This window comes from Defluviitalea raffinosedens (assembly GCF_016908775.1).
In the GTDB taxonomy this organism is placed as follows: domain Bacteria; phylum Bacillota; class Clostridia; order Lachnospirales; family Defluviitaleaceae; genus Defluviitalea; species Defluviitalea raffinosedens.
Genome location: NZ_JAFBEP010000020.1, coordinates 1 through 56,622, shown reverse-complemented (window position 1 = coordinate 56,622; position 56,622 = coordinate 1). Strand labels below are relative to the sequence as shown.

Below are 56,622 nucleotides of genomic sequence, written 5' to 3'. Positions count from 1 at the left end.
TAAAAGGTCTGAGCCCAGTTCAATACCGAGTTCAGACCCAAATAGTCGCTTAATTGCGATGCCCGCCTTTTGTCTAACTTTTTGGGGTCAGTTCACAACGGGTGTTTTTTATATATGGTAAATTTGATTTATCAATCCGGAAAAGGAGTTGATGCCTATGATTGCATTGCTACAGGCATAGATTTTATAACAAAACCAAAGGAGGAAACCAATAATGATTGGAATCGAACAATACCGAAAAATCCAGGAGTACAAAGCACTTGGACTTGCTCAGACAAAAACCGCAAAAGCACTGGGGATAACCTATTCTTCTGTCAGCAAATACTGGAATATGGATAAAGAGGATTATGAAAGGGAAGCTAAAAAGGAAAGGTACCACATGGATAACTACCGTCAGTACATATTGGAACAACTGAAGATATGCCCACAAATGAGGGATACAAACATCTATCTCAAATTGATGGAGGCCTTCCCTGATATACAAGTTAAACGCGCTACATTCTACCGCTATATGAAAGCCTTAAGGGAACAGCACGGGTATCCGCATGCCAGTAAACGTAAAACCTCACCCCGTGAAATTTCTCCACCGGGATATGAAGCGCAGGCGCATTTTGGTCAATACAAACTTAAGGATATGTACGGGCGAATTGTACGAATATATTTCTTTTGCATGGTTCTGAGTTATAGTAGAATGAAATTTGCTTACTTTTCACCGGATCCCTTCACGACCGATACAGCTATAAAAGCTCACAATTATGCTTTCCAGTATTTTGGAGGAAGGCCTCAGACAATTCTATATGATCTTGATCGGGTCTATGTGGTTAGCGAAAATCTAGGTAATATTATATTTGTACCGGCCTTTGAAGAATATGTAAAGCGTATCGGCTACAGTGTTTCATTATGCAGGCCAAGAGATCCTCAGAGTAAAGGTAAGGTAGAAGAGGTAATTGGATATGCCAAGCAAAGTTTTCTAGAGGGAAGGATGTACACCGGAATTGATAGCCTTAACAGTGCTGCCCTTGCATGGTTAGATAGGGAAGGCAACGGGCGAATACATACTGTGACCAGAAAAGTGCCGCGTGAAATGTTCATGGAAGAGCAAAAATACCTGCTCCATGTCAAACCTTATTCCGAAGTATCAAGCACGGTTGCCTCCTTTGATAAGGATGGAGTGGTAAGTTATAAAGGCAACCGTTATCTGATTAATACAGGTATGATGGATGCTCATAAACGCATTCGCATTGAAGATGATGGTGAAATGCTTTTGTTCTATGATGCTGAAACAAATGATTTATTGGCTAAATATCCAGTCACAGAAGATACCGGGCAGTTGTTCAAACCAGAAGAAAATTACAGCAGAGACAGGGTTTCTTTAACCATCATAAAACAATATTTTGCAGAATACGAAATAGCTCAGGAATTCATTCGTCGGATGGAGCAGCAACAGCCGAAATATTTTAATACACATTGCATTCGATTATACCGGATGACAAGGTTTTATACAATTGGACAATTGCTTGATGGAATAGAATACTGCATTGATACTGAACGCTGCAGTGCCTATGAGCTTTTGGCTTATCTCATGTATCAGTACGGAGAGCATATAGCTAAGAAGTTTTTGCCGAATCAGCAGTATTTTAACCATTTGGCGAGGAGTAAAGAAATAAGGAGGGAAATCGATGGCTGATATAACAGAAATCCGTGAATTAGCTCAAAAACTTAATCTTTGGAATATCGCAAGGGGATACATTGATTTGAACGATGAGAAACTATCAAACCTTGACTATCTTAAGATGGTGTTAGAAAAAGAATTGGAGATTAGGGCCAGACAAAAACACACCAAACTGAGGAAGGCAAGTAAGCTTCCAAACAAAGCATTTGACGCATCGAACTCAAACAAGGGCTTAAAATGGCAGATTAAACAGTTATCCAACCTGACATGGATTAAGGAAGAGCAAAACTTAATCCTGCTGGGAAAATGCGGGACGGGTAAGAGTGGTCTTGCAGCGCAGCTTGGAGAAACTGCAATCAGCAATGGACATAAAACCTATTATGCGCCTTTTGATAATTTTATCGCAGTGGCAGAAAAGAAAGCCACAAATCCAAAAGCAGAAGCGATCTTTTCTTATATGCAGGAATGTGACTTAATTATTATTGATGATGTCTTTTATGTGGAACCAACCAGGGCAGAACTGCAGGTTTTCTACCGGGCAGTTACCTTTCTTAATGAAACCAGAAGCATTATTTTTATAACCAATCGTGAACTGTCGGCATGGATAGATGCAGCTGAGGATAAGCATCTTTGCCAGACTTTATTGGACAGGATAACGGTCAATTGTCAGATTGTTCGCTTGACTGACAGATAAATTGAATACACTCACTTTGTTCTTGAAAAATTAATACCTCGTTTGAAAACAATGCCGAAAAACGGCTTAAAATAGATGCAAAAAATCTCACGAAATTCAAAGAACTGCTTAGCTTTTGAGATTTTCTGCAGTTTATAGGGTAGGGGGGTCTAAATCTCTACCGCTTTTCATCCCGGAAACGGGCGGGGGGTCACGCGCGAAAAATCGCAGTTTCAAACTGGACAAAATTATCTTATAAAACATGAAATAATCCATTGAAATAATCTGAATAATGATATAACATATTAATAATTTAATATAAAATCAGGTGCTGGTTATGCATTACTAGAAAATGTGTGAATCAGTGAAAAGGGAAGACGGGTGAAAATCCCGCGCGGTCACGCCGCTGTAAAAGTGGAGTTCTCCATAGATACCACTGGGAAACTGGGAAGGTTTGGAGAATGATGATGCTTGAGCCAGAAGACCTGCCTGCATTTTTAACACCATTTACTCTACGAGCGATAGGGGGTGTTGTGTATGTCTGCACAGTATTATTCCGGGTATGCATGACCTCTTGACTATTTATGTTGAGAGGTTTTTTGTTTGTAAAATAATACTTGTATGAGGAGTGAGTATTATGTCCAAAAAATTACAATTGGCTTTGGGTCTTGGACTTATGGTAATACTGATGCCAACAATGGCTTCAGCTATGCATATCATGGAAGGATTCTTACCTCCGGTCTGGGCAATCTCATGGGGAGTATTGTGCGTACCATTTATAGTTATAGGACTATTTTCAATAAATAAAACTGTACGAGAAAATCCGCGATTAAAAATATATCTTGCAATGGCAGGTGCATTTGCATTTGTACTTTCCGCACTCAAAATACCTTCTGTTACAGGAAGCTGTTCACATCCAACAGGATTGGGATTGGGAACTATCCTTTTTGGCCCAACAGCTATGTCAGTACTGGGTCTGATAGTGCTTTTGTTTCAGGCTATACTTTTAGCTCATGGCGGACTAACAACGCTTGGCGCAAATACCTTTTCAATGGCAGTTGTAGGACCTATTGTTGCATTTGCAACGTACAAGCTGGTAAAGAAAGCGAAAGGACCTCAATGGCTGGCAGTGTTTTTAGCGGCAGCACTGGGTGATCTGTTGACGTATATGGTGACATCAGTGCAGCTTGCACTAGCTTTTCCAGCTGAAGTAGGTGGTTTTGCTGCATCACTGGCTAAGTTTATGGGTATTTTTGCAGTGACACAGATTCCTCTTGCAATCAGTGAAGGTATACTTACAGTATTAATATTTAATGCAATAGCTGCTTATGGCAAAGATGAATTGAAGAGCTTAAATCTATTACAAAAGGGGGCTTAATCATGCAAACTGAAGCGATAAGGCAAACAAAAAAAAATAATCTTTCTGTTAACCTGCTGTTGATTCTTATTATTATAGCTTTAGCAATTATTCCGTTGTTTATTGCTAAAGATGCTGAGTTTGGTGGAGCAGATGGGCAAGCGGAGGAGGCAATAGCAGAAATAAATGCAGATTATGAACCTTGGTTCTCACCCATTTTTGAACCGAAAAGCGGAGAGATTGAGAGCTTGCTTTTTGCATTGCAAGCTGCTATCGGCGCCGGCATAATCGGGTATGGATTAGGTTATTTGAAAGGCCGCAGAAAGAAAGAAGATGAGAAGAGCGCATGATTTCTATAGATAAATATGCTTACAGCTCAAAGCTTAAACATACAGACCCCTTGCAAAAGGTTACATTTGCCTTGCTGACGCTGGCTGTATGTCTATGGGCAGATAACTTGATAATATCGGTTGCAGTGATTTTTATTATGGGGGGCATGACCGTCTCAAGAGGTGGGACTCCCCTCCGTTTTTTTATAAAACTACTGTTATTGCCTGTTTCTTTTTTGATAATAGGGGTGTCTACCGTTGCAGTGAATATATCCGAGCAACCAGAAAGCCTGCTGGCAGCAATTCCTGTTGCAGGAACATGGATAGGTGTCTCAAATGAAGGGCTGCAAGAGGCGATTAAGCTGTTTTTCAAAGCACTGGGAGCTGTCTCATGCCTTTATTTTCTGTCCCTTAGTACCCCTATGGTGGATTTGCTGGCGGCACTACGGAGACTTCGGATGCCAAAGCTTTTAGTGGAGCTTATGGGGCTTGTATACAGGTTTATATTTGTATTGCTGGAAACTGCAGATACCATCTATAATGCACAGAATTGCCGTATGGGCTATTCAAGCCTGACTGCCGGATATCGCTCTTTAGGCTCATTGATTTCCATGCTCTTCATAAAATCATACAAGCGTTCGGATGAACTATACACTGCACTGGAGGCAAGAGGATACGAGGGAGAGCTCAATGTACTTGAAGAAACCTATGAAAAGCATTGGAAAGGATATGTCCTGGCAGTAACCATCAACGTCATACTTGTTTTATCTTCAATAGCTTTAAAGCAAGTATAGGAGGAGTTATTCATGATAGAGAACATCCTGGAGGTAAAGGACCTTCATTACACATATACTGAAGGAACACATGCTTTAAAGGGAGTGACACTTGATATAAAGCAAGGAATGACAACTGCCGTACTGGGTGGAAATGGAGCGGGAAAATCAACACTGTTTCTTTCTCTAAACGGAACACTCAAACCAACGGCCGGTAAGGTGCTGTTTAAGGGACTTCAGCTGGACTATTCCCGAAAGGGCCTTAGAGACCTTCGCAAATCTGTGGGTATTGTGTTTCAAGACCCGGATAGCCAGTTGTTTTCGGCAAGTGTACTTCAGGATATCTCCTTTGGTCCAATAAATATGAAGCTGCCTGAAGAAGAAGTCCGCAAGAGAGTAAATGCTGCAATGGACAGGATTGGTATATCACACCTTAAGGATAAGCCAACCCACTGTCTCAGTTTCGGACAGAAAAAGCGTGTAGCCATTGCCGGAGTACTGGCTATGGAGCCCGAAGTGCTGGTGCTTGATGAGCCTACGGCAGGACTTGATCCCATGGGAGTTAGTGAAATTATGAAACTGCTTCGGAAAATACAAAAGGATTTAGGATTATCTGTGGTTATTTCAACCCATGATATTGACATAGTACCGCTTTACTGTGATTATGCCTATGTGATGGATCAGGGCAGGATTGTGCTGGAAGGTACTCCTAAAGAAGTATTCGCTCATAGGGATGAAATAAGGAGTGTAAACTTAAGACTTCCACGAATCGGACATTTGATGGAGATACTAAAGGAAAAGGATGACTTTGAATTTTCGGAGAATGCCAATACCATATCCGAAGCGAGAAAAGCTCTTAATGACTGGAAGAAAAGAAAAACTACCTAAAAAGGAAATTGCGTTGATACAGTACTATATAATTTGCGCCAAGAAACCACTAATTTCAATGAGCAAAATATCGATGCTTCTACGGTTTTTGTGAAATTGAAATAGTGAGTTTCCCGCATAATTTATATAAAGGCATAAGTGTGGGTGGAATAATGAATGATTATATAATAAAGTCTGGTAAAAAGCTAAGAAAAGGGTTTACAACCGGAAGCTGTGCGGCAGCTGCCGCAAAAGCCTGCGCAATTATGCTCTTTGAAAAGATAGAGATTCCGGAGGTTTCTTTAACTTTTCCCGGAGGGGAAGAAATAATTCTTAAGCCGGAAGATATCATTCTCAATGAAGCTTCCGCAAGCTGTTGCATCATAAAGGATGCGGGGGATGACCCTGATGTAACAAACGGAATAAGGATCTATGCCAGGGTTGAAAAGGCAAAAGCCGGTATTTCCATTGACGGAGGGATAGGTGTCGGAAGAGTAACCTCTGCGGGTTTGCCCTGCAAAATAGGAGAGGCGGCTATCAATCCCGGACCAAGAAAGATGATTTTTAATGCGTTGGAAGAGGTTGCCCGTCTATACAAATACGATGGCGGATTTCATGTGGAAATATTTGTTCCCCAGGGAGTGGAAATTGCAAAGAAAACCTTCAATGAAAGGCTTGGGATTGTCGAAGGCATATCCATCCTGGGAACTACAGGCATTGTGGAGCCCATGAGTGAAGCTGCATTGATAGATACAATCAAGCTGGAAATGTCTATCAGAAAGCAAAACGGTCAAAACGTGCTATTCATTTCTCCCGGAAATTATGGAGTTGGTTATGCCAGAGAGCATTTGGGCATTGATGTTGACAGCGCTGTAAAAATTTCAAATTATATTGGTGAAGCTCTTGATTATGCGATATATTTGGGTTTTAAAAAAATCCTGCTTGTCGGACATATAGGGAAATTGGTCAAGTTAGCTGCCGGTGTTATGAATACACATTCGAAAATTGCTGACTGCAGAAATGAAATATTTGCCGCTCACAGTGCATTAGCCGGTGCAGGAAAAGAAACGGTCGAAAAAATCATGAATGCAAAAACAACAGATGAAATTCACAATATCCTGTTGCAGAACAATATATCCAAAATGGTGTATGAAAGCATATTGGGAAAAATAGTATATCATTTAAATTATCGTGTGATGAATAAGGCAAGGATTGAAGTTCTTGTATTTTCAAATGAAAATGGCGTGTTAATGCAGACAGATAATGTGTTGGACTTTATCAATGAGCTAAAGGAGGTTGGGCATTGAAAGGAACTTTATACGGAGTTGGTGTTGGACCGGGAGATAAGAAGCTTCTTACTCTATTGGCGGTTGAGACTTTACATAAGGCAGATATTATTGCAGTACCTGATACCGGAGGCGAGAAAACAGCTCTGAATATTGTGGGTGAGTATATCTCCGGCAAAAAGATAATGTACTGCAGTATGCCTATGACAAGGGATACAGCAATACTGCGGGAGAGTCATAAAGCTTGTGTAGAGCTGATTTGTGCAGAGCTCGAAAAAGGCTTGAACCTGGCATTTATAACGCTCGGTGATCCTACAATTTATTCTACATATATGTATGTGCACAGGTTGGTTGTTGAAAAAGGATATTCTGCTGAAATTGTTAACGGGATTCCCTCGTTTTGCGCGGCTGCTGCCAAACTGGGCATTTCATTGTGTAATGGGAAGGAAGCATTGCATATTGTTCCTGCATCCTATGAAGGTGCGGATGAACTCTTACGTTTGAACGGAAGCAAGGTGCTTATGAAAAGCGGAAAGGGTATTTTAAACATAAAGCAGAAGCTGGAGAAGCATAATTTGCTTGACAATTCCAAAATGGTAGAATGCTGCTTTATGGAAAATGAGAAAATATATAACAGTCTTAGGGACTTAAATGAAGATAGCAGTTATTTTTCGATTATTATAGTTAAAGGAGAATAAAAATGGTCTATTTTATCGGAGCAGGACCGGGCGCGGTTGATTTGATAACAGTGAGGGGACAGGAGCTTTTGAAAAAAGCTGATGTTGTCATATATGCAGGGTCTTTGGTTAACCCGGAGCTCCTTAAGTGTACAAAGCCTGAGTGCAAGATTTACAACAGCGCTTCTATGACACTTGATGAAATTATAGATGTTTTCGTTAGAGAATATTCACCTGATAAGATACTGGTAAGGCTGCATACAGGCGATCCAAGTATTTATGGAGCAATCAAGGAGCAGATGAAGTTGTTGGACAAGCATAAAATTCCTTATAACGTTGTGCCCGGAGTCAGTTCATTTTGCGGTGCGGCAGCGGTGTTAAATGCTGAATATACACTGCCTGGTGTGAGTCAGACTGTTATTCTTTCAAGGATGGAGGGAAGAACGCCCGTACCTCCGGATGAGGATATAGAAAAGCTTGCATCTCATAAGGCTTCCATGGTTTTGTTCCTTACGACCTCAATGCTTGAGAAGCTTAGTGAGAAGCTTGTAAAAGGCGGATACAAATCCGATACGCCTGCTGCTATTGTCTATAAGGCTACATGGCCGGAGCAGAAGATTGTCCGTACCACAATTGCAGAGCTTCATAAAAGTGCAAAGGAAAACAATATTACCAAAACGGCCTTGATACTTGTAGGGGATTTTCTTTCTTGTGAGCACGAGCTTTCAAAGCTTTATGATGCAAGCTTTACCCATGAATTCAGGAAGGCGAAAGAACAATGAGGATAACCTTGATTTCCTTTACCCAAAAGAGCTCACTCTTATGTAAGCGCCTGGTTGATTATCTTAAAGAAGAGGGACATTCTATCGTTGCATATTCAAAGTATGGAGGCGGCGAGCTGCTTCAGATGGAAGACAATCTTAGCGCACTTACAGGAAAAGCCTTTGAGGACAGCAATTCAATAATATTTATTGGAGCTGCCGGTATAGCCGTAAGAGCAATTGCGCCATTCCTTAAAAATAAGGCATCCGACCCGGCGGTCATTGTGATAAATGAAACAGGAGAATATGTGATTCCCATATTGTCAGGGCATTTGGGCGGTGCAAACAGCCTGGCCCATAAATTGGCGTCTTTTTTGGGAGGAAGGGCAATTATTACTACTGCTACAGATATTAACGGCGTTTTTTCGGTTGATGTGTGGACAAAGGAAAACGGTCTTCATATTTTGAACATAGAAAACATAAAGCATATTTCTGCCGCATTGCTGAATGGTCAAAAAATTGGTTTTCGCTGTGATTTTCCGGTGGAAGGTGAATTACCGGAATTCTTTACAAAGGATACAACTGATTACGGAATATATATATATGATCACAAAAAGCAAAATGCGGACAAGCAGCCTTTTAAAAATACATTATTTTTGTGCCCTAAGCTATTTGCTGTGGGAGTGGGATGCCGGAAAGGAATTCCGGAAGAGATATTGGAAGAAGTATTTCTTGAAACACTGGCGGCAGAGAACATACCAAAGAATCTTGTTTACTGTGTTGCAACCATTGATATAAAAAAAGAAGAAGAGGCAATTATACGGCTTTGTGACAAATTCAGATACTGTCTTAAGCTTTATACCAATAAAGAGCTTATGGAGGCTAAAGGGAGCTTTTCATCATCGGGGTTTGTAAGGGCTGTTACAGGTGTGGATAATGTCTGTGAAAGAGCGGCCATACTGGCCAGCAATCATGGGAAATTGATAATGGGAAAAAGAGCTAGAGATGGAGTCACTGTTGCTATCGCAGAAAGGGCATGGAGGTGTAGCTTTTGAATATAATCATGGCTGGAGTTGATTATCGCAGCGCAAGCCTGGAATTAAGAGAAAAGGTTGGGTTCAACAAAAATCAAATAAGAGATATTCTAGCCAAAATAAATAAGGAGGCTTGTGTTTCCGGAGTGGTTTTGATTTCAACCTGCAACCGCACAGAGGCGTACATTTCATTAAGCCATTGCGAAGAAGCGGATCCGGTTGAAATATTCTGCAATGCTGCCAATCTTGATGATGATATGAAGAAGTGTTTTTATGTTAAAAAGGGTGAAGATTTGGCGGTTTATCTTTTTGAGCTTGCCTGTGGAATTCACTCAATGATATTTGGAGAAGACCAGATATTGACGCAGGTTAAAGAAGCAATGCTGATTGCTATTGATGAGGGAGCAAGCGATGCGGCATTGAACACACTTTTCAGGTGCGCCATAACCTGTGCCAAAAAGGTAAAGACTCAGCTGGTGCTCAATGCCGTTTCGCCTTCGGTAGCCGGGCAGTCGGTACAACTGGTAAGTGAATATATTGAAAAAAAAGCAGGTTGCAAAGCGTTGGTTATCGGTAACGGAGTAGTTGGAAGAAAAGTTTGTGAGGAACTGATTGCAAAGGGATGTGAGGTCCACATAACTACCAGAACCCACAACAACAAAAGCATAATTGTTCCTACAGGCTGTAAAGTTATTCCGTATCACGACAGGGAGTCATTGATACCATATGTGGATATTTTAATAAGCGCAACATCAAGTCCCCATCAGACTGTTACTATCGATATGATTGACAGATGTGCAAATAAGCCCAAATACATTATTGATCTTGCAGTACCCAGGGACATAGACCCTGAGGTCGGGAAGATAAACGGTATACTGTACTACAATATTGACAGCCTTGGGGAAACCGCACGGAAGGACAATTCTAAGGAAATATCAGCCATGAAGAGTTTGATAGCAGAGCATATTGAGAATTTTAACAAATGGTATGCCCAAAGAAAACGACTTATGGCGGTAAAATAATAAAAATAAATGGGTGGGGTAGAGTCATGATTAGTATTATTGGCATAGGGCCGGGAGAGAAAGCACAGATAACACCGCTTGCGATAGAGGCACTAAAAAACAGCGAGGTAGTTGCCGGATACACTTTATATATAGATATAATCAAAGATTTGATTGAGGGCAAGGAAATAATAGCAACCCCCATGATGCAGGAGGTAGAAAGGTGCAGGATGGCTGCGCTGGCTGCAAAAGGAAACAAAAATGTAGCTATGGTTTCAAGCGGAGACGCAGGGATTTACGGGATGGCGGCCCTGATGATTGAAATATGTGAGGAGCTTGGAATCCGTGAAGAGATCAGGGTCATAGCAGGAATTACTGCAGCAAGCTCTGCGGCAGCGGTTCTTGGAGCACCTTTAACACACGATTTTGCGGTAATATCCTTAAGCAACCTTCTTACAAAATGGGAGGACATTGAAAAGAGATTGGATCTGGCCTCGCAGGCCGGGTTTGTAATAGTGATTTACAATCCATCCAGCAAAAAGAGAGCGGATTTTCTTAAAAAAGCCTGTGAAATCGTGATGAGAAATATAAGCGGGGATACAATGTGCGGATATGTAAGAAATATAGGGCGAGAGGGACAAACTCACAAGATATTGCCGCTTAAAGAATTAAAAGACGAGGTGGTGGACATGTTTACCACAGTAATAATCGGAAATTCCACTACCAGGGTCATAAACGGGAAACTGGTAACTCCTAGGGGATACAGAATATAATTTCTGCATTGGATTGAAGGTAGAATAAGATGAAAAAAGTGATTGTATTTGCAGGAACAAATGAAGGAAGAAAGTTAAGTACTTTTTTAGCCGAAAACGGTGTTGAGGTTACAGCAGCTGTAGCCACCGGATACGGTTCACTGGTGATGCCTGACATGCCTTTTTTGTCGGTAAAGGAGGGAAGGCTTTCCCTTGAAGAGATTACAGAACTTATAAAAAGCTATGACTATATTGTGGACGCAACACACCCTTATGCCAAAATCATTTCGGAGAATGTAAAGGAGGCTGCGAAAAGATGCGGCAAGGCTGTGATGAGGCTGGTAAGGCCTTCATTGGAATATGAAAATGTCCTAGAGTTTTCAAGCATAGAAGCAGCATGTGCCTATCTTAACGGTACAGAGGGAAATATTTTTGTGACAACCGGAAGTAAGGAGTTGCTGCCATATTCAAAAATCGAAAATTACAGAGAAAGAGTTTTTGTCAGAGTACTGCCAACGGCTGAGGCAATAAAGGCATGTTCGGATGCAGGCTTTAGCGCGACGAATATAATTTGCATGCAGGGACCCTTCAGTGAGAATATGAATTTGGCGACCATGGAACAAATCAATGCTAAGTTTTTGGTAACAAAGGAAACCGGGAAAAGCGGAGGCTTTCAGGAGAAGATTGATGCAGCAAGAAAGCTGGGGACAAAGGTTATATTGATAGGAAGGCCTTGTAAAGAAGAAGGCATGACGCTGGAGGAAATATTTATATATTTTCAAAAGGAATTTGGAATTACGCAAGAAGAATCCTTGTCCCATTTTCCAATGTTTATTAGCCTGAAAAACAAAAAGGTTGTTGTCATCGGAGGGGGAAGGATTGCCACAAGAAGAGTCCAGGTTCTTATACGCTATGGCGCGGAGTTGGTTGTGATTGCTGCCTGCCAGTCGGAAAGTATAAAGCTTTTAGCCGGCGAAAACAAGCTTACACTAATTGAAAGAAATTACCTGCCGGGTGACCTGAATGGCGCTTTCATGGCAATTGCTGCAACGGACGACAGGGATGTGAATGAAAAGGTCTGCAATGACGCACGGAAAGAGGGGATTCCAGTAAATGTATGTGACAGAAAAGAGCTGTGCGATTTTTACTTCCCTGCTATATTTGAAAACGGGGAGGTTACAGGCGGACTGATTTCAAAGGACGGCAGCAACCATAAAGCGGCAAAGGAAACGGCTGCAAGAATAAGGGAATTCTTAAAGAACCGGAGGGAGCAAACATGAAAACAGTGAGAGTTGGCAGCAGGGACAGTGAACTTGCAGTCATACAGGCTCAGATGGTCATAGATGCCATAAAAAAATACGACAGTAATATAGAAGTTGAATTAGTCACCATGAAAACAACAGGGGACAGAATTTTAGACAAAACCCTTGATAAAATCGGTGGCAAGGGATTGTTTGTTAAGGAATTGGACGAAGCGCTGCGAAACGGAGGTGTGGATATAACTGTACACAGTTACAAGGATATGCCCATGGAAATTAATTCTGAATTACCCGTGGTGGCCTTGTCGGAACGGGAAGACGAGAGGGATGTTCTCATCCTTCCTGTAAATCAAGGTGATAAAAGCAAGCCGCTAGGGTGCTCCAGCAAAAGAAGGATGCTGCAGCTTAAAGCTCTTGGCTTTGACAATATCGAGCCACTCAGAGGGAATGTTATCACCAGGCTAAAAAAGCTGGATGACGGAGAATACTGTGGAATTATTCTGGCTGCCGCCGGGATTAAGAGGCTTGGACTGGAAAACAGGATCAGCAGGTATTTTACAACGGAAGAAATAATGCCTGCGGCCTGTCAGGGAATCATTGCCGTTCAGACCAGGAAAGGTGAAGATACACGCTATCTCGCTAATTTCCATAGTGAAAGGTCAAAAATAGTTTCCGATGCCGAACGTGCCTTTGTTGCCGCTTTGGATGGAGGCTGCTCATCGCCGGTTGCAGCTTATGCATATTTCGAAAACGATAAATTAGTGCTAAGAGGGCTCTATGTGAACGAAGAAAAAAATATAGCAATAAAAGGTATAGAGTATGGCAGGGCTGAAGATGCAGTCAAAATGGGTATTTCGCTTGCAAAGAGGCTCAAGGGGGAGGCGTGCTGACTTCATGAAAAAGGGCTTTGTGGTTTTGGTAGGGGCAGGTCCGGGCGACAGGGGGCTTTTAACCCTTAAAGGAATGGAATATATAAAAAAGGCTGAGGTTGTTGTTTATGACAGGCTTGTTTCAGATGATATTCTGGAGCTGATACCGGACAATGCAAAAAAAATAGATGTGGGTAAGGAAAGCGGCAGGCATCCGGTGCCTCAGGAAGAAATCAACAGAATTCTTGTGGATGAAGCCTTAGCGGGAAAACTGGTAATAAGGTTAAAGGGTGGAGATCCCTTTGTATTCGGACGCGGCGGAGAAGAGCTGGAGCTTCTGGAGCTAAACGGGATTCCTTTCGAGGTGGTTCCGGGTATTACCTCAGCGATTTCTGCGCCTGCATTTGCAGGGATTCCCATAACCCACAGGGACTATTGCAGCAGCTTTCACGTCATAACGGGACATCAAAAGAAGGGCGAAGAGCTGTCGGTTAACTTCAAAGCACTTGTACAGTCAGGAGGCACATTAGTCTTTCTAATGGGGATTTCTTCTCTGCGACAAATACTTGATGGACTTTTGGCAGAAGGTATGGATAAGCATATGCCGGCTGCAATTATTGAAAATGGAACAAGAGCCGGTCAGAGAAAAATTCTGGGCACAATTGAAAACCTTTATGAAAAGGCTGTAGAGAAAAGCGTCAAATCTCCTGCCGTTATTGTGGTAGGAAAGGTTTGTGGTCTGAGTGACAGATTTGACTGGTTTTCAAAAAGAGAGCTCATGGGTGTGAAAATCATTGTAACAAGACCTAAGGACTCTGCCGGTACATTGACCGCCAAGCTTAAGGAACTGGGTGCAGATGTTATAGAATATCCATGCATTGAGATAAAGGAAATTGAAAATAACAGCCGGTTGGAAAGAGTAGTAAGCAACATCAAAGAGTACTCATGGATTGTTTTTACAAGTAAAAACGGAGTTAATATCCTGTTTGAATATTTGAAGAGGCAAAACAAGGACATTAGAATTCTGGCCGGTCAAAAATTTGCCGCAATCGGGAGTCAGACTGCTGAAACGCTTGCCGGCTACGGAATTATAGCAGACTACATACCTGAGATTTTTGACGGAAAGCATCTGGCGGAAGGGCTTTGTAAAATAGCGGGTGCTGATGAAAAAATACTTCTTTTGAGAGCTTTAAAGGGTAGTGCTGAAATAACGGCTGTTCTAAAAGAAAATGAAAGAGCATTTGAAGATGTTCCGGTATATGATACCTTATATGTCAATAAGGGAAGCCGGGACATAGAGGCTCTAATAAATGGTAATCCAGGCATTTATGTGACATTTACGAGCGCATCGACTGTTGAAGGCTTTGTCGGATCAATACAAGGAATTGACTTAGGCAAGATAACGGGAATATGTATTGGCAGCCAAACTTCAAAAGCTGCTGAAAAATATGGAATCAAGCACTATATATCGGATGAGGCAACCATTGATTCAATGATAAGTAAAATTACGGAGGTGCAATATGAACGCAATACGGCCACGAAGACTGAGAAATGATAAAAACATAAGGGATTTGGCAAGAGAAACAAGGATTTCATCCAAAGCATTAATACTTCCATTGTTCATAAAGGAAGGGAACGGAATTATCGAGCCCATAGAATCTTTAGAGGGACATAACTATTACAGCCCCGATACCGTACAGGCAGGGATAGAAGATATTCTTAATGCCAACGTTAAATCGGTTTTGCTTTTCGGTATTCCCGATAAAAAAGATGATGAAGGGAGCGGAGCTTATAGCGAAGACGGAGTCGTACAAAAAGCCGTAAGGAAAATCAAGGAAAGGTATCCGGAAATAACTGTAATAACAGATGTCTGTATGTGCGAATATACGGCAAACGGACACTGCGGCATAGTGAAGGACGGCAAGGTCATAAATGACCTGACGCTTCCCTACATTGCTAAAATCGCTCTTTCCCATGTTGAAGCCGGGGCTGATATTGTCGCTCCGTCAGACATGATGGACAACAGGGTTGCAGAAATAAGGAAAACCCTTGAGGGCAAAGGCTTTCATGATACTCCAATCATGTCGTATTCAGTAAAATATGCTTCGTCGTTTTACGGACCGTTCAGAGATGTGGCCAAATCTGCTCCAGCCTTTGGGGACAGAAAGACATACCAGATGGATTATCACAACAGGCGTGAAGCTTTAAAGGAAGCCATGCTGGATATTCAGGAGGGTGCGGATATTTTGATGGTAAAGCCGGCCATGGCTTATCTTGACATTATAAGAGAGCTTAAGGATAAAACACAAAACCCCATTTGCGCATACAGCGTAAGCGGTGAGTACGCAATGATAAAAAGCGCTGCCAAGTTGGGCCTTGTTAATGAATATGCTGTTATGTGCGAAAGTGCCGTCAGTATGTTCAGAGCAGGTGCGGACATGCTTATAACGTACTATGCAAAGGAATTATCAAAAGCAATTGAGAAGGGAGATATCGGATGATGAGCAGCAGTTTGATTGACAGAGCCAGGAGTGTAATGCCGGGCGGGGTGAATAGTCCTGTGAGATCTTACAGGGCAGTTGGAGGAGAACCTGTTTTTATAAAAAGAGCGAACGGCTCCAAAATTTATGATGTAGAGGATAGAGAATATATTGATTATGTCTGTTCATGGGGGCCCATGATTCTGGGACATAACAATAAAAAGATAGCAGAAAGCGTCAAAAAGGCTGTCGATTACGGGTTGAGCTTTGGCGCACCGACGGAGAAAGAAGTAATAATGGCTGAGCTTATTACTTCCATGGTTCCGGGAATTGATATGATAAGGATGGTAAACAGCGGAACAGAAGCTGTCATGAGTGCCTTACGGCTTGCCCGTGCCTTTACTGAAAAAAGTAAAATAATAAAATTTGATGGCTGCTACCATGGACACTGCGACAGTATGCTAGTTAAGGCGGGATCGGGGGCTTTGACTCTTTCACATCCCGACAGTCTTGGTGTAACTGGTGAATTTGCAAGAAATACTCTGATTGCAGATTATAATGATATAGAGAGTGTGAGACGACTCTTTGCAGAAAACAAGGGAGAAATTGCTGCTGTCATCCTTGAACCTGTGGCGGCCAATATGGGTGTAGTTCCTCCACGGGATAATTTTCTTGCCGGACTCAGAGCTCTATGTGATGAAAACGGAGCGCTTCTGATTTTTGATGAGGTCATTACAGGATTTAGGCTTTGCCCGGGAGGAGCACAGGAATATTTTGATGTCAGAGCGGATATTGTCACCTTCGGCAAAATTATCGGAGGAGGTATGCCTGTTGGGGCATATGGGGGAAGAAAAGAGATTATGGAGCTTGTATCACCCCTTGGGGGAGTTTATCAGGCGGGTACCCTTTCTGGAAATCCCATAGCGATGGCAGCAGGAATAGCACAGTTGACGGAACTTAAGGAAAACAAGGATATATATTTGCGAATAGACAGAATGGCAGAGTCACTGGAAAAAGGATTTAAGAGGATGGCAAAAGAGCTGGAGCTGACTCTCACTGTGAACAGGGTCGGATCCCTGTTATGCGTATTTTTTACAAAGGAAGCTGTAACTGATTTTAAAACTGCTAAAAGCAGCAATACAAAGCTTTATGCAAAATTTTTCAAGCATATGTTGGATAACGGTATACATATGGCGCCTGCACAATTTGAAGCCATGTTTGTGAGTGATGCGCATACAGAGGAAGACATAGAAAAAACATTGGAAAAAGCAGAAAAATCCTTGAGAGAAATGAAAAACGGAGGAGATTTTGCATGAGAGGAATACTGATACTGGCCCATGGAAGCAGGGAGAAGTCAACAGAGCAGACTTTACAGCAGGTTGTAAATTATCTTGGAGAAATATTCAGTGAGGAAATTATTGAAACTGCATACCTGCAGTTTTCAAACCTGGATCTTCATACCGGGCTTGAAAAGCTGAGAGCAAAAGGTGTTGATAACATAATTGTCATACCTTATTTCCTGTTTGAAGGTGTACACATAAAAGAAGATATTCCGAAGGAAATTGACAAATACCTTAAAGAAAATAAGGATGTAAAAATTACAATGGGAAAGACGCTGGGAGCGGATAAAAGATTGGCGGAAATATTAGCCGACAGGATAAGGGATGCATTATGAAAAAGCAAATATTCATAATCGGATGCGGCCCCGGGGCGCCGGAGGAAATCACAGGACATGGTGCGAAGCTGCTGGAAATCTGCCATGAGGTCTATGCATTTGACAGAATCGGAGATTTGTACAAAGACTTCAAAGAGGGTATTATTAAATGTTCATATCAGGACATCGAAGAGAAAATAAGAAGCTCAAAAGCTCAAAAAATGGCTGTTCTTGTTTCCGGAGATGTGGGATTTTTCAGTATGGCAAAAAGGCTGGATGAAAAATTCAGAATTGATTTTGATGTGTTCTTTACATGCGGAATCAGCAGTCTTCAATATCTTTGCAGTAAAATCAAGCTAAGCTATGAGGATGTCAGAGCTGTGAGCCTCCATGGAAGAGAAGGTAATCTTCCGGGGAGTATCGCATATAACCGGTACACTTTTGTTCTGACCGGCGGGGCTAACAACGCTTCGAAAATATTAAAGGATCTTAAGCAAAATGGCTTGTCAGGGATAAAAGTTACAGCCGGGGAGCTGCTTTCAATGCCGGGTGAAAGAATTTTATGCGGAACGGTGGAGGAGCTTTCTGAGATTTCCTTTGACAGCCTTACGGTTCTTTTGTTTGAGAATGAGAATTGTGTAAACAGGGATATGCCCCTTTTTGACAAGGAGCTTTCAAGGAATGAAACTCCAATGACGAAGCAGGAAGTGCGCTGGGTTGCAGTAAACATGATGAAGATAGAAGCACGGGATGTTTTGTTTGACATAGGGGCGGGCAGCGGCTCGGTAGCTATAGAAATGGCTAGAAAAGCCCACGAAGGATTGGTTTTCGCTATAGAGAAAAAAGACAATGCATTTGAGCTTCTCTGTAAAAACAAGTCCGATCTCGGCGCGTTAAATGTAATACCCGTCTTTGGAGAGGCATTGGAGGAAATAAGGAAGCTGCCTGTCCCGGACAAGGTGTTTATCGGAGGAAGCGGAGGCAATCTGGATAAATTGGTTAAAAGCCTGTATAGGGCAAATGAAGATGTAAAAATTTTGATTACGGCAATAACCCTTGAGACTTTAACTGAGGCCCTTGAGGCATTCAAAGAGATAAATTTTGAAACAGATATTGTTTGTCTGAATTGTTCAAAAAGCAAAAAGGCCGGAAGCTACAATATGATGATAGCAAACAATCCTATTTACATAATCTATGGTGAAAAGAATGATGAATAAAAAAATCAACAGAATCATGATAGCTGGAACAAACAGCGGCTGCGGAAAAACAACAGTGACCTGTGCAATACTAAAAGCGTTAAAGAACAGAGGGCTCAAGGTAGCTGCCTTTAAATGCGGCCCTGACTATATTGACCCTATGTTTCACAGCGAAATAATTGAGACAAACTCAAGGAATATTGATTTATTTTTATGCGGAGAAAGGCAGGCAAGATACCTTTTTGCCAAAAACAGCGAGAATACTGATGTTTCGGTCGTGGAAGGCGTTATGGGCTTTTACGATGGGGTGGGTGGAAATACCGGTGAAAACTCTTCATGGGATATATCAAACAAGCTTGGAATTCCTGCAGTTTTGGTAGTTAACTGCAAGGGAGCTTCGGTCTCCGTTGCCGCTATGATAAAGGGTTATCTGGATTTTGATAAAAACAGGATTGAAGCTGTAGTTTTAAATAATGTTTCAAAGCACATGTATAAAATGTACAAAGAAACTATTGAAAACCGTCTTGGAATAAGAGTGGCAGGTTATATGCCTTTTGAACCCGAGGCAGTCATTGGGAGCCGTCATTTGGGGCTGGTTACCGCAAAAGAAATAGGTTCGCTGAAGCAAAAGACGGAATTACTTGCTGCTATAGCAGAAGAGACTATAGATTTGGACCTGCTTCTTGATATTGCAAATAATGCGGAACATTTTGACTATGAGAAAATTGAAGTTGAGCAAATATCAGATGTAAGAATTGCAGTTGCTAAGGACAGGGCATTTTGCTTTTATTATCAGGACAGCCTTGAGCTTCTCGAAAAAATGGGTGCAAAGCTGATATATTTTTCACCTACTGAGGACATTAGGCTGACGGAGGATGTTGACGGCTTGATATTAGGAGGCGGATATCCGGAGCTTTATCTTGAAAAGCTCAGCAAAAATGCCGGAATGATAAACAGCATAAGAGCTGCATGGCGTGAGGGAATGCCGATTTATGCCGAATGCGGCGGCTTTATGTACCTGGGAAAAAGTATTAATTCCTATGCAATGACCCACATAATTGAACCGGGCTTTGAGATGACGGAGAAACTTCAGAATTTCGGGTATGTTACATTGACTGCAAAGGACAACACCATGCTTTTGGAGCATGGAGAGTCCGCCACTGCCCACGAATTTCATTATTCTAAAAATGATTCTGATTCCGGTAGCCTTACAGCCAGAAAAGCAAGCGGGAAAACGTGGGAAACCGGATATTGCAAGGAGAACGTATTCGCTCTTTACCCTCACATTCATTTCTGGGGGAACATTCAAATGGCAGCCAGATTTATTAAAAAATGTGAGGAGTACAAAAAATGAGATATCTGTTTGTTATTGGTATTGCTTTCATACTTGATTTGATATTCGGAGATCCATACTGGCTACTTCATCCCGTGTGTATAATTGGAAAGGCAATCAGTGCTTTGGAGAAAATGTTAAGAAAAATCGTAAAAAACGAGCTTTTTGCAGGGACAGTTCTCGTGCTGGTTATATCGGGATTAGCTTTTTTTGTTCCATTTTTGATACTGTATCTGGCAAATACTTTGAATTACTATCTGGCTATGGGGATTGAAATTTACTTCTGCTACCAGATTTTTGCCGTAAAATCCCTGAAAAAAGAGAGTATGAAGGTTTATTACCCTCTCAAGGAAGGCAATTATCCGGAAGCTAGAAAATACTTATCCTACATTGTCGGAAGGGATACGCAGAATTTGGATGCTAAGGGTATCACAAAAGCCACAGTCGAAACGATAGCCGAGAACACCACTGACGGTGTCGTAGCTCCGCTTTTTTATATGGCAATAGGAGGCGCGCCCCTTGCTTTTTTATACAAGGCGATTAACACAATGGACTCCATGATAGGCTACAGAAATGAAAAGTATGAAAAATTCGGAAAGGTTGCTGCAAGGCTTGATGACATTGCAAACTTCATACCGGCAAGGATAACTGCACTGCTTATGATTGCGGCAAGCGCATTAAACGGCCTGGACTATAAAAATGCTTTTAGAATGTTTCTAAGAGATAGGAAAAACCATAAAAGCCCAAATTCTGCACAAACCGAGTCGGTATGCGCCGGAGCTTTGAATGTACAGCTGGCGGGCAATGCCTATTATTTCGGACAGCTTGTCCATAAGCCGACTATTGGTGATAATAATCGGGAAATTGTAGCTCAGGATATAGTTCTCACAAACAAATTGATGTATACGACTTCTGTTTTAGCAGTGATTGCTGCCATGATTGTAAGGGGGTGTATCTGGTGGATGATATAGCAATGCACGGCGGCGATATCTATTCATATATGGAGATGAATGGAGCAAAACCGCTTGATTATTCGGCTAATATAAACCCTCTGGGTTTGCCTGACAATGTTAAAAAGGCGTTGGCTCAGAATATTGAAAGCTATAGTGCCTATCCGGATACTAATTGCCGTAAGCTGAAGGAAGCTGTAAGTGCCTATGAAAAATTTGAAGCGGACTGCATACTGTTCGGAAACGGCGCGGCAGATATAATCTACAGAATATGCTATGCCTTAAGACCGAAGACTGCTCTCCTCACAGCGCCAACCTTTTCCGAATACGGACAGGCCCTTGAGAACACCGGCTGTAAAATCGAGTATTTTGGATTAAGCCCTGAATATGGCTTTACTGTGGGAACCGGCATATTGGAGCAAGTGTCAGGTAAGGATATTGTTTTCATTTGTAACCCAAACAACCCGACGGGAAATTTGGCAGACAGGAGCTTAATATACAAGCTTGCAGAAAAATGCCGAAAGGAAAACTGTATTTTGGTCATTGACGAATGCTTCATGGATTTTATCGCTGAAAAGAAGAGCTATAGCTTTATAGAGTATCTTGAGGATTTTGACAATGTGATAATTGTAAAGGCTTTTACGAAAATATTCGCGATGGCGGGGCTCAGGCTCGGGTATTGCTTATGCAGCAATAAAGAAATACTGTTGAAGATTGAAAAAGCCGGGCAGCCGTGGAGCGTGTCGACACCTGCTCAAGTAGCAGGGATCGCCGCAATTGGAGATAAGGATTATCTAATAAGGACTGCCAGGATCATAGATGAAGAAAGAGGCTATTTGTCAAAAAACTTAAGCAGCTTTGGCTTCACGGTTTTTGAAAGCCATACTAACTTTATTTTATTTAAAGCAGAACAGACGGATTTGTATGACAGGCTTTATAAAAAGGGCGTACTGATAAGGAAATGCGCCAACTTCAAAGGACTTGACGATACATATTACAGAATAGCTGTCAGATGCCGTGAAGACAATGAAAAGCTGATTAATGCAATAAGCGAGGTAATAAAAAATGGCTAAGGCAATCATGATACAGGGGACAACTTCTAATGCAGGCAAAAGCCTTATAACTGCAGGACTTTGCAGGATTTTTTCACAGGACGGCTATAGGGTGGCGCCTTTCAAGTCACAGAATATGGCACTGAATTCCTATATAACTGAGGACGGGCTTGAAATGGGCAGAGCTCAGGTTGTACAGGCCGAAGCCGCATATAAGAAGCCGGATGTCAGGATGAATCCCATCCTCTTGAAGCCCACAAGCGACAAAGGTTCACAGGTCATTGTCAATGGCGAGGTTGTGGGCAATATGAAAGCTATGGATTACTATAAAAACAAAACAAGATATATACCGGAAATTATGAAAAGCTATAGCTCCCTTGCCGCTGAAAATGACATTATAGTGATTGAAGGTGCAGGGAGCCCGGCAGAAATAAACTTAAAAGAAAATGACATAGTCAATATGGGCATGGCAAAGATGGCAAATTCCCCTGTGCTGATTGTTGGAGATATTGACAGAGGCGGTGTGTTTGCTTCACTTTACGGAACTTACATGCTACTGAATGAAACTGAAAAGAAGTATATTAAAGGGAACATCATCAATAAGTTCAGAGGCGATATCAAGATCCTGGAGCCGGGGCTTAAAATGCTGGAAGACCTTATACCTGTTCCAACAGTCGGTGTAGTTCCATACATGACTCTGAGAATAGATGATGAGGACAGCCTTTCTGAAGTATTTGAAAATAGCAGTGTGTTGGCGGACATTGATATTGCTGTCATAAAACTTCCACGAATCTCAAATTTTACGGACTTTAATGCTTTTGAATTGATTTTGGGAGCCAAGGTTAGATATATTTCGAGTGCAAAGGAATTTAAGTGTCCGGATTTGCTGATTCTACCGGGAACAAAAAATACAATTGACGATTTAAAATGGATGAGAGAGTGTGGTATTGAGGCTGAAATATTAAAATATGCAAGCAGGGGGAATCCTGTATTCGGTATTTGCGGCGGATATCAGATGCTCTGCAAAAGCCTTAAGGACCCTTACAATGTGGAAGGCGGCGGCGAAATAAAGGGCTTGGGACTCATTGATGCCCATACCGTATTTGAAAAGGAAAAGACAAGAACCAGAGTAAGCGGCATTTTTAAATGCGCTGGTGGTATTTTTTCAGAGCTCAATGGAAAAAGCTTCGAGGGCTATGAAATACATATGGGTATAACAAAGGCTGAAGGCTTTTTGTCGATGCTGAAAAGCATGGACGGCGGTGAGAAAACCGACGGGCTTTGCCAGGGGAATGTTTATGGCAGCTATGTCCATGGAATTTTTGACAGCGAAGAGGTTTTAAAGACCATTATAAAAGCTTTGTACAACAAAAAAGATCTTGAATACAATGAAACCTTAAGTTGTGACGTTAAAGCGCATAAAGAGCGGGAATATGACAAATTGGCAGATGAGCTCCGCAAATCTCTCGATATGAAGTATATTTATAAAATTATTGATGAAGGTGTTACTCTATGAACGGGTTGATTCATATTTATTGCGGCGACGGGAAAGGGAAAACGACAGCAGCGTTGGGACTTGCATTGCGTGCCTGCGGCAGCGGCTATAAGGTAATTCTGGCTCAGTTTTTAAAGTCATGGAATACAAGTGAATTGAATATTTTGGATAAAATGGAAAATGTATTAATTTTAAGAAGTAAAAAACCGGGCAAATTTACTTGGCAATTAAACGATGAGGAGAAAGCGGCACTTAAAATAGAAAATAACAGAATCTTTGAAAAAGCTATTGAAGTTATATCATGTGATAAAAAAATCCTTATCATATTCGACGAGCTTATTGGAGCAATAGAAAAAAACCTTATTGACAAAGAAGCAGTAGTGGACTTTCTGAAGACCAAGCCGCTCCATGCCGAAGTAGTTCTTACAGGGAGAAATCCTGATGGGGAATTGCTTGGTTTGGCCGATTATATCTCTGAAATTAAAAAAATCAGGCATCCATTTGATAGTGGTGTTAAAGCACGAGAGGGGATTGAATATTGATGAAATTGTATAGACCCGATGAAATTGAAAAGAGAAGCTTTGAAATAATAACTCAGGAAATTGGAGATATTGAACTGGACGCGAAGGTTGCGCCTATTGTTAAGAGAGTAATTCATACTACTGCGGATTTTGATTATCTTCATAATCTTTGCTTTTCCGAAAATGTAATAAATATTGCGCTTGAAGCCATTAAGAAAGGGGTTGACATTGTAACAGACACCAAAATGGCTTTATCCGGTATCAACAAGGCTGCTTTGGCAAAAGCCGGCGGCAAGGCATATTGCTATATGGCAGATGAAGATGTTGCAAGAAAGGCGAAAGAGCAAAATTCAACCCGTGCGAGTGTATCTATGGAAAAGGCGGCAGAATTGGACAAGCCTCTTATTTTTGCTATAGGCAATGCGCCCACAGCCCTTATCAAGCTGGATGAATTGATAAAAAGCAATAAAATAAAACCTGTTTTAATTATTGGCGTACCAGTAGGCTTTGTGAATGTCGTCGAGTCAAAGGAGCTTATTATGAAAAGCGGTGTTCCTTATATCGTTGCAAGAGGGCGAAAAGGCGGCAGTAATGTGGCGGCGGCAATTGTAAATGCTCTCTTGTATATGGCATATCCACGTGAAAGCTAAAGTGTTAGGAGGAACTATGCAATGAAATAGACAAAACAGCTATTATTGGTGCATCAAAAGAAAGAACTAATTAAAAATCTATTAGTAAATATTAACTTTAAATTTATGGCATAGTAAAATACCAAAAGATAATGTCACGTAGGCATTATTAGGGTACAAAAGAAAAATTTATTATTTGAAATAATAGCGGTCACGAAGACTGTTTCTTAGTGAAACTTTTTTTGTTGACCGCTTTTTATTTATATTAATTTTTGGAGGAAAGAACATGAAAAAAATTATTGCACTATTTACCATGATTTGTATTATGGCTATACTTGCAGTAGGTTGCTAGAAAGCAGAAGTAAAACAAAACGAAGAAACTAAAAGCACAACAGTGAAGATTATCGACTCCAGAGGAAAAGAAGTTGAAGTAAACTATCCGGCTAAGAAAATTGTATGTCTGCTAAACAGTGGTTTGAATGACCTTTATATGCTTGGTGCGAAAGACCAGGTTATCGCAATAGACAAATGGACATATGATACAAAGGATGTTTTTGAACTTACTGCGCAGATTGATGAAAGGGTAAAGAACAAGTCACTCCCCGCTATTGACAAAAACATTGAAGAAATCGTTGGGATGAACCCGGATGTGGTAGTCATGTGGGCCGGTCAGGAGGATGATATTAAAACTCTGGAGGACAAAGGGGTTAAGGTAGTAGGAATACAAGTGGATAACTTTGAGCAGGTCTACACAAAGATGGAGATACTGGGCAAAATCTCAGGCAAAGAAAACAGAGCGGCAGAGATTATTGACTACACAAAAAAAGAACTTCAAAATATTAAAAATAAGATTAAAGCTATTGATGAATCAGAGAAGCCGTCATCCCTATTTGTATGGGGACCTTCAAAGCTAGACATCGCCGGAAGCAACAGCACCGGTGACAGTATTATAAAAATGAGTGGAGCGAAAAATTCTGCTGCCGATATAAATGAGGAACATATTGTTGCAAAAATGGAGCAGGTTGTTAACTGGAATCCTGACTTCATCATTTTGTGGAATATCAAGGATTTGGATCCCGATGACTACTTCAAAGATGCACAGTGGAGCAATATAAATGCCATAAAAAACAAAGCAGTTGTTGAGCTGCCCCATCCATTCTATTGCGATCTTTGGACGGTTAAATATATATATTCGGTTAACATCATAGCAAAAACCCTTTACCCTGATTTGTTCAAGGATGCAGACATTGAGAAAACAAAAGCGGATATGCTGAAAAAGTTATATAACATCGATTTTAAATAGAGTAAGATAAATAGAGCAAGGGATTAAGGAAATATTTATGAAAAAAGACATAGAGAAATTAATATATTTCTTACCAATACCGGTTTTTTTAATTACTTTGTGCATTGGTTCCTATCACATACCAATTGCCAAGGTGATAGATTTAATGCTTTATAAAATAAGCGGATATACATTCTTTCATAGTGTAATTGACACAAACAGCCTGAATGTATTATTAGAGATAAGGTTACCAAGGGTTATTCTTTCAATGCTTGTTGGAGCAAGTCTTTCGGTTTCGGGGACCTCCTTCCAGGCTGTATTGAAGAATCCCATTGTTGAGCCATATACCCTTGGCTTATCATCAGGGGCAGCTTTTGGAGCTGCCCTTGCGTTGTCATTTCTTAATATTCCGGTACAGATCAGTGCATTCATTTTCGCCATTATGGGTGTTGCCATCTGCTATATGGCTGCTATGAAAGACGGGGATACATCTGTGGTATCATTGGTTTTATCGGGAGTTGTAATATCAGCTTTATTTACTGCATTATTATCAATACTGCAAATAATGATTGATCCGTTAAAACTTCAGGGATTAGTATACTGGATAATGGGAAGCCTTCATACATCAAGCTGGGAGAAAATTGCCTCAGTACTTCCATATATGGTTATTGGATTCTTGTTAACATATGTTTTAACTTGCCGGAATAGTTGCAACAGTTCCACAATTATATAATACCAACTTTAATTTCACTGTTTTAGAGATGATTTTATTAGGTAGGTCTTCGCATATTGGCTATGTTCCGGGGAAAGATGATATAGATAAAGCGGATGAGGCAATCGAGAAGATAGGTATTGAGTATTTAAGGGATAAAGAATTCAACAGGTTAAGTGGCGGGGAGAGGCAGCTGGTGATGATTGCACGAGCCATTGCTCAGGATACCGAAGTAATACTGCTTGATGAACCTACCTCTTACCTTGATTTAAAAAATCAGCTTAAAGTATTGAATGTTGTAAAGCAAATTAACTCATCGCAAAAAGTTACATGTATAATGACCTTGCATGATCCCAACCATGCGCTCATGTATTCCGACAAGATTGTTATGTTCAAAAACGGAACTTTAGAAACCGGTACAATTGAAGATATGATTAATGCCAGGAATATATATGAGGTATATGGAGTAAAAGCCGATATAGTAAAAGTGAATAATAAAAAATTTGTGATACCCGATTATTAACTGGATGATATAGCATAAAAAGAATAGCAGAGGTGGAAAAAATAATGAGAGTTTTCGAATCCCATATCCACTTTCCCATTGATATGTATGAAGCTGAATTTACCGAAAAGATAAATGATGTGACTTTGCGGTTAACAGATAATTTAGTAGAAAACATGATCAAATCAAATGTGGTTAAAGCTGCATTGTTGGGGGGACGAGGAAAAGTAAATGAAATGGTGAAAGAGGCAATCCATAGATATCCGGAAATTTTTGTTGGATTAGCTTATATTGATATAGACAAAGATGGCCCAGCGATTTTGAACTACTATAAGGAATCAGGATTTAAGGGAGTTAAAATTATTTGTCCTAATTATAATTATGATGAAGAAAGGTATTATCCATTTTATCAGTTGGCTCAAGAATTAGGGCTTGTGGCTTTGTTTCATACAGGGGTCATTGGAAATGCTGTAGATTACCTTGTAGAGTCTCCTTTTGATAAAAAACTTATTGAAATTTCAAGGGATTTTGAGACAAAAATAAAACGATTTAATACATCTTCGCGTTTCATGCTGCCAATTTATTTGGATAATATTGCATTGAAATTCCCGGAATTGAAGATTATAGGTGCTCATCTAGGTTATGGCATGTATGAGTTATCCTGTGCAATAGCCCGTTTTAGAAGAAATGTGTTTTTTGATCTTTCGGGCGGAGATGTTGTGAGGAGGCACATCACGGAGAAAAGACTGATTGGAAAAGAGATTTCTTCTTATAAAATTCTGTATGCCTCCGACGGTTTACCTGATAAATTATATGATGATATAAGTATATGGGAAGAAGAACTTTATAAAATGGGGCTTAGTGAAAAAGAAATAGATAATATTATGTACTTGAATGCAGCCAGAATTTATGGAGTTGAAGAGCCGGAAGGATGATGTTATCCTATAGGTAACAATCTGCTGTCTTAAAAAGGTAGTGTTTTGATAGGGGGATGCAAGTGAGAATAGCTGTAATAGATGGTCAAGGCGGAGGTATCGGAAAATCAATTGTTGAGAAATTAAGGAAGGAATTGATGGAAGATATTGAAATTGTTGCTCTGGGAACAAACTCGCTTGCCACATCTTTTATGATGAAGGCTGGTGCAAATGAGGGAGCTACAGGAGAAAATGCAATTGTTTATAATTCTAGTAAGGTCGATATAATAATCGGGGCTATAGGAATTATTGCGGCAAATTCAATGTTAGGGGAATTGACTCCAACAATGGCTAAAGCAATTGCTGAAAGTCCAGCTAAAAAAGTGCTTCTTCCATTAAATCGATGAAATATCGAAGTTGTAGGTGTTGATAAGAGTGAGCCTTTGCCGCATCTTATTGATAAGGTGGTTCAAAGTATTAAAGAAAGCATGAAGAGGTGCTAATATGTGTGAAGCAAATGTTTATTTAATTGATGAGAAAGGTGAAGAAAAGCTGTTTCTTGAATCTGTTGACAAGATACTCCCAGAAGAAGAGAACTTGATATTGGAAAATATATTTGGACAAAGGAAGATAGTAAAAGCAAGGATTAAGGAAATGGAACTGGTAAATCATAGAATTGTTTTGCAAAGATGATTTACATGAGGCCATTTACGATAAAAAGACAAAATGCATGTGTATGTAAAATAATTCTTTGCTACAGTAAGAAGGGCAGAGTAAATACAAGAAATCTATGGGTTTGAAGTATCAGCCTAGATGGTAAGCAATATCACTGATAAAATGTTACCTGATATAGGAGAGTAGCATAAGGCCAATGGATGAGATTTATCCGATAGTATTTATTACGCTATTCATTCTCAATTGAATTTTACAAAAAAAGTGAAATTCTAATTACTGGCAGTGAAATTTGAAGGGCAATAATATTAACCAATAAAAATAAAGTGAGTAAGCTTTGACAAATTTCAACATGACCTTTGTTATATAATAAATAGTATAATCAACATAAATAAAACTGATAAAGGCAAACTTGTTGAAAGACAAGGACGCAAAGCCACGGGTCTAAAGCGGTATACCGCTATGATGGCCGGGTTGCCGGAACTAAGCTGCTTTAGGCTCATTGGTGTTTTTATAGCATCAGTGAGCCTTTATGTATACAACCTGAATTATTTATAGCAATGACTTCGAGCCATTATGACTATGATTTGCCGGAAAAGTGTTTACAAGTTTGCCAATAAATCCTGAAAGGAAGTGGTGAGTTTGTTACCGGCTAAAGTTGTAATGGCTGATGATGAACATGGAGTAATGCTGATACTCTGCTCAATTCTTAGTAAGCTTGAAGGGGCTTTGGTTATAGGAACAGCAGATAATGCTAAAGATGCAATAGCACTTGTAAGAGAGCATAACCCGGATTTAGCTATCCTGGATATTGAGATGCCTGATATGAAAGGGATAGAGTTAGCTGAAAAGCTGAGAGATATAAAACCGGATATAGCAATAGTCTTTATAACCGCACATCATGAATACTCTCTTGATGCATTCAAACTGTATGCATCCGATTATATATTAAAGCCAATTGATGAGGATAGAGTAAAATCTACTTTCCGACGCATATATAAGATGCTGGAAATATCAAAAAAGAGTAATACTTCCCAAAATACGGAGACCTGCAGAATTTCAATAAATCTGGGCAATGAACGAGTCTTTATAAAGCTGGATGAGATATTTTATATAGAAAAATCCGGACGTCACACCCTTATTTCATGCTCCAACGGGAAATTTAAAACCCGACAAACCCTGCAGGAGTTGGAGAAGTACTTGGGAAAGATGTTCTTTCGTTCCCATAAATCTTTCATTATAAACACCGATCGGATTGAAAAGATAGTCTCTTTTCCCAATTCATCGTATTATGAGGTAAAATTCAATAATTGTGAAGACAAGGCTTTACTTAGCCGTGACCGTATATCTGAGCTTATGAAGTATTCTGACTATAATGTTTAAGGGGGTATTGCGATGGATGTTATGCCGTTAATTCCCTTTTTAGGTGTGTCTGTTCCTGAAAGCCTGGTTTTGTATTATATGGTACTGGTATTAACGAAGAAAAAGGAGTCACCGTTTGTAGTAATAATCCTTTCCCTGCTGACTTCGATATTCTCATTCAGTATTCGGACAATGCCGGTACGATTTGGTATCCATACCATATCACAAGTAGCACTCATGACTATATTTTTGAACCTCTTTTTTCGATTGCCCTGGCATACTTCAGCAGTTGTAATGGTGCTTTCAAGTGTGTTTTTGGGATTGGCGGAGGGAATCTCAGTTCCTCTTCTGGCTTGGATTTTTAAATTAAAACTTGAACAAATCATCTCTGATCCTTTGCTAAGAATACTTTTTACTTTGCCACACTTAGTTTTACTTTCAGTATTAGCGTATATCATTGGCAAACGAGGATGGCGCTTACCGTTAATATCAGAAAAATTGGGAATAAAAAATGAGTCTGACAAAAGAACAACAAAGCAATCCATTAGGCAAAATTGTCTTTTGACATTATGCCTGGTACAAGCTTTAATGCTTGTTTTATTAAATCTTAGTTTTCATGCTTACAACACAGGTGTTTATCCCAGTTTTACACTTAAAACCCTAATAGAAGTTGGCAGCATTGTTTTATTGGTCTCTGTTTTAGCAACAATTTTTGTATCCGGATATCTGTTAAAAGTCATAGAACACGATGCAAAACTGGAAACAGAAATTCATTATGCCAGAGATAGACACAATTTACATTTGCGTTTGCAGGTTGAGCGTCATGACTTTTACAACCATCTTACTGCTATTTATGGATACATAAAGGCTTGTCATTTCGACCAGGCAGAAACTTATATCGAAAATTTGTATCATACTGTCAGCCGCATAGGAAGCCTCCTGAAAATTGAACCTCCGGAATTAGCGGCTATTATAAGTACAAAATATGAGGAAGCAAAAATTAACGGAATCAAGTTCTATTGGCATGTAAAAATACAAGACGGTTCACTTCCACTTTCGAATTAACCGGTAACCTTCTAGATAATGCTTTAGATGCAGTAAAAATGAATGGTTCCCCACGAATAGACTTAGTTCTAATGTGCAATAGGCTAGGTTTGGAATTAAAGGTATCCAATAACGGCAGTCCCATCCCTCAAAATGTAAGGCAAAATATTTTTACTGCCGGATATACGACTAAAAGCATTAAACAGCATAGTGGTCTTGGCCTATATATAATTAAGCAGATTATAGATCGTTATGACGGTCAATTACAGTTGAGAGAGCCAGAAGACTATACCGGTGTAGAATTTGTGATTTATATTCCTTGGAGTAAATAAGTGCGATAATTGTTCTGATTACAGTAATGAACATTTCAGTTTATATATGTTACGCTATGGAGGCATCATGCACTTAGTTTATTTTATTCATATACATTTCATTGGGTATTGGGTACGAAAGAATAAGGTATTAGATTTACTATATGATTTTCTGCTTTCATATTGACACTCTTCGATTTGGCGCATATAATGATCATATCGATATTTATAGATTTGAGGTGCCGATATGGAAGACTATTTGGAATATGCTAAAGTATTCAAGGCGCTGGGGGATCCTAAGAGGGCCATGATTGTGGATATGCTCTCCTGTGGGGAACTTTGCGCTTGTATGATTTTAGAGAAATTCGATATGTCCCAATCCACGCTGTCTCACCACATGAAGATCCTGTGTGAATGCGGGCTGGTCAAGGGCAGAGAACAAGGTAAGTGGACGTATTACTCATTGGACACAAATACTGTCAGCAGAATAATGCGATTTCTCTGTAACATTACCTCCGAAAAAGAAAATTGCATCTGCCAAGAAGATGCAGGATGTTGTAAAGGATGGGATGAAAATGAGTAAAGAAAAATCATGCTGCTGCTCGGCCAGTAGTTGTTGCAGCACTGAGTCCATTACGCCGTATGATAAGAATGATAAATGGGTAACCGGTGTGATCCATACCCTTAAAGGTAGCGTGCCTGTGGTTTCAACAAATCTTCACTTCAAAGACATGCTCGGAGCGTGGAAGGTGCGCTGGGGTATTGGCAGGATGAATTATAAGATAAATCCGGGGCTCTACGCTATAGGTAAGCCTGATCATACATCTCCTGTGTTGGTAAGCGCGAACTACAAGCTGACATTTGATGTCTTGAGGAAAGAGTTATCAGGCCTGGATTGCTGGATTCTGATACTTGATACTAAAGGCATCAATGTCTGGTGCGCCGCCGGTAAAGGCACATTCGGAACCGATGAAATAGTAAGCCGAATATCGAAAACCGGGCTGTCTGAGATAGTATCCCACAGGAAATTGGTGCTGCCGCAGTTGGGTGCGCCCGGTGTGAGCGCCCATGAAGTGACAAAACAAACCGGATTTACTGTGATTTATGGGCCTGTGAGGGCGAAGGATATAAAGGCTTTTCTCGATTCAGGCTTCAAAGCCACAGAAGAAATGCGTACCGTGAAATTTACGATGTGGGACAGATTGGTTCTCACTCCAATGGAGCTGGTGGCTGCCGCAAAGTCTTCGTTGATGGTTTTTGGTGTAATGTTTCTCCTGAACCTGTTCGCTGCAAGACCTTTCGGGTTAGCGGATTTCATTGCTTATTCGGGTGCTGTGGTAACGGGAACTGTAATAACGCCTTTGCTTCTTCCCGTGATTCCCGGCAGTGCCTTCGCATGGAAGGGCTGGCTGCTGGGGTTAATTTGGACGTTGGGATTTACCTGGTATAGCGGCTGGTTTGTTCCCGGATTCTCGCTTCTTGACATAGGGTATTTGCTGGTATTGCCGTCATTGTCGGCTTTCTTGGCGATGAATTTTACAGGTTCGTCAACATATACATCCTTTTCCGGTGTTATCAAAGAAATGAAAATAGCTGTGCCGCTTATTGCTATTTCATTAGTAGTAGGGCTTGTATTGTTGCTGATAAATAGTATCTGGGTATAAAGGAGGACGCTATGAAACATAGATATTTGAAAAATGTTGCAACGCTTCGTTTGTCTGCTGAAAAATGTATCGGCTGCGGAAGATGCGCCGAAGTTTGCCCCCATAGAGTTTTCAGTGTGAACGAAAAGAAAGCACAGATTGAAAATAAAGACCATTGTATGGAGTGCGGCGCTTGCGCGAAAAATTGTCCCGCAAACGCTATCACTGTTGACGCCGGAGTGGGATGTGCCTTTGCCGTGATTATGGGTTGGCTTACAGGAAGTGAGCCGAGCTGTGGTTGTTCAAGCGGTGAGGAATGCTGCTGAAATGGAGGGTGATTATTATGAGTAATGAAAAAAATGCAGGTATTGGCTTTTTTGAAAAGTATCTGACCTTGTGGGTAGCCCTGTGCATGATTGTCGGTGTACTCATCGGAAAATACCTGCCCGCTGTTCCTAATTTTTTAGGTCAATTTGATTATGCGCAGGTTTCCATTCCCATCGCTATTTTGATATGGCTGATGATTTACCCCATGATGATGAAGGTGGATTTCGCCAGCATCAAAAATGTAGGCAAGAATCCTAAGGGCCTTTTTGTTACATGGATAGTCAACTGGTTGATAAAGCCTTTTACCATGTTCGGCATTGCTTGGCTGTTTTTCTTTGTAATTTTTAAATCTCTAATTCCGGAAGAATTGGCACAAGACTATCTTGCGGGAGCAATACTTCTTGGAGCGGCACCATGCACAGCAATGGTGTTTGTATGGAGTTATTTGACAAAAGGCAACGCAGCATATACTGTCGTACAAGTAGCAACAAATGATCTTATAATTCTCATAGCTTTCACGCCTATAGTTGCATTTCTACTAGGTGTAGGCGGCGTAACCATACCATGGGATACTCTTATTCTATCCGTAGTATTGTTTGTTGTCATTCCATTGGCTGGTGGGGCAATTACACGTAATTATGTTATAAAAAAGCGTGGACTTGATTATTTTGAAAAGAGTTTTGTCCCGAAATTTGGAAATATCACTACTATAGGTTTATTGTTAACATTAATCATAATTTTTTCATTCCAGGGAGATGTAATTCTGAATAATCCACTGCACATTGTATTAATTGCTATACCGTTGATTATTCAGACTTTTCTTATCTTTTTCATTGCTTATCTGGCAAGCAAAGCTATAAAGCTTTCACATGATATAGCAGCACCTGCCGGTATGATTGGTGCATCTAACTTCTTTGAACTGGCAGTTGCCGTTGCGATTGCTTTGTTTGGTACAGAAAGTCCGGCTGCACTTGCTACCATTGTAGGGGTTCTTACAGAAGTGCCTGTTATGTTGATACTTGTAAAGATAGCAAATAATACAAGGCACTGGTTTCCGGTAAAAAGACAGAAAGTAGGCATGGCCAATGAGTAATAAACCTAAGGTCGCATTTATTTGTGTTCATAATTCATGTCGAAGCCAAATAGCTGAGGCGCTTGGTAAGCATTTTGCAGGAGATATATTTGAAAGCTACTCTGCCGGCACAGAAACAAAACCCCAAATTGATCAGGATGCTGTGCGTCTAATGAAAAAGCTATATGATATAGATATGGAGAAAACCCAATATTCAAAGCTGCTTGATGAAATCCCTCCGGTAGATATTGTTATTACAATGGGATGCAATGTGGAATGCCCTTACCTTCCATGTAAACACAGGGAAGATTGGGGACTGGATGATCCCACAGGCAAGGGTGATGACGAATTTAAAAAAGTAATCTCAAGAATAGAAACAAAAGTAAAGGAGCTAAAAGTCAGACTAAAGCATAAATAATTATAACACCAATTCCAATCGAGTAGTTTGAACGATGGCTATATTACGCAGTGTAAAGCAAATTTAAGATGGGGCAATGATGAGAGAATGTCGGTTTTTTATCCGGCGTTTTCTTTTTTATAGATAAAATTTTTAATATCAGTGACAAGTATTCTATATGCAGAAAAGCGGTAAAATGTTTACGGTAATCCATCTACTATCGGTCCATCCACCTCCAATCAAATTTTACAGTAGAGGCGGGTTTCATAGAATTAAGTACATTGAAAGCAGAACCCCCAAGGAAGGCCTTTAGATTGATTAGATGAAAGGATATATAATTTGATTTTACAAGAATTTAACCTAAACCTGCATTTATCTTTAACTTCTATGCTGTAATATTCATATTGTCAAAGAAGAAATTATTGAGAGAAAAGGTAAAGGAGTGAAAAAGCAGAATGAAAAAGAATTTAGGACTTATTTCAACTATAATCATGCTGACAATCTTCTTCACAGGCTGTGCAGGCGGAGGCCGCAATGACATTGTAGTTGTTTCCCGGGAAGATGGATCGGGCACCAGAGGAGCATTTATTGAACTGTTTGGAATTGAAGAAAAGGATGCAAATGGAAACAAGATAGATCATACAACAGACGAGGCAACCGTTGTAAACAGTACTTCCATCGTAATGACCACGGTAGCTGGCAATAAGAACTCCATTGGGTATATCTCCCTGGGTTCCTTGAATGATACCGTCAAAGCAGTTAAGATTGATGGAATAGAGCCCACCGTTGGAAATATTAAAAACAATGCTTACAAGATATTCAGACCTTTCAATATTGCAACCAAGGAAGACCTCAGCGAACTGGCTCAGGATTTTATCAGGTTTATTCTTAGCAACGACGGACAAAAGGTAGTAGAAGACAATGGCTATATTGCTTCATCAGAAGAAGGTCCTTACAGCGGCTCGAAGCCATTCGGCAAAATAGTAGTTGCAGGATCCTCGTCCGTTACTCCGGTCATGGAGAAGCTGAAAGAGGCTTATTTGAAGCTGAACACCAATGCAGAGATTGAGATACAGATCAGTGATTCTACAACAGGCATGAATTCAGTAATGGAAGGAACTTGTGATATCGGTATGGCATCCAGAGAGTTGACGGAGAGCGAATTGAAAAGCTTGAGATCAACAGTAATAGCCATGGATGGGCTTGCAGTCATCGTAAACAAGGAAAATACAATAAGCAACATTACAAGTGACCAGATTAACGCCATTTTCAAAGGGGAAATTACCTCCTGGAATGAGGTTGCTAAGTAAGCCAAAATAAACTGGCAGGGTATTTTGCCAGATCAGGTGCGTATACGGGCTTTTAAGGGGTTAAGTATCTATGACAAAATATAAAGAAAGCATAATGAAAGCAATATTTTTTGCAGCAGCATGCACATCCATTCTGGCTGTTGCACTTATTTGTTTATTTCTGTTTATAAACGGCATACCTGCTATGGCGAAAATCGGAATATTTGATTTTCTGCTGGGCACAACCTGGAAACCTAATAATACACCTCCTTCTTTTGGAATTTTACCCATGATATTGGGAAGTATCTATGTAACAGCCGGCGCTGCAGTGATTGGAGTACCCATAGGGATTTTGACAGCTGTATTCATGGCCAGGTACTGCCCCAAAAGGCTGTACCGCATCTTAAAACCTGCAATAAACCTGCTCGCAGGGATTCCTTCCATTGTATACGGGTTTTTCGGACTTGTAGTCATAGTTCCTTTTATCCGTGATACCTTTGGGGGCACCGGTAGCAGCATGTTGACGGCATCCATTCTCCTGGGCATCATGATTTTGCCTACGATTGCAGGCGTAAGCGAATCAGCAATCAGAGCAGTCCCTCAAAGCTATTATGAAGGCGGACTGGCACTTGGGGCGAGCCATGAAAGGAGCATATTTTTTGTAATGCTTCCGGCTGCAAAATCCGGCATCATGGCTGCTGTGGTCCTGGGTATAGGCAGAGCCATCGGAGAGACCATGGCAGTCATCATGGTTGCAGGAAACCAGGCACGAATGCCTGCCGGATTGCTGAAAGGCGTCAGGACACTTACAGCCAACATAATCATTGAAATGGGCTATGCTGCGGAACTGCACAGGGAGGCCCTGATTGCGACAGCTGTTGTGCTGTTTGTATTTATTCTTATTATAAATTTATTATTGTCACTGCTTAAAAGGAGGACTGGCTGATGGAATGCATAAACAAGCGATCATTCGGGCAAAAGCTCAAGGCCTATAAACGCAGCCCCCTGTCGCTGGCCCTGTTCCTCCTGGTGTTAGTATCAACAATTCTTACCATAGGTATTTTGCTTTTTTTGATTGGGTATATCATGATAAGAGGGATACCTAATATCAAGCCTGAGCTGTTTCAGTGGGAATATAATACATTGAATGTTTCACTTATGCCGGCTTTGATAAATACTGTTATCATGACGTTAATCTCGCTTCTGATTGCAGCGCCTATAGGAATTTTTTCTGCCATCTATCTGGTTGAGTATGCGAAAAGAGGCAAAAGGCTGGTTGGCATAATCAGAATTACTGCCGAGACACTGTCAGGGATTCCGTCAATCGTTTACGGCTTGTTTGGATTGCTGTTTTTTGTAACTGCTCTTGGCTGGGGAATGTCACTCCTGGCAGGTGCATGCACATTGGCAATTATGATTCTGCCGCTTGTCATGCGTACCGCTGAGGAAGCATTAAAAGCTGTTCCCGATTCGTACCGGGAAGGCAGTTACGGGCTGGGAGCAGGCAAGCTCAGGACTGTGTTTAGAATTGTTTTGCCCTCTGCAATGCCTGGTATTTTGGCCGGTGTCATCCTGGGCATTGGAAGGATTGTCGGAGAGAGCGCGGCACTGATCTATACTGCCGGAACCGTAGCTGAAATACCAAAGGGCAGGGACTTTCTGTTTGATTCTACCCGCACACTATCGGTTCACATGTACGCTCTTACCAGCGAAGGGTTGTATGTAAACCAGTCTTATGCAACGGCTGTAATACTGTTATTTATTGTTGTATTGATTAACTGGTTCTCAGGATATATAGCAAAAAAACTGACAAAATCCTAAGAACCAGGTGCCAGATATTAGGAGAAAGGTGTCAGGTACTGGGTAATGCTTGACTGCATATTAGATACCACATGCTGGATACTAGACTCTGGTTGCTGGAAGAAGGAGCAGAAAGGATAAGATATGGATAAAATTCGTATAGAGAATCTGGATTTATATTATGGCGATTTTCAGGCATTGAAGAAGGTCAATCTGAATATCAAAAAAAACGAAATAACAGCCTTCATAGGGCCGTCAGGTTGCGGAAAATCCACCCTTCTGAAATGCATGAACCGAATGAATGACCTTGTTGAAGGCTGCAGAATAACCGGTAAGGTCTTGCTGGACGGTGAAAACATTTACGGTGATATGGATATAAACCTGCTTCGGAAACGGATTGGAATGGTTTTTCAAAAGCCTAATCCCTTTCCTATGAGTGTTTATGACAATGTGGCATTCGGGCCTCGTACCCACGGCATCCGATCAAAGATCAAGCTGGATGATGTGGTAGAGAGATCCCTGCGGCAAGCTGCAATATGGGATGAATTAAAGGATCGCCTGAAAAAGAGTGCTTTGGAGCTCTCCGGCGGCCAGCAGCAGAGGCTTTGCATTGCAAGAGCGTTGGCTGTACAGCCTGAAGTCCTGTTGATGGATGAACCGACATCAGCCCTTGATCCCATCTCAACATCCAAAATCGAAGACCTTGCTGTTGAACTGAAAGAAGACTATACTATTATTATAGTTACCCATAATATGCAGCAAGCTGTACGTATTGCAGATTCAACCGCATTTTTCCTACATGGAGAAGTAATAGAATATGCAAGTGCAGAGGAGCTGTTCTCCATGCCAAAGGATAAACGAACTGAGGATTATATAACCGGGAGGTTTGGGTAATGAGGAATAAATTCGATGAGCAGCTGGAGCTTTTAAAGAAACAGATGATACAGATGGGCGCCTTGTGTGAAGGAGCAATAGCAAATGCGACAAAAGCGCTGATAGACGGAGATATAGAACTTGCCAAAAAGGCAATTGCGGCAGATGGGAACATAGACCAAAAAGAAAAAGAGATTGAAAGCCTCTGCCTTAAACTGCTTCTCCAGCAGCAGCCTGTTGCCAGAGATTTGCGCCAGATTTCATCTGCCCTAAAGATGATTACAGATATGGAGCGAATTGGGGATCAGGCTGCAGATATATCGGAAATAACCATGCTTGCCAATATAAAGGCTGCAGATAACACAAATCACATTGTAGACATGGCAAAGGCTACGATTAAAATGGTTACGGACAGTATCGACGCTTATGTTCGACAGGATCTGGGGCTTGCCAAGGCTGTAATAGATTACGATGATGTAGTTGATAATCTGTTTAATGATGTGAAGGCTGATATGATCAGGCTGATTAATGAAGATACCAATAACGGTGAATTTGCTATTGACCTGATGATGATTGCCAAATATTTTGAACGGATAGGCGATCATGCTACAAATATTGCCGAATGGGTTGTATTTTCCATTACCGGCAAGCATATTAGCGAGGTTTAAAAATGATCTATTGTGTAGAGGACGACAGAAGCATACGGGAGCTTATCATATATGCACTTAAATCCAACGGATATGAGGCTATTGGGTTCAGCGAAGGAAGACCTTTTTTAAAAGCGTTGGAAAGCAGACTTCCTGCTTTAATATTGCTTGATATCATGCTTCCAGGCGAAGACGGTATTGAAATATTGAAAAAACTAAAGGCATCACCGAAAACACGGCACATTCCGATAATAATGCTTACTGCAAAGAGCGCAGAATATGACAAGGTTCTTGGGCTGGACAACGGAGCAGATGATTATATAACCAAGCCTTTTGGAATTATGGAGTTCCTGTCCCGTGTCAAAGCTGTTCTCAGAAGATCAGGAAATGTAAGCAATTCATCCGAATTATCCACCGGTCGGCTGACAATGTATATTGACAGGCATGTTGTTCTGGCGGACGGGAAGGAGGTTGCTCTCACATTCAAAGAATTTGAGCTTCTGAAATATTTATTGGAAAATGCCGGTATTGTATTGACAAGGGATAAGCTCCTGGAAGAAGTATGGGGATATGAGTATGAAGGAGAGACCCGTACTGTGGATGTGCATATCCGCACCCTGCGTCAAAAGCTTGGAGAAGCAGGATCAGTTATTGAAACGGTTAGAGGGATCGGATACAGGATCGGAGGAAATGCATGAAAAAGCGTATTTATAAAAGCATGCTGCTGCTAGCCCTTATAACCATTCTACTCACTTCCTTTCTTATAACCGGAGTCATATACAGGGAATTCCATATCCAGATGCAGCAGGAAATCAGAAATGAAGCTCTTTTTATCTCAAACGGCTACAATTTAATCGGAGAACAGGTTTTTTCCGGCCTTAAAAATCAGGAAAACTCCAGCAGGATCACATGGGTAGCAAGTGACGGAACTGTTTTGTTTGATAATATGGTTAAAGCAGAAAACATGGAAAAACACCTCAATAGGCCGGAAATTGCCGATGCATTGAAAAACGGCTTCGGTGAAGCAGTTCATCTTTCCAAAACTCTTGGTACACAGACATTTTATCGGGCTGTCCGGCTCAATGACGGCACAGTTCTGAGAGTATCAGCCACAACAAACAGTGTTTTCAAATCTGTTTTAGGTTTTATACCGTATATCGCTTTAATTACACTACTGGTTATACTGCTGACCATGATCATTGCCAATCTGCTTACGAAAAAAATTATTTTCCCTTTAAACAACTTAAATTTGGAGAATCCGTTATCCAATGATGTCTATGACGAATTGTCCCCACTGCTGTCCCGCATGGCAAGACAGAACGAACAGATCGAAAGCCAGTTCAAAAGGCTGAAGGAGAAGCAGGAAGAGTTTAATGCGATTACGGAAAATATCAGCGAAGGAATAATAGTTTTAAACAACAAAGGCTTGATATTATTCATCAACAAAAGTGCTGCAAGCATATTTAATGTAAGCACCCAGGATATAATTAACAAGCATATATTAACCTTAGATCGAAGCATACCCCTCCAAAAAGCAATAGAGACAGCTATGGGCGGGCATTTATTTGAAAATACATTTACAATTGGTGAGGATTCTTTTCATTTACTGGTCAGCCCTGTTAAGGATGATATGGTTGTCAAAGGAGTTATTCTATTTATATTGGATATAACAGAGAAACAATCTGCTGAAAAAATGCGCCGTGAGTTTACTGCCAATGTGTCCCATGAACTCAAAACGCCCCTTACCTCCATTTCAGGTTATGCAGAGCTTATGAAAAACGGCATGGTGCAGCCGGAGGACATTCCCGAGTTTGCTAACCGCATATACAAAGAAGCAAGGCATCTCATAAACCTTATAGACGATGTGATACGGATCTCCAGGCTGGATGAGAAAAATGTTCAGCTTCCTTTTGAAGAGATTGACTTATTGGAATTGGCAACGGAAACAGTCAGCAGACTATCTTCCCTTGCGCAGCAGAAACAGATAAAGCTGTCAGTCAGCGGTGAGAATGCTATCATTTCAGGTGTCAGGCAAATCCTGGAGAAAATGATCTATAACCTGTGCGATAATGCAATCAAATACAATTATGAAAAAGGCACGGTTGATGTAAGTGTCAGAGCTTTACCCGATAATGTCGTACTAACCGTTGCAGATAATGGTTTTGGCATTCCCAGAGAGCACCAAAGCCGGGTGTTTGAACGTTTTTATAGAATTGACAAGTCCCATTCAAGGGAAACCGGCGGAACCGGGCTGGGGCTTTCCATTGTAAAGCACAGTGCGGAATTCCATAATGCCAGGGTTCAGCTGTTAAGCAAGCCCGGAAAGGGTACAACGATAACAGTCACATTTAGACGCAACCAATAAAACCGAAAGTATTGGTGCTGGTGTTTTTGGCAAGTATAAATCCAGGCATTGCGGAACTAAATTTTCCAAGCACCCCTGTCCCATTATTGGGATTTCATGGTTGAGTGTGTTAGCCTGTAACTTTGCCCCTGGAAAACAAGCAAATGACTGTGGTGTACCAACCTGTCAATAATAGCACTAGTTAGCTTTTTATCGTAGAAAATACGGGCAACAAACATTAAATACAATATAGGGATATTTCGGTGTTTACTACTATAGCGAGAGTACGGAAAGATGACGAAGAACTAATCTACACAAACCAATTTATCTGTAATAAAAATCTGGTCTTATTAACATACTATATAAAGCGACAAAAGTTATGTTATGCAGGATAGGAGGATTTTTATGGCCGAACAGAATAAAACTAACAGTGAAGTGCCTGTTATTATAGAAAACCTGATAGAAAATGGTAAGATGGCCTTAAAAGAAATGGTTAAATTAAACCAGGAGCAAGTGGACCATATTGTTAAAGAAATGGCCCTTGCTGGATTAGCTAACCATATGAGGCTGGCAAAATTGGCAATTGAAGAAACCCAGAGGGGAGTCTATGAAGATAAAATTATTAAAAACTTATTTGCTACTGAGTATATTTACCACAGTATAAAATATGAAAAAACTGTAGGTATTATTAATGAAAATGAAGAAGAAGACTATTTTGAAATTGCAGAACCGGTTGGTATTATTGCCGGTATTACACCGGTCACAAATCCTACATCAACTACATTATTTAAGTGCATTATTGCGATGAAGACGAGAAACCCGATTATATTTGCTTTCCATCCCAGTTCACAGCAATGCAGTGCAGAGGCTGCCAGAATTGTACGAGATGCAGCTGTTAAAGCAGGAGCTCCGGAATACTGTATTCAATGGATAGAAAACCCCTCCATAGAAGCTACCCAGGCATTGATGAAAAATGATGGCATTTCTTTAATACTAGCCACAGGAGGTTCATCAATGGTCAAAGCAGCGTATAGTGCCGGAAAACCTGCACTGGGAGTTGGTCCGGGTAATGTACCCTGTCATATAGAAAAAACAGCGGATATAAAGAGGGCGGTAACCGATTTAATTTTATCAAAAACCTTTGATAACGGTATGATTTGCGCCTCAGAGCAGGCGGTTATTATTGACAAGGATATATACGAACCTGTTACGGAATATATGAAGAAACTCGGCTGCTATTTTGTCAATGAAGAAGAAAGGGAAAGGCTGGAAGGTCTGGCTATTGATGAAAAGAAATGTGCCATGAACCCGAAAATTGTGGGCAAATCTGCTGAAACCATCGCACAAATGGCTGAAATCGAGGTCCCGGAGGGTACAAAAATACTGGTTGCTGAAATTGAAGGAGTAGGACCTGAATATCCTTTATCCAGGGAGAAATTATGTCCCATATTGGCCTGTTTTAAAGTGAACAATTCTGATGAAGGTATCCAAAGAGCTGTGGAAATGGTTAATTTCGGAGGGTCTGGCCATTCTGCGGTTATCCATTCCAACAATGAATGTGTAATCAGCGAGTTTGCAGAACGGGTAAACACCGGAAGAATTATTGTCAATCAGCCTTCCAGTCATGGGGCTATAGGAGACATATATAATACCAATATGCCTTCACTCACATTAGGCTGCGGCTCCTTTGGCAGAAACAGTACAACTGCCAATATCACTGCCGTAAATTTAATCAATAAGAAACGTGTGGCAAGGAGAAGGTACAATATGCAGTGGTTTAAAATACCGGAGAAAATCTATTTCCAACCTGGCTCTGTCCAGTATCTGTCAAAAATGCCTAATATCTCACGAGCTTTTATTGTTACGGATAAAGTAATGGTCAAACTGGGATATGTAGAAAAAGTCCTGTACCATTTAAGAAAACGTGAAGGCAGAAACTATGTGCATTCAGAGATTTTTGACAGGGTACAGCCAGACCCGACAGTTGATACGGTAAGAGAAGGTGTTATAGCAGCAGAAGCCTTTCAGCCTGATGTTATCATTGCTCTGGGAGGAGGTTCGGCAATTGATGCCGCTAAAGCAATATGGTTATTTTATGAACATCCTGAAACCGATTTCGATGATCTGCGTATGAAATTCATGGATATACGCAAGAGAGTGTTCAAGTATCCTCCGCTGGGGAATAAAGCCAAATTGGTAGCTATTCCTACCACTTCGGGTACGGGTTCGGAAGTAACATCCTTTTCAGTAATAACAGACCCGGAAAAAGAAACGAAATATCCGCTGGCAGATTACGAGCTAACACCAGACGTCGCCATTATTGACCCGGAATTTGTGCAATCAGTACCTGCATATGTTACAGCCGATACAGGGATGGATGTATTAACTCATGCAATCGAAGCTTACGTATCGGTTATGGCATCGGACTACACAGACGGACTTGCTATGAAGGCTATCCAGCTTGTATTTGAATATTTGCCGAAAGTCTATATGAATGGTGATGATCAAAAAGCACGTGAAAAAATGCATAACGCATCATGTATAGCAGGTATGGCCTTCACTAACGCTTTCTTAGGTATTAATCACAGTCTGGCACATAAATTAGGTGGTAAATTTCATATACCTCACGGAAGAGCTAATGCTGTTTTACTTCCCCATGTTATTAGATACAATGCTTCAAGACCGACAAAGTTTACTGCCTTTCCAAAATATGAACACTATATAGCGGATCAAAAATACGCGGAAATAGCTAAATATCTTGGGCTACCCTGCCGCAATACGGAGGAAGGTATAAACAGCCTGATATCTGCGGTAATTGACCTGATGAAGCAGCTGCTAATTCCCCTGTCCATAAAGGATTGCGGCATATCGGAAGACCAGTTTATGCAGGTTTTGGATGAACTCGCAGATAAAGCTTTTGAAGACCAATGCACAACAGCAAATCCAAGAATGCCTATTGTATCGGAATTAAAAGATATTTATTTGAAAGCATATAATGGAATATAAATACCCGGGATGCCTTTGGTTTTTGTTTATACCAACGGCATCTGTTATTATTGCGCCATATTTCTAAATTCATCATTCCAAACATATAAAAAGGCGAATAGGTTCAAGCCTTTTGAAGTAGTCTTCCATAATCAATCATGGCTGTTATCTGGTACATGGGAGCAGTAATTTCCGCCCTTGCGCAATAAGGAAATGTCAGGGTAAAAGTCAAAAGAGCGGATGATGCCAGGATACCGGACAGTACAAGGCTGAAATATCCTGCCTTTTTAACATGTTTTGTCCCTTGAAGCGTTCTTGCCACTACTGCCAGTTTCAACACAAGCTTATAATACAAGAGTGAATTCCTCATAAAAAACGGTTAAATAGACTTAATAAATAATAAATATATATAAAATAATTATAAAAATCATACAAAATATGATAAAATATTTTTCATAGCAAACGGAAGAAGGGAAGGAAATGTCTAAAAATGTAGATAGCACCAAAAAAGCAGAAATCACCATGCGTATGTCGGAGTTTGAAATGCCTCCGATGCAGGATGCGCTCATTGTCGGAAAGCGGGCGCCAATCGGGCCTGAGGCGGCAAGACGCATGGTGGATATATTGTCTCCGGACCAGTATGAGATCATAAAGGTGGATCATCCTGCAATTGAGGCCATAGTGGTAAGAAAGGCACTTTTTAATATGCTTCCGCAGGAAAAGCTGGTTGGGCTTTTATTAGAGGAAGGAGGTAAGGTTGCTAACGAGTCAACAATTGTGAAAACCCAGGTGAATATTGTGCTCCAGGTTAGCAAGTCTATAGATTTATGATAAGGAAAGCATTTGAAATTATGATAAAGGATTACATCACTGTTGATGCTTTTTGGGGAATGAAACGAATAAGGGATATTGCTGAAAAGACAGACACGGACTGCTTTCCTGTTACTGATAACGGGAAAACTGTTGGTGTCCTGACGAGAAATGATTTGATAAAATCTCACCCAAATAGGATTGCGCTGGACGCCATGTCCGGAAGCTATGGATGCATTGAAGCGGACCAACCAGTATGGAAAGCTAAAGAATTTTTTGAAGCCGGCGATACGGACATCCTCTTTGTCACTCAGGACAATAAAGCTATTGGGGTTATAACGAAAAAAATAATTGAAACTGAAATCTGCAAGCATGTGGATATTTTGACGGGGTTATACAGAAGCGACTATGTTATATACAAAGCCCATAAACTCCTTGAACAGGGCAGTGAAATATCCATCACTTTCTTTGATATTAATAGCTTTGGAAATATTGACAAAGAGTTTGGACATGCAGTAGGAGACAATATTCTGAAGGAGATTGCGCAAATCCTTAAGAGCTTTGCACCCGCAGGCACTTTTCTTTGCAGGTATGGCGGCGATGAATTCGCACTTGTAACGGATAAATGCGCTGAAACATGTGAAGCAATGGTACAGGATATTTTAAGCAGGATAAAGCAGTACGAATTTTGCGAGGGTATAAGCATAAGCGTTTCAGCAGGAATTGCAGGCGGAAGAAGGAGAAATCCCAGGAAAGGAAACATGTATAAAACAATAATAAACCTTATAAACCTTGCCAGCCTTGCTTCTACTAAGGCTAAAAAGGAAAAGGACAACCTGGTGCTGGGGTATAGCGGTATGATTGATGAAATAGCCATATAATAGATAGTGAAAGTAAGAAAGCTCTGATTGCAGGGCTTTTATTTTTTTATTCAAAGGAGCTTGCTTCTTGAAAACCCTATTTGTGTATTTCATGCCCATATAATGGTTATAATATAAAACAGGTGATAAAGAAATGCTTGGGAGAATAAGAAAACAAAGAAAAACAGGAAATCAAAACACTAACGCTGATAATGCACATGCTGATTCATACGAACAAATACCGAAAACCATTGAAGCTGTTAAGGCCAGGCTTAGCGAAATATTTTCCGGCTGCAGCGATTTTATGCATCGGGAAATTTCATGCGGGAAAAAAAGATCGATTAGAATACTGGTGGCATATATCAACGGCTTTGTTGACAAGAGGGTATTGAACCAGGATGTGATCCGCCCTATCCTTGACTTTTTCTCAAACACGGAATTGCATGAGGGCAGACGCATATTTGAACAGCTTAAAGAATGTGTAGTCATCAACAACGACATAAAAGAAGCCGATGATATGCGGCAAGCGGTGGACGGCATCGTGTCCGGGGAAGCCTTGCTTTTTATCGACGGAGAAAACAAGGCGCTGGTTATTGGAGTAAAAGCTCCGCAGGGACGGCAGGTAGAGGAACCCGATACGGAGACATCTATCAGGGGCGCAAGGGAAGGCTTTGTCGAGAACCTGCTTACCAATACCACCCTCATTCGAAAAAGGATCAAAAACCCGAATCTCAAGCTGGAAATGATGCAGCTCGGAAAGCAGACAAAAACCGATGTCTGCATCTGCTATATCAAGGGGATTGCCAATGAGGGGATTGTCAGGGAAGTGCGGGAGAGGCTCAAGAAAATCAAGACCGATGCCATTCTTGATACCGGTATTATTGAGCAGTTCATTTCCGACAGCCGATTATCACTTTTTCCCACGGTGGGGAACAGCGAAAAATGCGACAAGCTGGCCGGAAAACTACTGGAGGGGCGTGTGGCCATATTCTGCGACGGTACGCCCTATGTCCTTACGGTCCCGTATCTTTTTATAGAATCCATACAGACTACGGATGATTACTATGACCACGCCTATTTTGCAACCTTCATGCGCCTCCTGCGCCTAATGGCGCTTCTGGTATCAAACCTGCTGCCGGCCATGTATGTGTCGCTGGTCAGCTTTCACCATATGGTCATCCCGTTCAAACTGATGATCACACTGGCGGCTTCACGGCAGGGAATCCCTTTCTCGCCTTTTATCGAAGCTATATTGATGATTATAGCCTTTGAGCTCCTGCGCGAAGCGGGTGTCCGTATGCCAAGACCCATCGGCCAGGCGCTTAGCATTGTGGGCGCGATTGTGCTGGGTGAGGCTTCGGTAGCGGCGGGAATTGCCAGCAACCTGATGGTGATTATCGTAGCTATTACGGCTATCTGCAGCTTTGTTGTCCCGCCGCTCATCCGGGCAACCATGCTGCTGCGCTTTGCGTTCCTGGCTGCGGCCAATTTCTTAGGCTTTCTTGGAATTTCCTTTGTGGCTGTGGCTGTTTTTACGCACCTCTGCAGGCTGCGTTCCTTTGGTGTTCCCTATATGGCGCCTTTTTCACCGCTTACGTCTTCCGACCTCAAGGATTCTTTTATAGTGGTGCCCATCTGGGCTATGGTGACAAGGCCGAAGATATTGCGTCAGGAAAATGCCGGAGGTGCAAAAGGGTCAAAACGCCTGGAGGTGAAAGCAAGACCGTGATGTACGGAAAGGGAATAAAAAGAACCGGCATAGCACGAATTGCCTTTTTGCTTGTATTTCCCCTGATGCTGACCGGTTGCTGGAACAACAGAGACCTGACTGAAATAAATATTGTGGCGGGCTTGGGACTGGATCGGACGGAAGACGGCAAAGTTCTTTTGACCGTCCAGGTGGTGGAACCTGCCGCAATCCAATCCACATCCTCCGGAAAGGGAAAAGGCGGAGGTGCGCAGCCAAAGCCTGTATTTATCGAGTCCTATGAAGGAGAAACAGTTTTCGACGCTGTCAGAGGCATGTTGTCTATTGTTGACAAAAGGCTGTTTTTAAGCACAGCCCAGGTTCTAATCCTTGGTGAAAGGCTTTCGCAGGATGGCATAGAAGAAGTCCTGGATTTTTTTCAGAGAGACTATGAAATAGACTACTCAATGACAGTTCTTGTGGCAAAAGGCGTAACACCAAGGGAAATCCTTGAAATGGAAACTGATATGGAGTCCATACCTGCCGTGTATATAAATGAAACGGTAGAAAATACTGTTTCACGGGGCACGTTGAAGAAAACCATGCTGATTGACTTGATTAAAGATATGGGCGGCAGCGGAAGGCAACCTGCCATCGGACAAATATCAAAGGCCGGAGAAAAAAAAGTCATTACAGAAGGCACTGCCGTTTTTAGGGACGGAAAGCTGGCGGGCTGGCTGGACCTATATGAAACACGTGGGTACCTGTTTGCAATAGATAAAGTGAAAAGTGCTGTTGTGAATGTTCCTGCAGATGAGGGCAAAATAGCGATGGAAATCATAAGGTCAAAAGGGAAAGTCAAGGTGGCATTTGAAAACGGCGAACCATCCATGCTCACTGTCAAGGTGGAGACTGAGGCCAATGTGGGAGGATACGAGGGAAAAGGCGCATTGGACTCGCCGGACAATCTGTATTTTCTGGAGAAAACTCTGGGAGAGGAAATAAAAAAAGAAATCATGATGGCGCTGGAGAAGACCCAAAAGGAGTATTCCAGCGACATATTCGGATTTGGCGCGTATGTGTCCAAATACTACCCGCAATACTGGAAAAAAGCAGAGAAAGACTGGAATGGCATTTTTAGTAAGCTTCCGGTAGACATTCAGGTGGATGCAAAAATATTGCGGACAGGTATTATCAAAAGTCCGGTAAAAAAGGATGAATGACATAATGATAATAGTTTTAGCGGTATTTGCAATTCTAATTTTATATGACTTGCAAAGGTTTATACGAAAAAAAGAACGGGCAAGGGTATTTGCACTATATATTTTCTTTATGGCGGCAAGCCTGGCTGTCAGTTTGCTCCTGGCATCAGGAAGAAGGCCATCCGGCCCTTCCCAATGGATAGAAGCAACACTAAAGATGATTGGAGTCTTGAAGTAATGGAAAAAGCACGGATGTCAAGCATTCAGCTATTTCTACTTTTATCGGGCTTTCTTTTTGGAAGCACTGTAATACTGGCTCCGGCACAGGGAGCAAAAAACGACGCATGGCTGGCAATGCTCCTCGGGGGAGCAGGCGGTACATTGCTGATGTGGGTCTATGCGGCCATTGCATTACTGAATCCATCAAAAACCCTGGTAGATATTTTAAAGGAAAAGCTGGGGAAAGTTGCCGGCAATATTTTCGCCGTTCTGTATACATGGTATTTCATCCACCTGGCTTCCCTGGTGTTCAGGAATTTTGGCGAGTTTATTTGCACGGTGACTTTTCCAGAAACGCCTATGGTTGTGGTGATAGGGCTTTTTGCAGTTATTTTGGTTTATGCAATCAACAGCGGAATTGAGGTAATAGGAAGGTTAAGCGAGCTGCTGGTGCCTGTGATACCTTTAGTAGTTCTCATTATCAGCCTGTCGCTCATCACTGTCCATGATTTCACAGCTTTCCTCCCTATCCTGGAAAACGGCATTACACCTGTGCTCAATGCAGCTTTTGGTTTTATATCCTTTCCGTTTGGAGAAACTATTGCATTCCTTATGCTGTTTCCGCATTTAAGCAAAAAGGAAAAGCTAAAAAAAGTTGTGTTTGTATCGGCAGCAGTTTCAACCTTATTAGGAATTATATTATTTTTCAGAGATATATTTGTTCTGGGAAGTGATTTGATGGCTCGCTCTACCTTTATCCCCCATTTGACATCACTGCTTATTCCAGGTCTGAATGTAGAACCGCTCGTAGACATAAACCTGCTGATCGGCGGAGGGGTAAAGATTTCAGTTTGCATTTACGCGGCTGCAAGAGCTTTAAGCCAGATAGCGGGAATTGACGACTACAGGAAACTGACCGGGGCGATCTCTACCTTTTGTGTCGTACTTTCAATATGGGTATATGAAAATGTGCTTGAGATGTTCAATTGGGCTGAAAAGGTGTGGCTTTACTATTCCATCCCCTTTCAGATTGTTGTTCCCCTGCTGCTGCTTTTGCTATCTTTAAGGAAAAAAAGCAAGCCTTCAAATGCAAGGACGGAAAGCTGAAACGGTGAAGAAGCAGGGTGCGGCATCATGACTTTGGATGTAATAAATGAATTGCAATTAATACAATTTATCAACAGGTTTATGCACAACATTAAGAATACTGAAAATTCAGCATTTAAGAGTACAAAGAGGAATAATCCACAAAATTGACAAAGAATTTATCCACAGAAATTATATTTTATGAACGCTTGCGAAGGGGATTGCTTGTATCGGAAAATTTATTGCAGCTTCCCCATTCTTCCAAACGTCTGCAAATTTAACAATGGCTTTACCCTGCATTTCCGTCAGCAGCAAGCATCTCTTTTGGCAGAACTTCAAAGATTTCCTCATTGTACTCAAATACCCGGCAATCCACATCGGTACCGCTTACATTAGGGAATGTCCTCGAAAATCATATTTAGAAGGTGCTTACCGCCCTTTAGACATCATATTAAAATTCATGCGTTTACCCTGTGTACGTAGCATGTACGCGGCTGTACGCGGCTGAAATTTAATTGTTATTGTCTCACTTTGGTGATATAATAAAATGCATTTAAAGGTAATGCATTTATCCTCCATACAGGAGAGATTGTACATAAAAGCAGACTAAAGTCTATACTGGCTAAGGGAGTTGACAAACCAAGGTGTAAAAATGGCGATTTAGATATAACAAGCTGGAGAAGCTACTGATTGCTAAAACATGAAAAAGACTTGCAGCACTTTTCCGGAGTAAGCAAGGGCAATCATTACAATGTTTGTCAGAAATGAAATGTTGATACAGAAATATTTAAGAAGATATGTACTGTGTAGAAATAAGACATATATGATGTAATGAAAATAGTACAGGATAAAAATATCAAGAAGCTGCCCATACGGGACGTGCTGCTTCGTAAAGCGTCAGGTTAATAAGATTATATGGCGTTTTAATATTTTATTAATACCAATGTAGCGATAATTAATACATTCTTTATATCAAAAGTATTAAAATAACAGCATGCAGAAAGATGTAAGAGGGGTGAATTAATGCGGTTATTGATGCTTCTTGGCTTCGCTATCCTGTTTATTTATTTTGGATATTACACTATGGCAAAGCTTGATGATTTTATAGCTGCCGGGGGTATTGTATCTGATGATGAAATTTACCCGGTTGCTATTGTTTTAGGGGGGACGGAACTGGCGAAGCAAGTTAGTGCACTTTTAAAAAAAATAATATTCATGTATTATACTTGACAGAGCCATTTTTAATAGAACAGGGACATAATTTCCAATACTTGTTTGCATTATCGGAAAGTGATGCAGACAATATTGTTTTATGTAAAATAGGCTTCAAAGTATATGACATAGAAAAAATGATTAGTTTTTGTAATGATAGCAGGAACGAAGGAATATTCATCAGGGAAAAAATTCCTCACTTAACTGGGAAAGAGATTACAGCCCAGAGGTTGTATGAGGCCGTCCTGCAGAAAAGGGAGGAAAAATTGTGGGAAAATATATAGGAAAATTGAAATCGTTATCATACCCACAGATGATAGCACTTGGCTACTTTCTGATAATAATTGCCGGGACATTTTTGCTGTCATTGCCGATAGCCAGCCGCAATAATTTATTTCCCGGATTAATTAATGCACTTTTTACAGCAACCTCTGCTACTTGTGTAACAGGCCTTGTTGTTTTTGACACATATACACAATGGTCGCCATTTGGACAAGTAGTTATTTTACTGCTGATTCAAATAGGTGGCTTGGGGTTTATGACGGTTGTCACAATGTTTTCTATTTTTTTAAAAAGGAAAATCGGGCTGAAAGAAAGGGGACTTTTACGTGAAAGTGTAAATACTATGTATATCGGTGGGATTGTACGCCTGACAAAAAAAATATTGCTTGGCACTTTGCTGTTTGAAGGTATTGGTGCAGTATTGCTATCATTGAGGTTTATACCCAAAATGGGCTTGCTGGAAGGAATATATAATGGCATTTTTCACTCGGTTTCAGCTTTTTGCAATGCCGGGTTTGACATAATGGGAAAGTACGGCAAGTATTCATCACTAACAAATTTTTTCGGGGATGCGGTTGTTAATTTAACAATCATTACACTTATCATCGTCGGCGGAATAGGGTTCTTTGTATGGGATGATATTGAGAAAAATAAGTATCATTTTAAAAAATATCAGCTGCATACAAAAATAGTTTTGACGGTGACCGCAATTCTTATAGTGTCAGGGACGATATGCTTTTATATTTTTGAAAGAAATAACCTTCTTTATGGGATGACTACAGGAGAAAAAGTTTTAGCCTCTCTCTTTGGCGCAGTTACGCCCAGAACGGCAGGCTTCAATACTGTTGATGTTGCAGCATTAACCTCTGCAAGTAAACTTCTAACTATTGTGTTGATGTTTATAGGTGGCAGTCCCGGATCTACTGCCGGTGGGATCAAGACTACTACTTTGGCGGTTATCATGATTTCGCTGTGGTCAAGCTTGAAAAATAGGAAGGGTGATAATATATTTGGCAGGAGACTGGAAGATAATGCACTAAAGAGATCGTCTGCCGTTGTGACAGTCAATATACTTCTTATACTGAGTGCGGCTTTACTTATTAGTGCTACAAATAAAGCTTTAGGACTTGATGATATTTTGTTTGAGGTTACATCTGCAATTGGTACTGTTGGTCTTTCTACGGGAATCACAGGTGGTCTGAATACCTTTGCAAAAATAATTATCATACTATTGATGTATAGCGGCAGAGTCGGAAGTCTTTCTTTTACTTTGCTGTTTACAGAACATGGAGTGGCATCATCTATACAGAATCCGGTAGAAAAAATAAATATAGGATAGGGGTATCGGTATGAAATCATTTTTAGTTATTGGAATTGGACGATTTGGAAAACATTTGAGCCGTAAGCTGGTTGAGCTTGGAAATGAAGTCATGATTGTTGATAAAAATGAAGAAAATATAAGAGAACTTTTACCCATCGTGACAAATGCACAAATTGGTGATTGTACAAAAGAAGAAGTACTTCGTTCACTGGGCATTGATAATTATGACGTATGTTTTGTTTGTGTTGAAAATGATTTTCAGAGCAGCCTGGAAATTACCAATCTGCTTAAGGATTTGGGCGCTAAATATGTAATCAGCAAATCCAGCCGTGATATTCATACTAAATTCTTACTGCGTAATGGTGCCGATGAAGTTATAGATCCTGAACGGAATATTGCTGAAAAACTGGCGGTGCGCTGCAGTGCAAACCACGTTTTTGATTATATCGGGCTGACAGATGATGTTTCCATATATGAAATTCCGCCTGCAGAAAGCTGGATTGGCAGAAGTATAAAGGAGATAAATTTCAGGACAAAATACCGTGTAAGTATACTGGCAACAAAAGCTGGAGGGAGCATTTCATTTTTGCCGGCGGCCGATCATATATTCAAGCCGGAGGAACATCTTTTGGTTATAGGACGCCGCAATGATGTAGAAAAGATATTAAAACTTATAAACTAAAAATATGATAAAATACCTCTACGAGGTGACAATATGAGCAGTAAATATTATTTACGAATGATTGTAATTTTGTTAGCAGCTACTATTAGTTCTTTAGCATTAAAACAATTAGGTATAGATAAAGTGAATATCCTTATGATTTTTATAGTTGGGGTGCTATTGGTAAATGCCTTGACGAGAGGATACCGTTTTGGCATTATTGCGTCCTGCATTAGCGTGATGATTTTCAATTATTTCTTTACTGAACCTGTGCAAACCTTTGCTATTAACAACACCAATGATATCACTCTAATGCTGTTTTTTTTTATAACATCAGTAATATCTTCAAGCTTGACAGCAAGATTTCAGAGGCAACTGATAATTTCGCAGAAAAACGAGCAAACAGCGAAATTGCTGTATGAGGTGTCACAGCGCCTTCTTAATGTTAATGGTGAAGAGAATATTGTTCGTCAGGGAATGCGCTGTATAAGGGAGTATACCGGATATGACAGCATAATAGAGCTCAATGAAAGCAACCAGACCTTTGCAAGTGATAACTTTGCCTCCAATATAGGTGAAAGAAGTACAGATTTTCCAATAATGGGGCTTACAAAAAGAGTTGGAACGCTTAAGATATATAATAAAAATGTAAATTTTAACATTGAGCAGGAATGGCTGGTTAAAACTGTTGCAGCTCAGATGGGCATTGCTTTAGATCGGGAGTTTGTTTACAATGAACGGGAGAACATACGTATTGCCATGGAAAGTGAACACTTAAAGAGTAATCTTCTGCGAAGTATTAGCCACGATTTGCGAACCCCACTTACCGGAATTGCAGGAGCTAGCAGTTATATTGTACAACGTGGAAAGAGCCTTGACCATGAAAGTATAGAACGTTTAGCTAAAGACATATATGAACAGGCAGTTTGGCTCACCGCCTTGGTTGAAAACATACTGAATATGACACGAATTGACAACGGGAAATTAAATGTTAATAAACAAATAGAAGTAGTTGATGATGTTGTCAATGAGGCGATTAGTCATGTTCCCAGGCTTACCGAAAGACATTTCAATATTATAATGCCAAAGGAATTATTAGCAATACCTATGGATGGAAAAATGATTACCCAGGTACTTATAAATCTTTTGGATAATGCTGTTACTCATACTCCAAAAGATAGACCTATAGAGCTTTGTGTAAGCCAAAAAGAAGGGTATGTGGAATTTGGAGTTGCTGATGGTGGAGAAGGAATTGCGCCTCAAATAAAAGATAACATTTTTGACGCATTTGTTACAAGTGGCAAGACCAGTTCTGACGGTAAAAAAGGGATTGGATTGGGTTTGGCAATCTGTAAAGCAATCGTGGAGTCTCATGGTGGTAATATTCGTATGGAAAAATCACATCTTGGAGGTGCGCTGTTTATATTTACTCTACCATGTATTTAGCAACCATACAATAGTGATGGATGCTTGAAAAAATTAAATACCTCTTGATAAAATGATGGTTTAAACACTAGATAGCAAAGGCGGGGTTATCATGAAAGATAATGCTTCTATATTATTAGTTGAAGATGATAAATATATTATGTCTTTAATAAGTATGTTATTAAAGGATGAAGGATACAAAACTTTTTTTGCAGTGACAGGAAAAGAAGCAATCGCACTGTTTTATGCTAATAATCCGGATATTATTATTCTAGATTTGGGATTGCCTGATATTGATGGTATAGAGGTTATCCAGCAAATAAGAGAAAGGAGTAATGCTCCGATTATTGTTGTTTCTGCACGTGAAGAAGAATATGAGATAATCAACGCGTTGGATCGTGGAGCTGACGATTATATAACTAAACCCTTTTACACAGGAGAACTTCTTGCCAGAATTAGGGTTGCCCAACGGAAAATAAGTAGCTTAACAAATCCAGAAAATTTAGAAGTTTTTACGTGCGAGAATTTAACTGTAGATTATACAAAAGGTCTTGTATTCGTGGATCAAAATGAAGTTCACTTAACGCCGATGGAGTATAAACTTCTTAAACTATTAATTGCAAATAGAGGTAAGGTGCTGACACATAACTATATAATTAATCAGATATGGGGATATGGTGAAGTTGGCGATGCAAAAAGCCTCAGAGTATTTATGGCAAGTTTGCGCCGAAAAATCGAGAAAGATACAGCTAATCCCAGATTTATTCTTACTCAGGTCGGCATTGGTTACCGTTTTGCTGAAAAATAATATATTGAATAAAAACTGTAAATTGATGTTTGTAAATCGATATTTGAGAAGTATGCTCAATTTAAGAACAAAATCATGTGTTGTGCAAGGACTATATGTAGATACATGCAAACATTCATGTAAACACATCATTACTGAGAAATTTCTGAGAAATTTGCCTTAGTGTAAAATTGTTCTAGGACAAAAAATAGCAAGAGACCACTCTTTTTGGTAAAATATTAGTCGCTGAAAACAATAAATACCAAGGAGGGTC

Annotated in this window: 62 protein-coding genes and 2 riboswitches; of the genes, 59 read left to right on the top strand and 3 right to left on the bottom strand. The window is 40.6% G+C overall.

The genetic code is table 11. The features are described from left to right. Positions 1-214 precede the first annotated feature (214 nt). From istA to JOD07_RS12385, 46 genes are all read left to right on the top strand, one after another. Positions 215-1,687, top strand: coding sequence for an IS21 family transposase (gene istA, locus JOD07_RS12605; RefSeq protein WP_204614215.1), 1,473 nt, complete (start codon positions 215-217; stop codon positions 1,685-1,687). Beyond that, the gene (locus tag JOD07_RS12600; protein WP_204614214.1) at positions 1,680-2,366 is read left to right on the top strand and encodes an ATP-binding protein; all 687 of its coding nucleotides are present in this window, start codon (positions 1,680-1,682) and stop codon (positions 2,364-2,366) included. The genes istA and JOD07_RS12600 overlap by 8 nt, the downstream gene beginning before the upstream one ends. Positions 2,367-2,654: 288 nt before the next feature. Then, a riboswitch (cobalamin riboswitch) is annotated at positions 2,655-2,852 on the top strand. 130 nt (positions 2,853-2,982) lie between these two features. After that, positions 2,983-3,723, top strand: a complete 741-nt coding sequence (locus JOD07_RS12595; RefSeq protein ID WP_024832155.1) for an energy-coupling factor ABC transporter permease — start codon at positions 2,983-2,985, stop codon at positions 3,721-3,723. Between the two features lie 2 nt (positions 3,724-3,725). After that, on the top strand, positions 3,726-4,052 hold the full coding sequence (locus tag JOD07_RS12590) for an energy-coupling factor ABC transporter substrate-binding protein (protein ID WP_014256596.1): 327 nt from the start codon (positions 3,726-3,728) through the stop codon (positions 4,050-4,052). Beyond that, the gene (gene cbiQ, locus JOD07_RS12585; RefSeq protein ID WP_024832153.1) at positions 4,049-4,825 is read left to right on the top strand and encodes a cobalt ECF transporter T component CbiQ; all 777 of its coding nucleotides are present in this window, start codon (positions 4,049-4,051) and stop codon (positions 4,823-4,825) included. The genes JOD07_RS12590 and cbiQ overlap by 4 nt, the downstream gene beginning before the upstream one ends. Before the next feature lie 12 nt (positions 4,826-4,837). Then, the gene (locus tag JOD07_RS12580) at positions 4,838-5,692 is read left to right on the top strand and encodes an ATP-binding cassette domain-containing protein (RefSeq protein ID WP_204614213.1); all 855 of its coding nucleotides are present in this window, start codon (positions 4,838-4,840) and stop codon (positions 5,690-5,692) included. A 152-nt stretch (positions 5,693-5,844) separates the two neighbouring features. Continuing rightward, on the top strand, positions 5,845-6,978 hold the full coding sequence (gene cbiD, locus JOD07_RS12575; protein WP_014256593.1) for a cobalt-precorrin-5B (C(1))-methyltransferase CbiD: 1,134 nt from the start codon (positions 5,845-5,847) through the stop codon (positions 6,976-6,978). After that, positions 6,975-7,655: a precorrin-2 C(20)-methyltransferase gene (cobI, locus tag JOD07_RS12570; RefSeq protein ID WP_014256592.1), complete on the top strand. Its 681-nt coding sequence runs from the start codon at positions 6,975-6,977 to the stop codon at positions 7,653-7,655. The genes cbiD and cobI overlap by 4 nt, the downstream gene beginning before the upstream one ends. A 2-nt stretch (positions 7,656-7,657) precedes the next feature. After that, the gene (cobM, locus tag JOD07_RS12565; protein WP_014256591.1) at positions 7,658-8,416 is read left to right on the top strand and encodes a precorrin-4 C(11)-methyltransferase; all 759 of its coding nucleotides are present in this window, start codon (positions 7,658-7,660) and stop codon (positions 8,414-8,416) included. 8 nt (positions 8,417-8,424) lie between these two features. Further along, positions 8,425-9,450 (top strand): cobalt-precorrin 5A hydrolase, encoded by a 1,026-nt coding sequence (locus JOD07_RS12560; protein ID WP_243144652.1) that lies wholly within the window; start codon positions 8,425-8,427, stop codon positions 9,448-9,450. An 8-nt stretch (positions 9,451-9,458) separates the two neighbouring features. Beyond that, a complete protein-coding gene (gene hemA / locus JOD07_RS12555) occupies positions 9,459-10,451 on the top strand; it encodes a glutamyl-tRNA reductase (protein WP_243429326.1) in 993 nt (330 codons plus the stop codon). Between the two features lie 26 nt (positions 10,452-10,477). Continuing rightward, positions 10,478-11,203 (top strand): precorrin-3B C(17)-methyltransferase, encoded by a 726-nt coding sequence (gene cobJ / locus JOD07_RS12550; protein ID WP_014256588.1) that lies wholly within the window; start codon positions 10,478-10,480, stop codon positions 11,201-11,203. Positions 11,204-11,232: 29 nt separating this feature from the next. Next, the gene (gene cobK / locus JOD07_RS12545; RefSeq protein WP_204614211.1) at positions 11,233-12,462 is read left to right on the top strand and encodes a precorrin-6A reductase; all 1,230 of its coding nucleotides are present in this window, start codon (positions 11,233-11,235) and stop codon (positions 12,460-12,462) included. Further along, entirely contained in the window at positions 12,459-13,331 is an 873-nt protein-coding gene (gene hemC, locus JOD07_RS12540; protein WP_204614210.1) for a hydroxymethylbilane synthase, read from the top strand. Before cobK ends, hemC begins: the two co-directional genes overlap by 4 nt. A gap of 4 nt (positions 13,332-13,335) precedes the next feature. Further along, positions 13,336-14,865: a uroporphyrinogen-III C-methyltransferase gene (gene cobA, locus JOD07_RS12535; RefSeq protein ID WP_014256585.1), complete on the top strand. Its 1,530-nt coding sequence runs from the start codon at positions 13,336-13,338 to the stop codon at positions 14,863-14,865. Then, positions 14,831-15,811: a porphobilinogen synthase gene (gene hemB, locus JOD07_RS12530; RefSeq protein ID WP_014256584.1), complete on the top strand. Its 981-nt coding sequence runs from the start codon at positions 14,831-14,833 to the stop codon at positions 15,809-15,811. Before cobA ends, hemB begins: the two co-directional genes overlap by 35 nt. Continuing rightward, positions 15,808-17,106, top strand: coding sequence for a glutamate-1-semialdehyde 2,1-aminomutase (gene hemL, locus JOD07_RS12525; RefSeq protein ID WP_014256583.1), 1,299 nt, complete (start codon positions 15,808-15,810; stop codon positions 17,104-17,106). Before hemB ends, hemL begins: the two co-directional genes overlap by 4 nt. Next, on the top strand, positions 17,103-17,465 hold the full coding sequence (locus JOD07_RS12520; RefSeq protein WP_014256582.1) for a sirohydrochlorin chelatase: 363 nt from the start codon (positions 17,103-17,105) through the stop codon (positions 17,463-17,465). Before hemL ends, JOD07_RS12520 begins: the two co-directional genes overlap by 4 nt. Continuing rightward, positions 17,462-18,661 (top strand): bifunctional cobalt-precorrin-7 (C(5))-methyltransferase/cobalt-precorrin-6B (C(15))-methyltransferase, encoded by a 1,200-nt coding sequence (locus tag JOD07_RS12515; protein ID WP_014256581.1) that lies wholly within the window; start codon positions 17,462-17,464, stop codon positions 18,659-18,661. Before JOD07_RS12520 ends, JOD07_RS12515 begins: the two co-directional genes overlap by 4 nt. Beyond that, positions 18,651-19,994 (top strand): cobyrinate a,c-diamide synthase, encoded by a 1,344-nt coding sequence (locus tag JOD07_RS12510; protein ID WP_014256580.1) that lies wholly within the window; start codon positions 18,651-18,653, stop codon positions 19,992-19,994. Before JOD07_RS12515 ends, JOD07_RS12510 begins: the two co-directional genes overlap by 11 nt. Then, complete coding sequence (gene cbiB / locus JOD07_RS12505) at positions 19,991-20,944, top strand: adenosylcobinamide-phosphate synthase CbiB (RefSeq protein WP_014256579.1); 954 nt, start codon at positions 19,991-19,993, stop codon at positions 20,942-20,944. The genes JOD07_RS12510 and cbiB overlap by 4 nt, the downstream gene beginning before the upstream one ends. Continuing rightward, on the top strand, positions 20,932-21,996 hold the full coding sequence (cobD, locus tag JOD07_RS12500) for a threonine-phosphate decarboxylase CobD (protein WP_014256578.1): 1,065 nt from the start codon (positions 20,932-20,934) through the stop codon (positions 21,994-21,996). The genes cbiB and cobD overlap by 13 nt, the downstream gene beginning before the upstream one ends. Then, positions 21,989-23,491, top strand: coding sequence for a cobyric acid synthase (locus JOD07_RS12495; protein ID WP_204614203.1), 1,503 nt, complete (start codon positions 21,989-21,991; stop codon positions 23,489-23,491). Before cobD ends, JOD07_RS12495 begins: the two co-directional genes overlap by 8 nt. Then, entirely contained in the window at positions 23,488-24,012 is a 525-nt protein-coding gene (locus tag JOD07_RS12490) for a cob(I)yrinic acid a,c-diamide adenosyltransferase (protein ID WP_128705600.1), read from the top strand. Before JOD07_RS12495 ends, JOD07_RS12490 begins: the two co-directional genes overlap by 4 nt. Then, the gene (locus tag JOD07_RS12485) at positions 24,012-24,641 is read left to right on the top strand and encodes a precorrin-8X methylmutase (protein WP_014256575.1); all 630 of its coding nucleotides are present in this window, start codon (positions 24,012-24,014) and stop codon (positions 24,639-24,641) included. Before JOD07_RS12490 ends, JOD07_RS12485 begins: the two co-directional genes overlap by 1 nt. Positions 24,642-25,014: 373 nt before the next feature. Next, positions 25,015-25,923, top strand: a complete 909-nt coding sequence (locus JOD07_RS12480) for an ABC transporter substrate-binding protein (RefSeq protein ID WP_204614201.1) — start codon at positions 25,015-25,017, stop codon at positions 25,921-25,923. A gap of 37 nt (positions 25,924-25,960) precedes the next feature. Further along, the gene (locus JOD07_RS12475; protein WP_243429325.1) at positions 25,961-26,635 is read left to right on the top strand and encodes a FecCD family ABC transporter permease; all 675 of its coding nucleotides are present in this window, start codon (positions 25,961-25,963) and stop codon (positions 26,633-26,635) included. Positions 26,636-26,663: 28 nt separating this feature from the next. Next, positions 26,664-27,137, top strand: coding sequence for an ABC transporter ATP-binding protein (locus JOD07_RS12470; protein WP_243429324.1), 474 nt, complete (start codon positions 26,664-26,666; stop codon positions 27,135-27,137). Between the two features lie 44 nt (positions 27,138-27,181). Beyond that, a complete protein-coding gene (locus tag JOD07_RS12465; protein ID WP_014256572.1) occupies positions 27,182-28,051 on the top strand; it encodes an amidohydrolase family protein in 870 nt (289 codons plus the stop codon). 62 nt (positions 28,052-28,113) lie between these two features. Next, complete coding sequence (locus tag JOD07_RS12460; RefSeq protein WP_330576621.1) at positions 28,114-28,437, top strand: DUF3842 family protein; 324 nt, start codon at positions 28,114-28,116, stop codon at positions 28,435-28,437. 97 nt (positions 28,438-28,534) lie between these two features. Then, complete coding sequence (locus JOD07_RS12455; protein ID WP_014256570.1) at positions 28,535-28,723, top strand: CooT family nickel-binding protein; 189 nt, start codon at positions 28,535-28,537, stop codon at positions 28,721-28,723. Between the two features lie 374 nt (positions 28,724-29,097). Next, a riboswitch (cyclic di-GMP riboswitch) is annotated at positions 29,098-29,184 on the top strand. A 160-nt stretch (positions 29,185-29,344) separates the two neighbouring features. Further along, complete coding sequence (locus JOD07_RS12450) at positions 29,345-30,085, top strand: LytR/AlgR family response regulator transcription factor (protein WP_014256569.1); 741 nt, start codon at positions 29,345-29,347, stop codon at positions 30,083-30,085. Between the two features lie 12 nt (positions 30,086-30,097). Next, the gene (locus JOD07_RS12445) at positions 30,098-31,129 is read left to right on the top strand and encodes a Spo0B domain-containing protein (RefSeq protein ID WP_243429323.1); all 1,032 of its coding nucleotides are present in this window, start codon (positions 30,098-30,100) and stop codon (positions 31,127-31,129) included. Further along, a complete protein-coding gene (locus JOD07_RS15505) occupies positions 31,084-31,440 on the top strand; it encodes a sensor histidine kinase (RefSeq protein WP_243429322.1) in 357 nt (118 codons plus the stop codon). The genes JOD07_RS12445 and JOD07_RS15505 overlap by 46 nt, the downstream gene beginning before the upstream one ends. 226 nt (positions 31,441-31,666) lie before the next feature. Then, positions 31,667-32,002: an ArsR/SmtB family transcription factor gene (locus tag JOD07_RS12440; protein WP_204614199.1), complete on the top strand. Its 336-nt coding sequence runs from the start codon at positions 31,667-31,669 to the stop codon at positions 32,000-32,002. Further along, positions 31,995-33,083, top strand: a complete 1,089-nt coding sequence (gene hgcA / locus JOD07_RS12435) for a mercury methylation corrinoid protein HgcA (protein ID WP_330636315.1) — start codon at positions 31,995-31,997, stop codon at positions 33,081-33,083. The genes JOD07_RS12440 and hgcA overlap by 8 nt, the downstream gene beginning before the upstream one ends. 11 nt (positions 33,084-33,094) lie before the next feature. Next, complete coding sequence (gene hgcB, locus JOD07_RS12430) at positions 33,095-33,388, top strand: mercury methylation ferredoxin HgcB (protein WP_204614197.1); 294 nt, start codon at positions 33,095-33,097, stop codon at positions 33,386-33,388. A 17-nt stretch (positions 33,389-33,405) separates the two neighbouring features. Further along, complete coding sequence (arsB, locus tag JOD07_RS12425) at positions 33,406-34,482, top strand: ACR3 family arsenite efflux transporter (protein ID WP_204614195.1); 1,077 nt, start codon at positions 33,406-33,408, stop codon at positions 34,480-34,482. Continuing rightward, the gene (locus JOD07_RS12420) at positions 34,475-34,879 is read left to right on the top strand and encodes an arsenate reductase ArsC (protein ID WP_204614193.1); all 405 of its coding nucleotides are present in this window, start codon (positions 34,475-34,477) and stop codon (positions 34,877-34,879) included. The genes arsB and JOD07_RS12420 overlap by 8 nt, the downstream gene beginning before the upstream one ends. 434 nt (positions 34,880-35,313) lie before the next feature. Continuing rightward, entirely contained in the window at positions 35,314-36,168 is an 855-nt protein-coding gene (locus JOD07_RS12415) for a substrate-binding domain-containing protein (RefSeq protein WP_204614191.1), read from the top strand. Positions 36,169-36,238: 70 nt separating this feature from the next. Beyond that, the gene (pstC, locus tag JOD07_RS12410) at positions 36,239-37,093 is read left to right on the top strand and encodes a phosphate ABC transporter permease subunit PstC (protein ID WP_069194724.1); all 855 of its coding nucleotides are present in this window, start codon (positions 36,239-36,241) and stop codon (positions 37,091-37,093) included. After that, entirely contained in the window at positions 37,093-37,968 is an 876-nt protein-coding gene (gene pstA, locus JOD07_RS12405) for a phosphate ABC transporter permease PstA (protein WP_204614189.1), read from the top strand. Before pstC ends, pstA begins: the two co-directional genes overlap by 1 nt. A gap of 123 nt (positions 37,969-38,091) precedes the next feature. Beyond that, a complete protein-coding gene (gene pstB, locus JOD07_RS12400; RefSeq protein ID WP_204614187.1) occupies positions 38,092-38,841 on the top strand; it encodes a phosphate ABC transporter ATP-binding protein PstB in 750 nt (249 codons plus the stop codon). Further along, positions 38,841-39,488 carry a phosphate signaling complex protein PhoU gene (gene phoU, locus JOD07_RS12395; RefSeq protein WP_204614185.1) on the top strand — a complete coding sequence of 216 codons (648 nt, stop codon included), beginning with the start codon at positions 38,841-38,843 and terminating at the stop codon, positions 39,486-39,488. The genes pstB and phoU overlap by 1 nt, the downstream gene beginning before the upstream one ends. 2 nt (positions 39,489-39,490) lie before the next feature. After that, entirely contained in the window at positions 39,491-40,165 is a 675-nt protein-coding gene (locus JOD07_RS12390; RefSeq protein WP_204614182.1) for a response regulator transcription factor, read from the top strand. After that, a complete protein-coding gene (locus JOD07_RS12385; RefSeq protein ID WP_204614180.1) occupies positions 40,162-41,832 on the top strand; it encodes a sensor histidine kinase in 1,671 nt (556 codons plus the stop codon). Before JOD07_RS12390 ends, JOD07_RS12385 begins: the two co-directional genes overlap by 4 nt. A gap of 83 nt (positions 41,833-41,915) precedes the next feature. On the opposite strand, the gene JOD07_RS16040 is transcribed toward JOD07_RS12385, so the two are convergent. Next, positions 41,916-42,050: an ATP-binding protein gene (locus tag JOD07_RS16040; protein WP_279380864.1), complete on the bottom strand. Its 135-nt coding sequence runs from the start codon at positions 42,048-42,050 to the stop codon at positions 41,916-41,918. A gap of 166 nt (positions 42,051-42,216) precedes the next feature. Between JOD07_RS16040 and adhE the strand changes: the two genes are divergently transcribed. After that, positions 42,217-44,817, top strand: a complete 2,601-nt coding sequence (gene adhE / locus JOD07_RS12375) for a bifunctional acetaldehyde-CoA/alcohol dehydrogenase (protein ID WP_204614178.1) — start codon at positions 42,217-42,219, stop codon at positions 44,815-44,817. Positions 44,818-44,920: 103 nt separating this feature from the next. On the opposite strand, the gene JOD07_RS12370 is transcribed toward adhE, so the two are convergent. Further along, positions 44,921-45,151, bottom strand: a complete 231-nt coding sequence (locus tag JOD07_RS12370; protein ID WP_204614176.1) for a hypothetical protein — start codon at positions 45,149-45,151, stop codon at positions 44,921-44,923. A gap of 125 nt (positions 45,152-45,276) precedes the next feature. Here JOD07_RS12370 and JOD07_RS12365 point away from each other — a divergent pair, with 125 nt between their 5' ends. The 6 genes from JOD07_RS12365 to JOD07_RS12340 all read left to right on the top strand — a co-directional run bounded on the left by JOD07_RS12365 (position 45,277) and on the right by JOD07_RS12340 (position 50,681). Next, entirely contained in the window at positions 45,277-45,627 is a 351-nt protein-coding gene (locus tag JOD07_RS12365; protein ID WP_204614175.1) for a hypothetical protein, read from the top strand. Continuing rightward, positions 45,624-46,487 carry a diguanylate cyclase domain-containing protein gene (locus JOD07_RS12360; protein WP_204614174.1) on the top strand — a complete coding sequence of 288 codons (864 nt, stop codon included), beginning with the start codon at positions 45,624-45,626 and terminating at the stop codon, positions 46,485-46,487. The genes JOD07_RS12365 and JOD07_RS12360 overlap by 4 nt, the downstream gene beginning before the upstream one ends. A 133-nt stretch (positions 46,488-46,620) precedes the next feature. Next, on the top strand, positions 46,621-48,195 hold the full coding sequence (locus JOD07_RS12355; RefSeq protein WP_204614173.1) for a spore germination protein: 1,575 nt from the start codon (positions 46,621-46,623) through the stop codon (positions 48,193-48,195). After that, entirely contained in the window at positions 48,195-49,376 is a 1,182-nt protein-coding gene (locus tag JOD07_RS12350; protein WP_243429327.1) for a Ger(x)C family spore germination protein, read from the top strand. The genes JOD07_RS12355 and JOD07_RS12350 overlap by 1 nt, the downstream gene beginning before the upstream one ends. A gap of 4 nt (positions 49,377-49,380) precedes the next feature. Next, positions 49,381-49,593 (top strand): hypothetical protein, encoded by a 213-nt coding sequence (locus JOD07_RS12345; RefSeq protein WP_204614171.1) that lies wholly within the window; start codon positions 49,381-49,383, stop codon positions 49,591-49,593. Further along, entirely contained in the window at positions 49,551-50,681 is a 1,131-nt protein-coding gene (locus JOD07_RS12340) for a GerAB/ArcD/ProY family transporter (protein WP_204614169.1), read from the top strand. The genes JOD07_RS12345 and JOD07_RS12340 overlap by 43 nt, the downstream gene beginning before the upstream one ends. 268 nt (positions 50,682-50,949) lie before the next feature. Here the strand turns inward: JOD07_RS12340 and JOD07_RS16035 are convergent, their stop codons facing one another. Further along, positions 50,950-51,036: a hypothetical protein gene (locus JOD07_RS16035; protein WP_465220796.1), complete on the bottom strand. Its 87-nt coding sequence runs from the start codon at positions 51,034-51,036 to the stop codon at positions 50,950-50,952. A 647-nt stretch (positions 51,037-51,683) separates the two neighbouring features. Here JOD07_RS16035 and JOD07_RS12330 point away from each other — a divergent pair. The 6 genes from JOD07_RS12330 (at position 51,684) to JOD07_RS12305 (ending at position 56,369) form a co-directional block, all read left to right on the top strand. Next, positions 51,684-51,890 (top strand): hypothetical protein, encoded by a 207-nt coding sequence (locus tag JOD07_RS12330; RefSeq protein WP_204614168.1) that lies wholly within the window; start codon positions 51,684-51,686, stop codon positions 51,888-51,890. Then, positions 51,887-52,156, top strand: a complete 270-nt coding sequence (locus tag JOD07_RS12325; RefSeq protein ID WP_204614167.1) for a hypothetical protein — start codon at positions 51,887-51,889, stop codon at positions 52,154-52,156. Before JOD07_RS12330 ends, JOD07_RS12325 begins: the two co-directional genes overlap by 4 nt. Before the next feature lie 29 nt (positions 52,157-52,185). Continuing rightward, a complete protein-coding gene (locus JOD07_RS12320; RefSeq protein ID WP_207756964.1) occupies positions 52,186-53,493 on the top strand; it encodes a TrkH family potassium uptake protein in 1,308 nt (435 codons plus the stop codon). A 10-nt stretch (positions 53,494-53,503) separates the two neighbouring features. Continuing rightward, a complete protein-coding gene (locus tag JOD07_RS12315; protein WP_204614160.1) occupies positions 53,504-54,157 on the top strand; it encodes a potassium channel family protein in 654 nt (217 codons plus the stop codon). A 33-nt stretch (positions 54,158-54,190) separates the two neighbouring features. Next, positions 54,191-55,582: a sensor histidine kinase gene (locus JOD07_RS12310; protein WP_204614159.1), complete on the top strand. Its 1,392-nt coding sequence runs from the start codon at positions 54,191-54,193 to the stop codon at positions 55,580-55,582. 91 nt (positions 55,583-55,673) lie between these two features. Next, positions 55,674-56,369, top strand: coding sequence for a response regulator (locus tag JOD07_RS12305; RefSeq protein WP_204614158.1), 696 nt, complete (start codon positions 55,674-55,676; stop codon positions 56,367-56,369). The last annotated feature ends 253 nt before the right edge of the window (positions 56,370-56,622 follow it).

Excerpts from the sequence above, each read along its gene's own strand:
- istA (WP_204614215.1), top strand. The coding sequence starts at position 215 with ATGATTGGAATCGAACAATACCGAAAAATCCAGGAGTACAAAGCACTT.
- JOD07_RS12600 (WP_204614214.1), top strand. The coding sequence starts at position 1,680 with ATGGCTGATATAACAGAAATCCGTGAATTAGCTCAAAAACTTAATCTT.
- JOD07_RS12595 (WP_024832155.1), top strand. The coding sequence starts at position 2,983 with ATGTCCAAAAAATTACAATTGGCTTTGGGTCTTGGACTTATGGTAATA.
- JOD07_RS12590 (WP_014256596.1), top strand. The coding sequence starts at position 3,726 with ATGCAAACTGAAGCGATAAGGCAAACAAAAAAAAATAATCTTTCTGTT.
- cbiQ (WP_024832153.1), top strand. The coding sequence starts at position 4,049 with ATGATTTCTATAGATAAATATGCTTACAGCTCAAAGCTTAAACATACA.
- JOD07_RS12580 (WP_204614213.1), top strand. The coding sequence starts at position 4,838 with ATGATAGAGAACATCCTGGAGGTAAAGGACCTTCATTACACATATACT.
- cbiD (WP_014256593.1), top strand. The coding sequence starts at position 5,845 with ATGAATGATTATATAATAAAGTCTGGTAAAAAGCTAAGAAAAGGGTTT.
- cobM (WP_014256591.1), top strand. The coding sequence starts at position 7,658 with ATGGTCTATTTTATCGGAGCAGGACCGGGCGCGGTTGATTTGATAACA.
- hemA (WP_243429326.1), top strand. The coding sequence starts at position 9,459 with ATGGCTGGAGTTGATTATCGCAGCGCAAGCCTGGAATTAAGAGAAAAG.
- cobJ (WP_014256588.1), top strand. The coding sequence starts at position 10,478 with ATGATTAGTATTATTGGCATAGGGCCGGGAGAGAAAGCACAGATAACA.
- cobK (WP_204614211.1), top strand. The coding sequence starts at position 11,233 with ATGAAAAAAGTGATTGTATTTGCAGGAACAAATGAAGGAAGAAAGTTA.
- hemC (WP_204614210.1), top strand. The coding sequence starts at position 12,459 with ATGAAAACAGTGAGAGTTGGCAGCAGGGACAGTGAACTTGCAGTCATA.
- cobA (WP_014256585.1), top strand. The coding sequence starts at position 13,336 with ATGAAAAAGGGCTTTGTGGTTTTGGTAGGGGCAGGTCCGGGCGACAGG.
- hemB (WP_014256584.1), top strand. The coding sequence starts at position 14,831 with ATGAACGCAATACGGCCACGAAGACTGAGAAATGATAAAAACATAAGG.
- hemL (WP_014256583.1), top strand. The coding sequence starts at position 15,808 with ATGATGAGCAGCAGTTTGATTGACAGAGCCAGGAGTGTAATGCCGGGC.
- JOD07_RS12520 (WP_014256582.1), top strand. The coding sequence starts at position 17,103 with ATGAGAGGAATACTGATACTGGCCCATGGAAGCAGGGAGAAGTCAACA.
- JOD07_RS12515 (WP_014256581.1), top strand. The coding sequence starts at position 17,462 with ATGAAAAAGCAAATATTCATAATCGGATGCGGCCCCGGGGCGCCGGAG.
- JOD07_RS12510 (WP_014256580.1), top strand. The coding sequence starts at position 18,651 with ATGATGAATAAAAAAATCAACAGAATCATGATAGCTGGAACAAACAGC.
- cbiB (WP_014256579.1), top strand. The coding sequence starts at position 19,991 with ATGAGATATCTGTTTGTTATTGGTATTGCTTTCATACTTGATTTGATA.
- JOD07_RS12495 (WP_204614203.1), top strand. The coding sequence starts at position 21,989 with ATGGCTAAGGCAATCATGATACAGGGGACAACTTCTAATGCAGGCAAA.
- JOD07_RS12490 (WP_128705600.1), top strand. The coding sequence starts at position 23,488 with ATGAACGGGTTGATTCATATTTATTGCGGCGACGGGAAAGGGAAAACG.
- JOD07_RS12485 (WP_014256575.1), top strand. The coding sequence starts at position 24,012 with ATGAAATTGTATAGACCCGATGAAATTGAAAAGAGAAGCTTTGAAATA.
- JOD07_RS12475 (WP_243429325.1), top strand. The coding sequence starts at position 25,961 with ATGAAAAAAGACATAGAGAAATTAATATATTTCTTACCAATACCGGTT.
- JOD07_RS12470 (WP_243429324.1), top strand. The coding sequence starts at position 26,664 with ATGATTTTATTAGGTAGGTCTTCGCATATTGGCTATGTTCCGGGGAAA.
- JOD07_RS12465 (WP_014256572.1), top strand. The coding sequence starts at position 27,182 with ATGAGAGTTTTCGAATCCCATATCCACTTTCCCATTGATATGTATGAA.
- JOD07_RS12455 (WP_014256570.1), top strand. The coding sequence starts at position 28,535 with ATGTGTGAAGCAAATGTTTATTTAATTGATGAGAAAGGTGAAGAAAAG.
- JOD07_RS12445 (WP_243429323.1), top strand. The coding sequence starts at position 30,098 with ATGGATGTTATGCCGTTAATTCCCTTTTTAGGTGTGTCTGTTCCTGAA.
- JOD07_RS12440 (WP_204614199.1), top strand. The coding sequence starts at position 31,667 with ATGGAAGACTATTTGGAATATGCTAAAGTATTCAAGGCGCTGGGGGAT.
- hgcA (WP_330636315.1), top strand. The coding sequence starts at position 31,995 with ATGAGTAAAGAAAAATCATGCTGCTGCTCGGCCAGTAGTTGTTGCAGC.
- hgcB (WP_204614197.1), top strand. The coding sequence starts at position 33,095 with ATGAAACATAGATATTTGAAAAATGTTGCAACGCTTCGTTTGTCTGCT.
- arsB (WP_204614195.1), top strand. The coding sequence starts at position 33,406 with ATGAGTAATGAAAAAAATGCAGGTATTGGCTTTTTTGAAAAGTATCTG.
- JOD07_RS12420 (WP_204614193.1), top strand. The coding sequence starts at position 34,475 with ATGAGTAATAAACCTAAGGTCGCATTTATTTGTGTTCATAATTCATGT.
- JOD07_RS12415 (WP_204614191.1), top strand. The coding sequence starts at position 35,314 with ATGAAAAAGAATTTAGGACTTATTTCAACTATAATCATGCTGACAATC.
- pstC (WP_069194724.1), top strand. The coding sequence starts at position 36,239 with ATGACAAAATATAAAGAAAGCATAATGAAAGCAATATTTTTTGCAGCA.
- pstA (WP_204614189.1), top strand. The coding sequence starts at position 37,093 with ATGGAATGCATAAACAAGCGATCATTCGGGCAAAAGCTCAAGGCCTAT.
- pstB (WP_204614187.1), top strand. The coding sequence starts at position 38,092 with ATGGATAAAATTCGTATAGAGAATCTGGATTTATATTATGGCGATTTT.
- phoU (WP_204614185.1), top strand. The coding sequence starts at position 38,841 with ATGAGGAATAAATTCGATGAGCAGCTGGAGCTTTTAAAGAAACAGATG.
- JOD07_RS12390 (WP_204614182.1), top strand. The coding sequence starts at position 39,491 with ATGATCTATTGTGTAGAGGACGACAGAAGCATACGGGAGCTTATCATA.
- JOD07_RS12385 (WP_204614180.1), top strand. The coding sequence starts at position 40,162 with ATGAAAAAGCGTATTTATAAAAGCATGCTGCTGCTAGCCCTTATAACC.
- JOD07_RS16040 (WP_279380864.1), bottom strand. The coding sequence starts at position 42,050 with ATGTTTGTTGCCCGTATTTTCTACGATAAAAAGCTAACTAGTGCTATT.
- adhE (WP_204614178.1), top strand. The coding sequence starts at position 42,217 with ATGGCCGAACAGAATAAAACTAACAGTGAAGTGCCTGTTATTATAGAA.
- JOD07_RS12365 (WP_204614175.1), top strand. The coding sequence starts at position 45,277 with ATGTCTAAAAATGTAGATAGCACCAAAAAAGCAGAAATCACCATGCGT.
- JOD07_RS12360 (WP_204614174.1), top strand. The coding sequence starts at position 45,624 with ATGATAAGGAAAGCATTTGAAATTATGATAAAGGATTACATCACTGTT.
- JOD07_RS12355 (WP_204614173.1), top strand. The coding sequence starts at position 46,621 with ATGCTTGGGAGAATAAGAAAACAAAGAAAAACAGGAAATCAAAACACT.
- JOD07_RS12350 (WP_243429327.1), top strand. The coding sequence starts at position 48,195 with ATGTACGGAAAGGGAATAAAAAGAACCGGCATAGCACGAATTGCCTTT.
- JOD07_RS12345 (WP_204614171.1), top strand. The coding sequence starts at position 49,381 with ATGATAATAGTTTTAGCGGTATTTGCAATTCTAATTTTATATGACTTG.
- JOD07_RS12340 (WP_204614169.1), top strand. The coding sequence starts at position 49,551 with ATGGATAGAAGCAACACTAAAGATGATTGGAGTCTTGAAGTAATGGAA.
- JOD07_RS12330 (WP_204614168.1), top strand. The coding sequence starts at position 51,684 with ATGCGGTTATTGATGCTTCTTGGCTTCGCTATCCTGTTTATTTATTTT.
- JOD07_RS12320 (WP_207756964.1), top strand. The coding sequence starts at position 52,186 with ATGATAGCACTTGGCTACTTTCTGATAATAATTGCCGGGACATTTTTG.
- JOD07_RS12315 (WP_204614160.1), top strand. The coding sequence starts at position 53,504 with ATGAAATCATTTTTAGTTATTGGAATTGGACGATTTGGAAAACATTTG.
- JOD07_RS12310 (WP_204614159.1), top strand. The coding sequence starts at position 54,191 with ATGAGCAGTAAATATTATTTACGAATGATTGTAATTTTGTTAGCAGCT.
- JOD07_RS12305 (WP_204614158.1), top strand. The coding sequence starts at position 55,674 with ATGAAAGATAATGCTTCTATATTATTAGTTGAAGATGATAAATATATT.